Consider the following 52,373-nt stretch of genomic DNA (forward strand, 5'->3'; position numbering starts at 1 on the left):
CGACTGCGGCGGCGCTGCCGGCACTCGACCCACCAGTGATGCAGTTGGCGTTCCAAGGGTTGCGCGCGGCGCCCTGCAGCGAGCGGTCGCCCGTCGGCCCATAGGCGAATTCATGCGTCAGGGTCTTGCCCACGATCACCGCACCCGCCTCGCGCAAACGCTTCACGCACACAGCATCGTGCTCGGGTTTGAAACCTGCAAAATGCGCCGAACCGTAGGTGGTGACATAGTCGAACGTATCGATGTTGTCTTTGACCGCCACTGGAATACCCTGCAACGGCCCCAGGTCCAGGCCCTGTTCGAACAGTTCATCAGCCTTGCTCGCCTGCGCCAGCGCCACGCTTGCATCGACGCACACGAAGGCGTTCAAGATCGGATTCAGCCGCTTGATGCTATCAAGCGCCGCCTGCGTCAGTTCGACACTGGTCAGGCTGCCCGCACGAAGGCGCTGAGCCAAATCAGTGACCGATTGAGCAAAAAAATAGCCAGCATGGGTAGGCTTCATCAGGTTCATACAAACAGCTCCATCAAACCACGGCGGGTAAAGGGGACGGGGCAACGTGCCGACTGCCAGGGCGCACCATCAACATCGCGCCCATGCCCAGCGCAGTGGCCACCGCCGCCGCGACGAACATCGACGAGTAGCCGTAGCGAACGGTCAAGTAGCCGGTCAGCATCGGTGCGATGAACGAGGCGGTGTTGGCAATGAAATGCGTCATGCCGCTGTAGGCGCCCACGCGGTTCGACGGCGCGGTATCGATCACCACGGCCCAGTAAACAGAGTTCGGTAGCGCATTGAGGGCGTTGGCCACGGTCATCAGGGCAATCACACCCCACACCGTCTCGGCCTGCGAGACCAAGATGAAGCACAGCGTGGTCAACAGCAGGCAGGTCGCGGCCAGCCAACTGCGCGCCACCTTCAGGTTGCCGGTGCGGCGTAGTAGCCAGTCGGAGATCTTGCCGCCCAGCAACACGGTGAAGCAGGCGCCGGTCCAGGGGATCATGCCCATGTACCACAGCGACGAGAGGTTGTAGTGAAACTCGTCCTGCAGGTACTTGGGGGTCCAGGTCAGCAGCAGGAAGGTCACATACACGAACGAGAAGTAACCGACAGCGTTGAGCAGCAGGTCCTTGTTCTTGAAGAAATGCCACACCGGCGTGACGCTTGTGTCAGGGGGCGAGGCATGGGCTGCCGTGGCACGCTCCTGACGCAGGAAGTCGAGCTCGGCCTTGGACATCCGAGGGTTCTCATCAGGGGTGTTGGTGAGGCGTGTCATAAAGAAAACCAGCAGCGCCAGGCTGACCACGCCGAGCACCACGAACATGCTGCGCCAGTCGCCGGTCAGGGTTTGCAGGCCCACCGCCACCGGTGCCGTGAGCAGCGCACCGAGCGGTGTGCTCAGCAGGCCGACCGAAACCACGAAGCCTCGCTCCTTGGGCGTCGCCCAGTTAGCGACGCTCTTGTTGATCACCGAATACGCCGGGCCTTCGGCAAAGCCAAACAAAACGCGAATGGTGGCGAAACCGGCCATGGCCGAGCCACCCATGAACGCGAGCCCAAAGTCGCCTGCAAACGCGGTGGCGATCTCAAAGATCGACCAGGTGGCCCCGGCGATCAGCCAGATGCGCTTGGCGCCAAAGCGGTCAGCCAGAATGCCGCCGATCAACGCCCCGAGAATGTAGCCGTAGCCGAAGAACCCCAGCACATTGCCCCAGTCAGCCTTGTCGAAGCCGTACTCCGGAAGGATGCTCGCCGAGGCATAAGAAATCGCGCCACGGTCGATGTAGTTGAGCAATGCCATCAGCATGATCAGGAAGAAAATCTGGTAGCGGAAACGTGGGATAGCGGGACTGTTCATAGAATCTGACTCTTCAAATGATGGCAGAAGTCAAAAAATCGGCCGCGTCCGGCTTTTTTTTATTGTCTTACCCAAACGTTTGGGTTGGCAAAATGTAGAGAGTGGAAAAGTGTTAGTCAATCGTTTGGGTAAAGATTTATTTCGCGGGCTGGCGCATCGATTGAGATAGAATCGCGCGCTGGAAATAGATGCTTGGAAGCCTCTCAGACATGCCGAATCAATCTCGCCCCGCCACACTGAAGTCCATGGCGACGGCTCTAGGGGTACACGTCTCTACGGTGTCGCGGGTGCTCAATGGCGACCCGGCCGGGGTCGAGCGAGCGGCTTCGACGGAGGTCGTGGCGCGTATTCGTGCGTTGGCCAAAGAGCTGGATTATCGGCCGAACACGCAGGCATCCAACCTGAAATTGCGTAAAAGCCAGGAGATCTGCGTGCTCATGCCGCGCCTCACCGACCTGGTGATGGCGACCATTTACGACAGCATCGACAGCGCGGCCGAGCAAGCGGGCTATCTCACATTCGTCGCCAACACCGACGACCAGCAGGCACGCCAAATGGCACGTGCCGAGCACGCTTTGCGCCGCTCGGTGGCAGGGCTGATCGTCGGTGACTCTCACGTGGGTGAAACCCAGCCACTGCTTGACTTGCTTCAACGCAAACACATGCCCTACGTACTCGTCAGCCGCCAGATTTGCGGGCACCTGACGGCGGGCAGCGACGACGAAATGGGCGGCTGGTTGGCGGCCGAACACCTGTACCAACAGGGCTGCCGCGATGTGGCGATACTGGCGGGTGAACGGCATGCGTCCACCGGGGCAGATCGGACCCGTGGGTTCATCCGCTATTACCGCGAGCAAGGCATAACACTGCGCCCGGAGTGGACCCTCAATGGCCCTTTTGACAGCCTCACCGGGCACAAGCAAGGCGAGTATCTGTTGGGACTCAACCCTGCCCCGCAGGCGTTTTTCGCGGTCAACGACTTCCTTGCCATCGGCCTGATGGGCGCGGCGCGTGATAAGGGATTGGCGCCGGGCAAGGACATTGCAGTGGTCGGTTTCAACGACACCCCACTGGCCAAAGAACTTTTCGTGCCGCTGACCAGTGTGCGCCTCCCGCTGGCGCAGATGGGCCTGCATGCGGTGCAGTTGCTGCACAAGCGCATTCTGGGCGAACCTGCCGAGTCGATCATCCTGGCGCCACAGTTACAGGTGCGGGCTAGCTCCTCGCTGTTGCGGCGCACGGATTGAAGGGTGACCCGCCTAGACGTCTGTGCCGGCCAGCGTTCGGCGCGGACGCCATTACCGGCCCAACGAGCACCCACCGCGACCATCGGTACTGCCGGGTAGGTCTTACCGCTGGTCACATCGGGGAAATCGAGCCTGCGTAATCGAAACTACAGACTCAAGTAGCCCGAGAACAAGCCCAGCAGCCCCGCACACGCCATCGCTACCACCCCCAGACACACGACCCATTCCACGGCGCTGAGTTTTTGCCGCTGCTCCCGCTTGCCAAGGATAAACAGCGGTAGACCGACCATCCACACCACGGCCGCCAATAACACGTACTTCAAGCCAGCGCCGTAAAGCATGAACAACACAAAGCACACCGCAAAGCCTGCCAAGGCCATTTCCCAGTAACGCCCGGGCGCCTTTTCAGGCTCGTAGCCTCGCCCATTAAGGCCGCACTTGAACGAGTACATTGACGAGAGCAAATACGGAAACAGCGCCAACGAGGTAGAGAACGACAGCAGCGCCAGGTAACCGGCGTTACTGAAGCCCGCCACCAGGATCATCGCTTGGGCGATGCCCGTGGTCAGCCACATGGCATTGCGCGGCGCACCGTTTTTGTTGAGTCGGCCCAGCCATTGAGTGGCACTCTTGCCGCGTCCTGCGAGCATCACCTCTTCGGCGCTCAGGGCCACCCAGGCAATTAACGCCCCGACGACCGAGACGATCAGGCACAGGTTAATCAGCAATCCCCCCCACGGGCCGACCATCGAGGCCATCAACCCCGCCATGGACGGCTGGTGCAAGGTGGTTATTTGCGCGGCCGGCATGATGCCAAGCGCCAATACCGAGGTGCCCACTAACAGCAGCGAGACAATAATTGCCCCCAATGTCGAGGCTTTGGCCACATCCGACAGTTTGCGCGCCCGCGTGGCGTAAATAGTTCCCGACTCCAGCCCGATCAGCGTCCACATGGCGGCCAACAATACCGTCTTGCTTTGATCGAAGATCGAGGTGGCATGGCGTTCGCCACGGAAATCCTCCATGAACACCCGGCTGTCGAAGTGATAGAGGGCAAAGCCAATAAACAGCACGATGGGCACCACCTTGGCGACGGTGGCGATGCTGTTCAACGTGGTACTGGTCTTGACCCCCCGTAGCACCAACAGATTAACGCCCCATAACAACGCCGAGGCGGCAAAGATAGCGGTCCAGGTGGTGCCTTCACCAAAGAAGGAAAATACCCCGAACGCCCCCAGCGCGCTGAAAATCACCACCAGATAAGAGGCGTTACCGATGGCATCCCCGGCGCCATGCCCGTAAGCCGCGATAAAACCGCCGATGTGACCGAAGCCAGCCTTGGACCAACCGTAGATGCCATCGTCGATGTCCGGTTGGCGCAGCGTCAGGTTGCGGTACACCGACACCAACGAAAGCATGCCAAACACAACAATGCCCCAGCCACACAGAATGCCCAGTGTTCCTGCGCCGCCTGTCAGAGTGGCCGGCAGAGCGAAAATCCCCGAACCGATTGCACTGCCGACAATGAGTGCGGTCAGGCCGAATAGGCCGACCTTGCCATCGCCGACATCGCCAGCCTTGGCGTGATGAAAAAGCCTCATCTTGAGTTGCTCCGTTTTCAAACATCAGTGGGTGCCTCTGCACAGGCACCATTAGAGTGTGAAAACAGGAACGTGACTTGATCTAGCGCAAGGCAACGAAGGGGGGCGCCCTGTGTGGAAGCGGCGCTTCGGTCGGGCATCTGATTGAAGCTGCGAACATGGTATCAGCAACCGATTCGCGAGGACCGGTCCTGACAATTTTGAAGAGGAAGCAGGCGTGAAAAATAGAGAAGTCACGCAAAAGTCACGCACACGAAAAAGGCCAATGCTGTGAACATTGGCCTAAGTCATTGAAAAATATGGTCGGGACGGAGTGATTCGAACACTCGACCCCTAGCACCCCATGCAAGCGGACACCTCTAGAGCCCGCTAACTACAAGGCTTCGCGCCTGGCGCTCGCTGCAACGATGCCCAACAGTGCGCAACCGTATTTTACAAAGTCACTCGTAAAGTCACTGAGCCTTTTCGGCCCCCTCCCCCGGCGTCCTGCCGACCGAACACAAAACCAAAATCCGCTACAGCTCGTCGCATCACATCGCGCAACGATCAAACCTCGATTACTGTATGCGCATACAGTATTTGGATTTACCCACCATGCACATCGATGAAGAAACCTGCGAGTGGCTTGACCTACCATCGCCCCTGGAAATGTACAAACATCACGCGGCGTTGCTCGAAGACGAGATCGCCGCGCTTCATCTACAACTGCGCAAGGCCCGGGACAACATCCGAGGCCTGGTGCAAATGAACGACGAGCTTGCCACCGGCAAAGCCATTGCCGAGACAGCGCTTAAAAAGGCCCTTGCTGACGCGGGCAGGCTCAATCAAGAAACCTCAGAAATGGGCCGTCGCATAAATGGTCTGATGGCCGTGGTCGAACAGCGTGACCACCTGTTCAGGGAGAACCAGCGGTTACTGATGGAGCGGAATCAGGCGCGATCGTCCTGACATACGCCTGGTCAAGTTGGGCGCGGACTACTTCAGCATCTGGTTATCGCGGCGCTTATTTCTGTACAGCCCAATCCTTTTCAACTCTGAAGGATCTGCACCTTGGGCAAATAAGCCCTAGCTTCACCGTTCGACTGAATCGATGTTCACATTTCTTGCACCGAAAGAAATACGGAGGACCTGGAATAAAATTGCTCATGCCTGCTTCTTTTTCAGCACCAACTTTCCGGGCTCGCAAGAGATTTCCTCATAGTCCTTGAACAAAGCAATAATGAGGCCCAGCCCCAAAGATGCAGCTGCGATGATGGCTGCGATTTCAAAACCCGTCAGAACGGCTACTGGTGCAGCAGCGGCCATCGAGAGGCCTCCAGTAAAAGGAATGGCCGCAAGTGCTGTGCCCAGCAGTGCGATAGTGATAGCCCCCGCCGTGGCTACCTTCTTGGATCTTTTGAGATTGTCAGCGAGGCTACCCTCTACAATGATCTGTACACACCCAGCGTTCTTGGCAGATTCAAGTTCAGCTTTTGTTCTCACAGTGACGGCTTGCATGCTACTTCCCTATTCGTTTTTTAATCCGCATGACGATGAACAATGCCATGCCTTGCAGCCCTGATCTAGACCATTTCAGAACAAGTGGGTAAATTGTTACTGACAGCCCGTCACCGCTGCCACCAACTCCCGCTCGTACCCGATTCGCTGCCGGCGCTCAGCCAGCAGCGTCCGCACCTTCACCTCCAGTGGGTCAGTTTTCTTCAGGCTGGCGGCTGCCCAAGGCGGCACCGCCACCTCCTGCGTTTTGCACGGAACTAACACCGGAATCTCAACTCGCACAGTGCGCACCTCTGGCTCTTGAGTCGCGCACCCCGCCAGCAACACCACCAACCCCATCAGCAGCAACCTCATAACCCCAACTCCTGATCAATGATCGATGCCGCGGCCTGGGCCGGATCTCCGCCGGTTCGCTCCTGCAGCAGTCGATTGGCTGCGGCGTAGTCTGGCCGGGCCTCTTCCTTGGCCTGGGCCTGCGCCAGGGCGGCTTCTCGCTCCCGCAGCTCGCCGGCCTGCACCAACTCGCCAAGCTTCCTGCCCTGCTCACCCGCCAGCGCCTCCAGGTTGTCGCGGGCGGACTTGGCGTTTGCCAGGTCGGTGTTCGCGGTATAGAGCAACGGCCGGTAATGCCCGGCGGCCAGCCACACACCACCCGCAGCTCCCAGCACTACCAGCAGCAATGCCAGCACCAGGGCAGCGCCAACCTTCGCCGCCAACGGACTCACGACATCACCCCGCCCGCCAGCCGGTACTGCTTCAGCAGATCATCCAGGCGGTGTTCGCGCTGCCCGTATCCCGCGCCGGGCAGGCTGGCCCAGATGTTCCGGCACTTCGCGATAGCCGTTTCGATCCGCCCGGCCACCACGTCGGGCAAAGCCCGGCACTCGCGAATGTGCTGCAGCGCCAGAAGGTCTTGGCTGATCGGGCTGAAGTCCGGCAGCTTGAGCTGCGCCTTGTAGTGCGGCCAGTCCTTCAGCATCTGCTGATAGCGGCCGGAAGCATTGGATGTCAGCCCCTTGCTGTTGATGACCTTCGACGCGCGACCCTTGGCGAACGGGTGATCTGTGAAGTCCTTGAAGACCTCGGGCTTACGATCGGCGCCGGTGACGATCACGTCGTAACCATCCATGGCCGTGGCCGGAGATGTGCTGGTGCCCTCGGACCAGGCGAGCATGTCCATGAATGCCAAAGCGTTACGGCCGCCGGCGAGGGATTCGGAAAGTCGTGGCATTACATTTCTCCAGGCAAAAAAATACCCGCTCGTGGCGGGCTAAGTAGCCATTAGGAATGAGCTCCGCCATAGGAATTGCGATCGCTCAGCGGTGGTACACGATTCAATGTGTGTCAAATCTGTTGCAATGTGTCAAAATTAACGAAAGCGCAAAAATCTAACTTTGAACGGATATAAAAATGTCATCAGGCATTCAGGGACGTATAGTATTTCTAGACTACATGCGAATATTCGCATTTGCCAGTGTACTAGTAGGTCATAAGTTAATAGACAGCCTTAACGCTGTTATTTCAGACGACAAAAATCACATTACTTTAAGATATCTGTGCGAGGCTCTGCATGCGTTGTGTGTTGGTGGCGGTGCAGGTGTTGTGGTATTTTTCCTTACATCAGGATACATAATAACTCACGTATTACAAAAAGAATCGCCTTCGGAATTCCTAATAAAGCGCGCATTCAGAATATATCCACTATACATCTTGGCCGTTATTTTAGAGGTTGTGCTTGGGTACGCAATAAACGGCACGAAAATCCCATCGGCCTCAACCATGATTCCGAGACTGCTTCTGATCGGAGATTTCTTTCAGACTCCAACAGGCTTAGCAAATGTCGAATGGACACTAAGAATAGAAGTGTTGTTTTATGTTTTCATGGCTTTGATAAAAAAGACCGGGGCGCTAGACAGGCCTAAAGTCATGCCTGTTGTTTACACAGTACTGGCTGCGATTCTGTTTGTTATGCCCTTGCTGCCAGCCCGAGGAAGCTGGAATTTTGGCTATGTCAATGCTTACACTCTGTTCCTTCTCATAGGTTCAATGTTTTATTTGGCAGAACAACGTCTGGCAAACATCACCATCTGTATTTCTGCTTCCTCAGCCCTATTAGTGCTTTTCTTAGTAAAAACTGCTGAGACTCACCCATTCTGGAAAGACAGCAACTTTGCGATAATTGCAACAATTATATTTGGAATATCCTTACTATACAGAAGCGAATTCAAGTACAACCGCACTGTTGGGGTTTTCTCTAATCTGACCTTTTCCGTCTATCTTTTCCACAACTGGCTATGGGAATATATCGCGATACCAGTATCGGCATTAGGTGCCACAGGGCTCACAAAAGACGCTCTAATAATACTGCCTTTATTTTCTATTTGCTACTTACTGCACATGAGTGTTGAACGACGATTTACTGCACTTGGCAGGAAATTCACTTACAAAAAAAACAATAAAGCGTCAGCTGCCATTATCACTGCCGACGCTTGATCAAGCTGGCTGGACTGGGCGTTTGCTCGCGGAAGGGAAGTCTGGGTTAGACTCGGTCCACTTCCGCAGCTCACGCCAGTAAAGTTGCCACTGCTGAGCAGTACCTTGAATACCTTCTTCGCCGTACTCGATGGCGGTTACCGTCTGCTGAACCTTGGGCATCTCAGAATTTCGCCATTGCGTTTCCGTAGCGATTAGCTCTTCCTTGCTCGGCACGTAAGGGGGCTCGACGTAGTCTTCGGCATCAATGACTATTCCTCCCAATCGCACGGCCTCGATATCAATATCCACGCCAGCGGCTATGGCTCCAACTGCACCACCTTCCAGCAAAATAAATTTCATCATATTAACCTCCAAGTACGGTGACACAGACAGTGGGAAAGTCGAACAACACTACGTTTTGATAGTCTTGCCATTTGATCGTTGAGATCCTTAGGCTGGTCGACGACATATTAATAATGGAAACACCAGGATCGAAATTTGATTGTGAAACTGACGCAAGGAATGTGTAGTTCGACGCGCTACTCATTGGATTTGAGAAATTGATGGTGTAATCACCAATTGAGTTTCGAACAACACTACTTACATTAAACGCTCCCCTAACGTTTGGTGTGCCAGCGCTTCCGCTGAATGTTACATAAGCAGATGGCAGCCTTGGATCGGATTTGGATGTCTTAGCATCTAGCGCAGCCTGTAAATCCGTCTGAGCAGAAAGCGTTCCGGCGATTTCCCCCCACGTCCCACCCTTCGGCAGGGCAACCCAAATTCCGGCGCCGCTCAAAACCTTCAGCCGGTCTGAAACAGATGCAACCGGCACTAGCCCTTTGACGCCCGCAACACTCGCAGTTGCACCGACCATTTGGGCAATTCCTTGCCGCAACCTGTCAAAGCCATCCGCTGTGAGCGCGTGAAGTGAATTGATATCGTTGTTATCACCGCTTGCAGCCTTGCCCGCCGTGACAGCTTCCGCCTGCTCGGCAGACTCCGATGCTGCTGCTGCCGATGCCGCTGCCGCTTGCTCAGATTGAACAACCGAATCTCGGGCCGATTCTGATCGGACGGCCGCAGCGCCAGATGCCTGAGCCGACGCCTGGCTTTGCTGAGCCGCCAGCTGCGCAGCATCCTTGTTGTCCGTGGAAGCCTCAGCGGCAGCAGTTGCGATGCCCGCCTGCTCAGTGGCAACTGTCTTGGACTGTCCTGCAGACGTTGCCGCTTCGGTCGCGGCAGCCACTTGCTCCCGCATGTCGGCAACGCCGCTGGCAATCACTTGAGTGGCAGCTCGCAACGCGTCAGCCGAATCTTTGACGTAGCCCTGCATTGGCGCAAGCGAGTAAACCCCGGCCGCCACGGTGGCGCCCTGGTAATTGGGAGCGATCGACAACGCTGTATCGCTCGCAATGTTGGTCACCTCGTACCATTCGCCATCGGGCCCACGAAAGGCATCGCCAACGCGCGAGTTCGCGATGAACGACGTGCCGGTGCCGATCACGGCATTGCTTCCAGACGTGACACTAACAGTCCCAGTTTTATACCAGGTCATTAGACGCTCCTAAGATATTGGTTTTGCAAATGTTATGGGGATATAAAAATAAATTGAGTTTGCAACACCTGTTACAAATGGAACTATCCTGTTGGCAGAATAGTCCCAGGTGCAATAGAGATTTGCAAACCGAGTGGACGCCCCTGACACATCCATGCCAATATTATTTATTAGCATGTAATCACCAGTATTTAGAGGGGATGCCGCCGTCCAGCTTGACTTCATTACACCGACCTGCCCTGTCGAGGTCGAGCCCAAATAAGTCCAGTTCGTTATAGTCCTAGTAAACTGAGCACAAGGTGTTCCACTGTCAAAAAGCAGATTGGACGAACCACTCCACAATCTTAAGCCATAAGTGGCAACCTCCCTTGATTTGAAAGCTGCGCAAAAATAGTTTCCAGCCCCGCCACCTATATAGCTAAACCCCGTCCAGTTACCCGGAGAACCGCTAATTGTTACGTACTGAAACGTCACTGAACTATCAGGCCTTACAAATACAAGCGGGGGTTCTGTTGAGGTTATCGCTGGAGAGAATGCGGCCCCGCCCGAGTACCTACCAGACTGCAAAACAACCAGCCTAGAGAATTCAGAGTCCAGGGTTACAACATCATCGTTATTCTTAAACTCTAATCCGTATGACACTTAACGATACCTCATTACAATTAACCTTTGCGTCCCCAGGGCCATGGTTGATTCTGGTTGAGACCTGTTTGAAAACCAGACATATACACCTCCACTTACAATCTGCGGCTCAAATTGGGCGGCGTATGAGTTCTGAGCGTTCGGGTCTTTTGGGTATGATCCGACCGGCATACATATTGCGCTATGGGTGCTAGGGGTGACTTCTGGAATTGCGATAAAAACATTCCTTGCCCCTGATATGTTTGGTGGATTTTTTGTAATAAGGGATGAATGTACAACCCTGACTGTAAAAGAACTTTCATCTAGCTGGAGAGCACCATCCTCTCCCCATATCCTCATTCCAAAGTTCATGCCGTCAGATCTCCAAGCTGGACCCTCTTCACATTGTTTTCGTCGTAGACCTTGATGGCGCGATTCGTCATCGTCAGGCGGCCGCCACCAGGCGCTGGGCCGTTGAACTCCAGGTTCCCGGCCTTATCAAGCCGCCAGCCCTGCACGCCAGCGACGTAGTTGTCAGACTGCAAAGCCTGACCAATCTGAAGCATGGTGATGCTGCCTTCCTGGATGAACGCCGAGCGCATGAAGACCTGCCCGTTATCCACCGTGAACGGCGTGAACACCTGACCGCCCGCCAGCGTACTGACAATGGCGAAACGATCAGCGCTCACCAGGAACTGGCTTTGAAGTACCCCTTCTTCGTCCTGCTCGATACCCAGGCCAAAGCCGGCTGCAACCAATTGCCCGTCGGCGTTCACCTGCATCTTCACCGAGTACATCGTGGTGAACTTGCCGTCGGTGTCGGCCTGGGCCTGGCTCACGACCTGAACGGCGGCCGAGGTCTCGCCGATTTCCACCCTGACCTGCTGGATAGCCTGAGAAGCTGCCTCTCGGTCGGTAACCACCACGCTTTCGAGTTCGCTCACCGATCCGCTGACTTCGCCCACCTCTGCGGTAAGCTCGGTCTGCCGCTGCACCATGGCCGCGTTCTGCGAAGCGCGCGTCTTCACTTCCTGCGCGAAACTCGCCGAGGCGTTGTAGCCCTGGAGCGCATCGGCCAGATCACCCTCCCCGGTGTCGTCACGATAAGCCGACTGCAAAGCCTGAAGGCTCGAGGCATTTGCCGTGACCACGCCGTCCAGTTCGGTGATGCTGGTGGTGTTGATCTCCACCTGGCGCGCCAGGCCGTTGGCCGTAACCAGAACCTGGCCCACGTCCACCCAATAATCGGCGTTCGGCGGCGAGGTATCGACCGGCACCAACTGCGCGGCCTGGTAGATCCGCTTGCCAACCACCACCAGGTCGCCCTCGAGGTAGGTTTGCTCAGGATCGTAGGCAGATAGCCCATCAAGCGCATCAATCTGCGCCTGCAGGCCTGGGATCTTGTCGATCTCGTCGTTGATGTCCTGACCGAGCTCGGTCCGGCCGATCTGCCCAGCGATCAACTCCAGCACCGGCGCCGCGTCGGCACTGGCCATCCCCATCACGCCGTTGCCGACTGGAAAGAACGGGCCGATGTTGCCGGTGCGATCCACCAGGCGTGCCCAGAAGAAGAGCTGCGCGCCGGCCTTGAGGGCCTGCATGCTGTAATCCGCCTGCGGGTACGCGAGATCGGCCAGCTTGGTAGCCACCGACAAGTCATTGGCCGGGCCATACCACAGCTCGGTGCGCTGGGTGTCTTCGGCGCCAGCAGGAAAGCCCCACTTGATGCCGATGCCGAACAGTTCGCTGGTAGTGGTCAGGAACGCCACCGCCGGCGGCAGGCCAACCTTCCCTTCCAGATTGGTCAGGTTGGAGCTCTTCCAGATCGAGGAAATCTCGAAGGCGCTCACTGACCGAACCCGGGACACGTAGGCGCCCGAGTAAATGCCAGTGACGTCGACGCTGGTCGAACCAGTCCGCTGCACCTTGATCCAGTTGCCGCTGTCCTTGCGCCACTCCACGTCATAGGCAACCGCGCCGTTCACAGCGGGCCACGAGATGTTCATGGTGCTGATGGCGATGCCCTGGTTCACGGCGTAGCTCGACGTCAGTGTGACGCTTGCCGGCGCCGGAACGACGGTGATCGGCACGACGCTGATTGGGCGTTCTTCCAGGCGCGCGCCGGTGTCGATGTGCGCGAACTTGCTCGGGTCATACTGCACGGCCGAGATCTCGAACACGCCAGGCTCCGGCCGGGCCACGCTTACCACCCTGTACAACGGGATTGCCAGGTCGTCGGCATCCAGCGCCCATACCAGTTCACACTCAGGCGCCACTGAGTAGACCACGGTAACGGTGACCTGCTGGCCGCTAACCAGTTGCACGGTGCGCCCCTCGCACTTGCCGTCGGGCAGGTTGAGGATCAATCGATCCCCGGGCTTTGCCTGGGTGTCGCGGTCCAGCGTGATGACCTTGCCATTCACCGCAGAGATGCGCCCACCCACCGGCCGACCGGCCAGGAGTTCGTCGGCGATCGGGATCACGTAGCCAGGCAAAGGAATACGGCCGTCCAGGCCCACCTTGAATGTGACGGCCCTATCCTTGGAGTTGGTCAGCAACGCCCACTTTCCGCGGCGCTGCGCCTCCGACTCGCGGGTGCAACCGATGGCGCTGATCTCCAGAGGATTGTCGCCGTAACGGCGCTGCAACTTGGCATCCGTAACTGCAGTGACGTCGGTGTCGTAGTTGTTCGCCGGGTTGTCGTAGCTGATCAGCGCGCGGCTGTACCGGGTGCGCTCCGATGCGCTGGAGTAGGTGAACTTACCGTCGATGACGTTCGCCCGGGTGTAGGCGAAGTCGAAGTCAGTGGCCCGAGGCATATCCGACAGGGTGAAGACCTGGCCCTGGGCCCAGTAGGTCATGCCCCGGTAGATCGCCGATATGTCGCGCAGCAGCGACCAGGCGTCAGCCTTGCTCTGCAGGTTCAGGTTGCAGATGAAGCGCGGCTCCTGGCCGCCCTTCCCGTCCGGCACCAGTTGGTCGCAATACTGCGAGATGCGGTAGAGCTCCCACTTGTCCACCATCCACGGTTTGATGCGCCGGCCCAGGCCGAAGCGGTCGGCCGTGGTGATGCCGTAAGTAGCCCACGTCGGATTGTTGGTGTAGGCCTCTTTGAGCGTTCCGTCCCAGATACCACTGTATGTCCGCGACACGGGGTCGTAGTTGCTTGGGACCTGCCATTTGCGAGCCTTGCAGCCGACGGTTACCGCCGGAATGCTGCGGAACTGCTCGGCCGAAAATTCGATGTAGAGCAGCGCGGTGTTCGGATAGCGGATCTTGGCGTCGATCACCTCGGTGAAGCCCGCAATCTGCATCGTGTCCGAGATTTTGTTGTTGTTCTGGTTGATGGTCAGTCGGGTGATTCGCATAAGCCAGCCGGATGTTGCCTTCGGCAAATCGATGCGGCGGGTGCGCTCGTAAGTGCTGGTGGTCTTGCCGTCGACAGCCTCACTCAGCACCTGCTGATAAGCACCGCCGTCCGTAGCCAGTTCGACTTTGTACTCAATCCGGTAGCCATTGATATTGCTGCTGGCATCCACAGACTGGAGCGCCGGCCAGGCAAAACGCACGCGCACAGCCGAAAGCTGGGTGTTACTGATTGCCCGAACCCATGGTGTGCCGCTGCGCACCTCGGTACTGATGGTGGTTTCGTTCTCGATCGAGGGGATGCCCTGGATATAGGTCTGGTCCACAGCCCCGGTGCGCCACTCCCACTTCACGTTAGGGAAGTTCATGTTGCCCTGAGGATCTTGCAGCGGGGTGTTGTCGAGATAGATGTCGCGCGCTGTGGGAGTGCCTTCGAACTCACCCTCTCCGATGGCAATCAGCATCTTGGCGATGGCAACAGAGCGCAGGCTATCCGGGGCTTCCGTTGGCGTTTTTGCTTTCTCTTCGCCGCCCTTGGCGCCGTGGATATCAATCTTGCGTGCTGCGCCCATGCTTTCCTCCAGGCAATAAAAAACCGCCTCTTGGGCGGCTGCGGTGCTGCGGGTTTCTGCTACATCTGGTCTTCGGCGTAGATGGCGGCGCTGATAATTGCGCCACCCCACCGGCGCTCGCCTATACAAAGCGGTACCGGGTTACCGGATGCAGTGGTGTTCTTGGCGCTGCCGAAGGCATAGCCGGGGGTGTTCTCTGGCGCGGCGCTGGTCTTGAGGCCGCCGGCCTGGGGGCTGAGCATTTGGATCACGCCGCCAGCGACCAGACCGATGCCGGCGGGAGCCAAATATGGTGCGGTAACCGGGAAAACATAAGAAATAGCGAGTAGCACTACACCAACGATTGTCTGGAGAATCCCAGCCCGTTTGCTACCAGTAATTACCGGCGCAATGCGGATGTCGCCTTCTCCGCCAAAAGCGAGCTCGCCCTCTCCAATATTCTTTTTCCCCCTGAACACCGCGAACTCAATCCCTCGAGACTTCGCATTCGACAAGAACCGCTCGAAGCCAGGAACCTGCACGCAGAGGGCCTTGATCGCCTCGGCGGTCGTTCTGACCGAAAGTTTAAAGGAGCGACCGAACTGGCGTAGCTGACCGAAAAGCAGGATGGTGGTGAGTGGCTGGTATTCGATTGCGAGCGCTGCCATAGTTTTCTCCGGACGTGAAAAAGCCGCCCGAAGGCGGCTTGATGTAGTTGTTCGTTACAGGCAGTCGCGAACTGCCTTTTCAATGGCTGATCGACCGTAACCGGGCGCCCAGGACAATCGCTGATAAAGCGCGATGCTGCTGCCATTTGAGGATTGATTAACCTCAAGAAGCTCCTCGGCCGTCGAGTCCGTAGCAACGATGAGCCTATAACCAGTCGAGGTTTCGGCCATCGTGGCTCCTGAGCGAGCATCCTGCCATTTGGGCATGACGCAGAGGGCATATTGTTTCGGCGCCTTACTCGACGAGGCGCTAATGGTTGCCTTTCCGCCTTTGAGGTCGCCAGGTGTTGTGCAACCCGCCAGCATCGCCACCGCTACCGCCGCTATCAAAATCCGCATGATTCTTCCTTGCCCTGAAAGGAGCGACTGTAGCGCGGCGCCACCCGAGCAGCCAGCGCTGTTAGCCTTCAAGCTTGGGCCAGTTGAACTTGTAGTTCAGGGGAGGCAGCTCATAGTGCTAGGCCAAGTAGAGTGCAAGCATCTCTCCTTCCTTTGCGTAAGCTGTGGCTTTATCAACAGTCGGATGCCAGCTAACCCAGAGAGTTTCCAATGGAAAAACCTTCTCGAAAGCCGCGTAATTGAAGCGCCAGCCGGCCATATGCCCAGCGGCTCCAGGATTTTTGGCGCATCGAACAAACGCAGCGAGGCGGCGCCTCAAATTATCCGACTCGCCAATAGTCAGGACGCCATTATCATCGACGCCTACGGCGCGGTGGATAGCTCTATCGGCGCAGATTAGATACGCACCTGGTACGGCCGGGGCATCCAGATAGTGCTCGGTCAGTTTGAGCCACTCCGGCTCCCAGCCCGTCCAATTTTTGACCTTCATCTACTACCTCCGCTGTTAGAGGCAAAACGATATCATGTTCGATTGAGTTTTCAGTAGTACCGATATTTACTGCCAGATGCAAAAAGCCCAGCGCAGGGCTTGGCTCGGCTCTTTTTTTCGTGGATGTTAAGAACGTTCGGGCTTTGCAGCAACGTACCCATTTACCTCGTTATGGCAATCAACCGTCAGTTCATTTAGATAAGGGGTCATCTCCAGACGCTCCATCAGCCGGAGCAGGTCTGTAGCGGACTCACGAATAGACGTCCAATCTTGATGATCGAATATCAACCGGTCGCCACAATGGAAAGCGTCTTCAGACAGGCCATTACATAGTTGCCAGAGGTTTTGGAGGCCGCGCTCTACTTCGCTTGGCATGGCATTACCACAGGCCGCCAAGGTCTCGTTCAACGGCAACATTGTCATGGACCAGGCTTCGCATGCAGGGCAGTCAGGAATAGCTTCTCGCTGCTCATCTGCACTCATCGCCAAGAATTCCAGAGCAGGAAATACTTCACAAACGGCGAGTACCCGCTTGAACTCCCCCTGCCCATACCATTCCCAGAGCGTCGTTGCGAATCCCATCTTGAAGCTCCTAAACCGCTACCGCCGCTATCAAAATCCGCATGCTTGCTCCTAAAAAATTGATCCGCCGAAAGTAAAGAATTTGAACGATATCTTCTCGTCATTCACATCTCTCATTTCATAGCGAATTCTGTCGAGCCCGTTATCTACACGAGCGGCTTCAAGATGCATGAACTGGGTCAGCCCACCACCAAACCCGCTCAAATCAAGAGCGCTGACATCATGAAAAGTCAGTGTCACCGCATCCAAATCTGACCCATTGGCAGAAAGCACCAAAACCAAATCGTATTTGAAATCGTCGAATTTGATGTTGATCGACATAACACAATCATGCTCGCGCAGCAGATCGTTTAAGCGATCAAGCCTATCCATGTGTCAACCCGTCCGGGGTCAAATTCCACGCCATGCGCATGTCGTTCCCTCTTTGGTTTGGCGGGACTGTAGCATCAAGGAAACGGCTCCAGAAGGTCGCACGTTCTGCACATGAGGCTAAGCCTTAAATCCGAGTACAAAAAAACAAAAAAGGCGCTACTAAGAGCGCCTTTTTTGATACCGCCAAGTTACTGCAAGCTAACCTGACGCAGCTCGGAAGTACCTTCGCTACCGATAGCAATTTTCTTCGGCTTGGCTTCCTCAGGCACCACGCGCAGTAAGTCGATACTCAACAGCCCGTTGTTCATCGAAGCACCGCGTACTTCAATGTGATCTGCCAGTCGGAACGACAACCGAAATGCTCGTTGCGCGATACCCTGATGCAGATAGGTGACTTCATTTTCAGTTTCGCGCTTGTCACCTACGACAGTCAAAACACCCTTCTCGACCTGGATATCCAGATCCGCTTCTGTGAGCCCAGCTACTGCGATGACAATTCTATATTCGTCATCACCGTGCTTTTCCACATTGTGAGGCGGATAGGTATTCGGAGTCTCGCTGCGAAGCGCCGACTCAAACAGGTCATTGAAGCGATCGAAGCCAACAGATTGGCGGAACAAAGGGGCCAGCGAAAGGGTAGTAGCCATCTCAAAATCTCCTGATTAAATCCAAGTGATTAAGTGCGCGACCCTCATTCGGCGTCGCGTGATAAAAATTTATGTTGGTCGAAAAAAATTTCAAGAGGGCAGAAGAAAATTTTTACGAGGCCGAATCTTCACTCGCTGAAGCAGCGGTTCAGCATTAAGGAATGCTCGAACCGCTCTCCTGATTTGTCCACAGCGCTACGTCCTGGTGTGTTGCCTTAGCGCCGCATTCTTCCGTTCGCTTCCTGTCCAGGCATCCAGCGTGGATGGAACAACAGTAACTGGGTCTGGGCTTGCAGTAGTAGCCTTTTGCCTTCACCCAGCCAAGGAATGGTCATGTCGATCAGAAGTCTTACAAAGAACCTCCCAGCAGATCCAGACAATAAAGGCTGGGTATTGGGCTGGGCAGTCTTAAAGGACCGTCCTGGCCCTTGGCATCTCGTCGACGTCTACCCCAGCAAGACAGTAGCCGAGGCTCAAGCGGCACAATTGAATGATGGGTACATCGTTGAATATGGCTCCCACAAGCTCGGCTCAGATGACTTTATCGGAGGGCTTACACCGCCGGAATGAGTACCGGGGCAGAGGACGCCTGGAAGCTAATCCGACCAGGCCCAGAGACAAGTTGCGCTGTCAGCCCGGGCTTCCCTTTGTAAGCACGGCGATAGCCATCCTTGCTCTGGCACTTGCCGGAGAATTTCATGCGATCAATCTCGACACCGCCATCCAGAATGGCGATCTCGGCTTCAGCACCGCAGAGAACGCCGTCGGTAATGGCGAAGAGGTCGTGAATGGTCAGCATGTAGCGCCGGCTTGGCTGCATACAGCCCTCCTTCTGCCGGGTGGGCAGTGAGAAATGAATAGAAGGATTACCCAGTCCTTCGCCTGCAAGCCCAAGGACTGGGGTTGCGCCAATATCGGCGCGTTTATGACCTGGAGGTCAATGTGAGCAAAACCCCTGTTTCATCATTTGAGGCTGGCGTAGTCGCAGCTTTAGGCGCTGTATCTTTGTATCTGCGCTCCCGTCCGGACTACGATGCGGCCGAGTTGCAAAAGTACGTCAATTTTTTCAAGAACGCAGTTCAAGACGGCGCGGATAAGGCCGCCTATGTTCTTCCTCTGGATGCCGTAGGTGGTGACCTGAGCAATGTTGAACAAGCAATCAAGAACGGCGTGGGAGCTAGACCCCGCTAACCCCCACCTGCGCATTGTCGCGAATTACAGCTCCGACAATGCGCACCTGCCCGTCAGCAGTGACCTCAAAGGGCTGGTTCATAATTCTCTCCTGCGGCCCTGCCGCTTCATGTTGGTTGTTTTCCATCTTGATGCCTGAGAATCAGGCGCGTTCGGTCATGCCACGGTCCGCCAAAAACTATGATCTCGGACGGCCTGCCGTACAGGTGGTGCAGCAGGAAAGGGCCTGGGCCGAAGGTGCCCAACTCTTCCCCTGGTAGCGCTGGGTCAGTGCCTAGGTAGATCCCCGCATGATTAGGGTGAGCCGTGCGCCCGACCTGCATAACGATCAAATCGCCCCGCTGCGGCCGGTCGACGCGTACAAAGCCGGCGGCCTCATAGTTCGCCTCGTACAGACTTGCGTTCTCTGCGCTCTCCCACCAGCCATCGGCGCGCTGGAAGGCTTCGAATTCCAGACCCCATTCGCGCTTGTACCACTCGGCACAAATACCCCAACAGTCCCAAACCCCATGAACAAATGGGCGATTGAGCAGCGGCGTGCTGCCCGTTGGCGTGATCGACCTGAGGTCACCTTCGGGCCAACTCAGAATGTGCCAGGGCAGCTCTGTGGCCTCGCACATGGCCAGGTCATGCGGTGATGGTCTGCTGGTGGCGTCCGGATGCGAGTGAACGATCCCGATCACCTCGCCCAAATCTTCTGCCGCAGCGTAATCCTCGGGATCAAGCCGAAACTCTTCGTTCGGCTCCGTGGCGATGTTCCGGCACGGGAAGTACTTCTGCGCGCGCCCTATGGCCAACAACAGCCCGCAACACTCGCGGGGATACTCCGCTGCCGCGTGCGCCTGGATCGCCGCAATGATGTGTTTGCGCATTATTCGTGCCCACTAAAAAGGGCGCCGTAGCGCCCTTGGGTTAAGCAGATATTTTTCTGGATCGCGGTGGGGCAAGTAATGCTCTACCTACAATCCCGGCCTTCACTCTATTGCGCATGGTGGCGGAATCGACCCCAGCAATTTTTGCCCACTCTACAAGTGTGCGCTCCTCACCATCGATCACCGCTGTAGCGTTGTGCTTGCGTACAGGCAAGGAAGCAGCTTCGTCAGGAGTCATCCCAGCATTGAGGCGGTTATAGAACGTAGATTCTTTTATGCCCGCCTCGCGCCAAACACCGGCGATATGCTTCTGGCTACCAAGGCGCGCGACAATCGCATTGTTCCGCTTATGCTCGCCCTGGCCGAGCGCATCAGTCCATCGGCAGTTTCCTGGCTCGTAATCGCCATTCTCATCAAGCCGATCGATGCTCTGGTCTTTCTCCTTCGCTCCCATCCCAGCGACGAAACCTGCAATGTCTCGCCACTCATCACACACCTGAATGCCTCGACCTCCATAATCTTTGAAATCTTTGGAATCGGGGTTGTAGCAGCGATCGATCATCGCTTTCCATGTGCCGTAGGCAGAGTGCCTATGTAGCCCGTGGCTGGTGTGGGTTTCCTTTACGCGCATCCTCATAAAGCAGCCGCAAGACACCTGCACGCCACATACGAGCGCAGATCTTTGGACGACTCGGGAATTGCCGCATACGCACTGGCAGTTCCAAAGACTGACCCTGTAGGGTCTATAGTTTGGCGCTTGGCTAATCACCGTGAGCCTGCCGAACTGCAAGCCCACCAAATCTTTTGGGTATTTCATCTTCAAATCACACCCCTAAAGCGTGAGACCCAACTGAAGAAGAGTGGCAGGTCGGTTAGGTGTCGACTTTTCGGGTTGCATGCCATAGCCACAAGGCAATTCTACTATGATCTGGACACGAGGCTCACTGCTGGAAATCCCCCAAATCCCAATTCTTCGTTCTCCCCGAAGCGCAACTTGCACGACGACAGACAGCCCTTGCACTGATCCTTGGCAGGGTCATCCGTGGGGTTGTCCTCGTCGTCGAACATGGCAGCGCCGGTGTAGCCGCAATCAGCCCCGCGATATCCGTTTGTCATGCTCCAGTGACAAAACGTCGTCATCTGCCGGCCGGGCAGTCCGTGGTTGTCGATCTCACCCGGGGAAGACAGCTCCCAGACCACGGCCTCACTGTCCTCACTGGTTTTCTGGTCGATGTACCAGATCTCCAGCGCTTCCTGCGTCGGGTCTGCAGTCGGGTTGCCGTCGGGGAAGTTGGCGGCGTCCAGGTACTGGGCCAGGGTCTCGCGAACCGTCAGCTTGAACTTGAGCATGTCCTCGAAGGCCAGGCACAACGCCGTGACGCGGCCGTTGACGTTGCCGGCAGCGAATGTCGGCCGTGAGGCAGTGCCGTCGCTACTCGAGGAAATCCCCTCAATCTGCACCGGCCAGGCCGCGTACTCTTCGCCCTGCCACCAGATCGACTTCGCCGGCAGATCCTCTTCCGAATGCTCGTAGGCCAGCAGCTCTTCAGGTGTGTGCGGAATCGCGTGCCCGTGGAAGCGCAGGTAATCCGCACCGTACTCAGTCCCGTCAATTTCAAACAGGCGAATCTCGCCACCGGGCTCTAGCTTCTGGATGTCCGTGATCAGTGCCATGGATAGGCCTCAGGGATGAAAGGTTTGCTTGAAGGTGGCGGTGATGGCGTAGACCTGACCGCCGCGGTGAACCGGTTTGTAGCCGTTGCACTTGTAGAGGCCAAGCACTCCCAGCGGGGGTTCCCACAGGAAGCCCTTGGCGCCCTTGTGCCGATCGAGGAAGGCCTTGATTTCCAGAACACGAGCCTTGGCGCCGGTGAACGTGAGCGGCCAGGATTGGGACTGGTTGTTGAGACCATCCTCGACCGACTGCTCGTACCCGTCGCCGAACTGCTTGGTCCGGACGCGCTGAGTCACATCACCCTCCGCGCCCTTTTCCGTTGCCCAGGTGAATCGTTCGATTGCCATCAGCGCCCCTTGATTGCTTTGTTGATGACGCCGCCCTGGCCCATATCCTTGTTGCGTAGCTGCTGATACTTCTGCTCAACAAAAGCCGCCAGCTCCTTGCCAAACATGTCGTAGCCAGGCGCGTCGGCGGAGGACGATGCGTTGCCGTCTCCGTCGATATGAACCTCGACATTGATCTGTGTTGCGCCGGCCCCGCCACCGCCCATGGCCATAACGCCGAGCTTGCCGCTGGACGTTCGGGTCAGCGGCATGATCGCCTCTGGACCGGCCTCACCAGCGATACCCATGTTGCCGTTCGCCATGCCGAACGAGGTTGGCTTGCTGACGATGGAGTTGGTGAACGCGCCGCCGTCGGCGAACATCTGCACCCCGCCCGACCAGGCGCCGCCCATGGCTTGCGGGAAGTAGCTGCCCGAGTAGCCCCCCGCTGAAGCGCCAAGGTTGGAAGATGTAGCGCCAGCAGATCCAGCGGCCAGCCCGTTGCCGCCGGCGGCACTGCCGCCGAAGTAACTCGCCGCAGCCCCCACCAGGCTGCCCAGCAAAGCGGAACTGGCCTGACGTGTCGCAATGCGCGCCATGTCCGCCAAAATCGACTTGGTGAAGTCCGCGAACGACGCTTTGCCTGTAACGGCGAAGTTGACCAGCGAATCTTCCATTGAGCTGAAGGCGTTGCCGAACAGACTTTTCGTCTGGCCGGCGATGTTTCGCGCCGAGTCCAGGTAATTGTCCCAAGCTGCCGTCGCGCCCTTCGTCCAATCGCCCTGGGCGGCTTCCACATCCGCGTAGTTCTGCCGGATTTGGTCGGTCGCCGCCTTATTCGCATCGACGAGCGCCTGGGATTTACGCTTGAACTCCTCCTCCGACATGTTCCGCGACGGGTCGGACTTCTGGTTGGCCAACTCCAGGGACTGCTGAGCAAACCGGTCTTGCTGGCTGTTCAGCTCCCCGCTGAGCGCGTTTTGGCGATCACCCTGGCCCACGCCAAGGACTGCGCGCTGGCCAGCCAGCTCCAAGGCTCGCTGCTGCTGCCCCAGCGCCTGAATGTAGGTGCTGATCGCGCGCTCCTGCTTGGCTAGCCGCCCGGACTCGTTGGTCGCCAGCACCTCAAGCTGGCTATCGGCATCCTTCTGCGCTTTGACCATCCCTGCGCGCGCGTCAGCGATCTTCTGGTCAAGCTGAATGCTTTGCGCGGCCGACGTAGTCTTCTTGCCCTTGGCGGCTTCCAGCGCGGTGATTTCCGCCTCGTAGGCTGCCGTCACCTGATCGCGCTCGTTGCCGATCAGGGCCTGGCGGCGCAGCAGATAGTCAGCCTCGGATACCAGGCCGGCCTTCTGCGCTGCGTCCAGTTCCTTCTGGTAGTTTTTGTAGTCAGCGGCGATGGCCGCCAGGTTGTTCTTGGCGTCGTTGAAGCCGGTCAGGTCGACCTGAGAGCTGGAGACCTTGGGGTCTTTGAACTTGTCGTTGATGTTGGAGATGTTCTTGTCGATCGCCGCCTGATCTAGGCGAGAATCCTTCGGGTCGACCTTGCGGATGTCTTCGAGCTGTTTCTTGTAGTCCTTGAGAGCTTCTGTCCGTTTTTGCTCGTTTGTCAGTGATGACTTGGTCAGTGCATCGACCTTCGCCATCGAAGTGACGGCGGACTGCTGCGCCTTAGCACGCTCGCCTTCCTGCTTGGCGATATCAGCTTCTGCGTCGCGCTGATCCTCCAGCATGTTCAGGTGATTGGTATAGAGCTCAACCATCTCCTTCTGGTTTTGGAAGATTCCGACATTGCCAGCCTGGGCGTCTGCAAGATATTGGCGCGCCAAGTCAATATCAGCACCAATATCTGGGCGACCAACATTCTTTAGATAGTCCGCCGCCTTGGCGACAGCGTTATAACCCTTCTCCCAATAACTCAAGCTCTCCAGAATCTTCGGGGTGCGCTCGTTGATCGCGTCAGCGTAAGACTCGGTGGCCATCTTCACGGCGCCGGCGTGGTCGCCCTGCTCTTCCAGTGCAGCAATCTGCGAGTAAACCGAGGCAGTCAGGTAGTGGTACTGGTCGTTCAGCGCGGCGGACGCCTTGACCGGGTCGTCGGCCAGCTTGGAGAACTCGGCAACTGTCTCGCTCACAGCCTTGCCCGTGGCTTCCTGCATCGACACAGCAGCCTGGGTGATACCCGTGAAGCTGTCGCCGGCGATCTTGCCGTTGTCAGCCAGCAGCGCCAGCACGGCGGCGGCTTGGCCGGTGGTGCCGACCGTTGCGCTCACCTGCCGTGCCATATCGCCCAGTTGGCCTGCACTCACCCCCGCGTAGTTGCCGGTTAGGATCAGCGACTTGTTGTAGCTGTCCTGCTCCTCGCTGCCCTTGTAGTAGGCGTATGCGAGGCCGCCAACAGCAGCCGTTGCAAGTGCCAGCGGCCCCAGGATGGCGAGCAACCCGGCAGCGCCCGCTCCTGCGCCGGCGCCCAACTGTGCAACGGCGCGCACGCCACTACCCCAGTCACCCGACGACAGGGCGTTACCGAGCTGCATAACGTTTTCCTGCGCCTGACGGGTTCCGAGGCGCAGCTTGTCGAAGCCGGTGGTGGTCTTTTCGAGCTTGGCGTAGTCCTTGTCGATATTGCCCAGGGCTTTGTTGTAGTCGTCCTGACTCAGGCGCCCTTCGTCCAAGTGCTTGCCCAATTGCTCGACTTGAGTGTCGAGTTTCGCCAGCGCCGCGCGGGCCGGGTCAATTGCCCCCAACAAGCTGTTGAGAGCTTTTTGCTCATCCAGAGCGGACTTGGCCAGGGCCACCTGCTGCTTGTCGAGCTGCGCGGAGATCTTCGCCGCTTCTGCCTCGCCATAGGCGCCGGTTTTGGTCAGCTTGGCGAGAGCATCACGCTGCTTTGCCAGGTCCTGGGTAGTTTTGGCACTGGTGGACAGCGACTTTTCCAGCGCCTCCATTTCGTTCATCAGCGAGACGGCGGACTGCTCGGCCCGGCCGCCAGCCTTCGCCATCTCATCCAGGCTTGTTTTGGCCTGGATCGCATCGGCCGAGTCGATCTTGACGCCGAGTTCTGCAATGTTCATCGACTCACCTTGAATAAATGCCCGTGGTTACGGGCTGTTTTCCCTTTCCTCCGCCATGACGCGCAGGGCTTCGCCTTCCAACACCTGGAGGTCAGGGAAGATTTCAGCGAGTTTCTTTTTCTTGATGCCGAGGAAGCCGGCCACGTCGCGGATGCTGCTGTAGTCGAGACCGATCGCGCCGCCGGTGCCTGCCCGCCACTGAGTGGACATCCTGTTGAACAGGAGGAAGGCCGGCCAGTTGCAGGGCCAGACCTCCACTTCTTCAACCAGGTCGCCAGGGGCAAGGCCGAACATACCGATAATCGTGTCGGGCACGCTCGGCGAGTACATCGCGCGGGCGGCGTCAGTCAGTTTCCCAGGCGGGCCTGGCTGTATGCGCCTTCGTAGGCCTTAACGACCGCCTCGGCGGCACCCTGGCAGGACTTCACGAATGCGACGATGTTGTCGTCGCTGTATTCGTCATCGAAGCCCCAGCCGACTACCAGGTCCTTGATCTGCTGGGTTTGCTGCTCGGTGTCCACGGCGACCACTTCCGACCAAGAAGGCTTGTCGCCCAGCTCGGCCCGCGCCTTGTTCCGCGCCTCGTTCCATTCATCGAACAGAGCGGCAAGCTCGGTGCGATCCCGGTACTTGAAAGTGAACTCGACCTTCTCGGGTTCGCTGCCGACGATCGGGATCAGCACGGGCGCGCTGAACATAGCCTTTTGCGCAATACGGATCTTAGCCATGGGTTACACCGCCGCAGTCAGGTAGCGGGTCGGCTCAGCCTGCAACGCCAAACTGACGGTACGGGTCAGCAGGTTGTTACGGGACACCGCTGGCTGTTTGGAGAACGACGTGTAAGTGCCGTACAGCAGCGTGTCATTGCCGGGCAGGTTGAGACGCGCTGCTTCAATCTGCTTGCCGGCGTCAGCCTTCAGCAGAACGCTGTTGAACGCCTGGGCCGGGTCGTCAGCGATGGTCAGCACCATGCTTGCCGCCGATTTGTCGGTGGGGATCTGTTTGCCCTGGTCATCCTCGAGGAAAACCACGTCGAGGTAGTTCTGCTCGCCGCCAGAGAACGCAACGTCGGAGATCTGCGGGATCTGCACCCAGGTCAGCACCTTGCGCATGGTGCCCGCACCGCCTGCCGCTGGGAAAACCTGCGTGTCGGTGGTGTCGATGCCTTCCAGGGTGATCGCCGTCGCAGTGGCAGCCTTCACGCGCACCACTTTGCTGTCCAGCTTGCTCCAGCCAGAGGTGAGTAGGACGATATCGCCGGCAGCGATGGTGCCGCCTACAACAGTGGCCACGGCCTCGGCGGCATTGCTGATAATAGCGAACGGCAGCGCGGCTGCGTAGGTTGCGGCGTGCTGGAAGGTGCCGCCGTTCGGGAGTTTGTAGCCCATGGGGTATTTCCTCTTTGCAGATATGAAAAGACCCGCTCAAGGGCGGGTCTCTGGGGTTGCCCAATGGGCGGGATCAGTTGGTGTCGCAGCGGTAAGAAAACGAGACCGCCACGGTATAGGTGGAATCGCCAGTGATACCAGGACCAGGGTCAACCGGTGACATGGTGGTGACGGTCACCTCACCCTTCGTGTCTCGACCATAAACCGGGAACAGACTGATCAGCTCAGCCGCAATCGGGTTGGTCTTGGTCTTCCCAGTGCCCGCCGGCGCGATAATGCTCACCTGAAACACGCCGGTGTAGAGCCGGTGATCGCCGCCGAGCGTGTTGCTCGCGGTGTCACCCGGGATTGTGAAGGCGCGAAGGTAAGTCTCGCCCGCCGCCGGCGTATAGGCGGTGTTCTCGAAGACGATCTTCAGCTTCTCCGACCTGGCAGCGTTCCAGGCGATCAGCTTGGCCTCGTAGATCGAGGCGATGATGGCATGACTCATACCTGGTTGTTCCTGATGGCCTCCAGCACGATCTGCTGAAAGCGAGCCACGGTTACCCGAACCATGCCGCCGGGGGCCTGGGTCGAATGACCAAACTCCAGCGGGATCGCGTAGGGCAAGTTGTTGATGATGTAGGCCATCTGGCCGGCGGTGAAATCACTCATCGCGGCAACCATTGCGGCGGTGGTTTCGGCGCCGCTCGGGTCAACCTCATCAAAGGTGACGCTCTCTACCACGCCAAGCGAGATGTGCCAGTTCGCGCGGAACCGTCCGCCGACGTAGCCTTCCGGTGCGATGATGTCCATGCCGTCGTTCAGCTTGCGGCCTTTCTTGAGCCTGCCACCCTTCGTGAGGTTGGCCGGATCACTGCGCAGTGCGCTGTTGTGATCGTCGACGGCCTTGTTGTACTGGGTCGCCACAGCGTTCTGCGCCCAGATCTCCGGGTTACCTACGGGAGACATGCGGATCAGGCTGCTGCCGACCTCGATGATGATCTCGCGCACACTGGCGTCGATGGCCTCGCTGGTCTGGGCGGCGAACTCGGCCAGGCTCAACGCAAAACTCCCGGACTGCCCAGCACCCGCGCGACTCATGACCGCACCTGCAGCTCATACAGGATCGGCGTGCCGGCGGGGTTCACTTCTTTCAGCGGCGGAACGATTGACCAGGTGCGGCCCTGGGCCAGAACTTTGTCGAGTAGGCCGGGGCCCCAGGCCAAACCCTGCGCGGCGATCTTGAGCTTCTTATCGCCCTGTTTGATCAGGCTGTTGTTTTGGAATTCTTGGCCAGTAAAGTCGAGCAGGATGCCCTGGGCAATTTGCTCGACAGTTGCGCCTGGCGCTTCGCCGCCCGTCTCCGGGTCGTACTCGCCCGGCTCCGTCTTGCTGATGGTCACGGGCTGGCCGAACTCTGTGATCATCTCCAGAGCCATCACGGCCATTTCATCGTAGAAGGTGGCCATGATTTCTCCAGAAGTTCTAGTGGGTAAAGTCTGATCTCTTTAAAAAGAAAGCACGCAAATATAGAAGAGCAAATGCAGGAATTGCGGCCGCAGACAAAGCAATCAGCCAATTGCTGTGGCTATCGTCGTAAAACTTGTACGACATAACCGCCTGAAACAGTGCAATCAAAGGCAGACTGCATAACGCAATCATTCGTCGCCTGCTTCGATGCAAACTTTGGTTCCGCACTGATGCGCTAAAAAACAGAATCAGCCACAGAAAAAACCACTCTGTGATCCCCGTTAAAATCAAAGCTAGTGAAATTAGATCTATGAGCAAATCAACTGCCTCCATCCATCACCAGGCCAGAATATCGAAGATCGTTTCCAGGTGCCCATTCTAGGCCCTAACGGCAAATAGTCCGCGCCGCTGCAAATAGTCGGAAAACTGCGTAGCACTGGGTCGATCAGGCGCCGCCGGCAACAGTCGGCCGCTGGTGTTCGGGATAGTCGCGTACTCGCGAGTCACCGCGCCTTCGACACGCTCCAGCGTTACCGCACCTTTGCGCTTTTCTACCGGGTCGATATCGTCCTGATGGATCTCGGCGGCCAGGGCCATCTGGCCGTACTGGATGCGCGCTGGCAAGTAGTTGTTCGGCTTGATCTCATGATCCAGCAGCACTTCCCGGCGCGGCCAGGACAAGGCCTGCTCGCTGCTCATTTTGCGTCCTTTCCAGGTCATGCCATCCATCGCCAAGGCGGCCCGGCGCAACAACGCTTCCTGTTGAGGAACGCCTGCGGGGATGACCGTGCCGAATTTCACGGAATACATGGCCAGGTCCTCGGCGCTCGCATAGCTTTCGGCGTCAGGCTTGCCGGTACCGTCCTCGATGATGAGTGTCATGCGTCAACTCGCTGGAATGGTTTGAAGATTGGCCACCGGGTCACCGGCAGCCAGCAGTATCACGCCTTGGGCAGATCAGCGACGAGCTTTTCCAAGGATTCTTTTGAGGCATTGGCCCGGTACTGGACCTTGGCCTCATCGAGCTTGGCTTTCAGCGCGGCGATTTCTCCAGCCTCATCAGCCGGCGGCGTGACGGCGGTCTTCTTCAGCGCTTCGATCTCACCGCGCAATTCGTCGATCGTCAGGAGCAGGCCGTCACGCTCAGCGGTCAGTTCGCCAACCGACCCATGAATGGTGCCCAGCACTTCAAACAAGCGCAACGCCAGCTCGCCTGACTCGGGACGGTGAATCTCTCCAGCATCCAGACCATCAACAAGGTTCTGGATCGATCCATGTTCAGCACGCAAAGCCGCGATGACTTTTTCTAGTTCGGCCTGGTTGGCGACACCAACAATCTGCACCCGCTTCGCCTCCTTCACCGACACGTCGATGCCGGCCGCTTCATAAGCGTCGACTACGCGGGGCCAATCACCAATCACCAGCACACTGGTGACACCAGCTTCCGGCTTATCGAAGTGTTCGGGATTGCGGTAACGCTTCTCCGGGTCGAAGCCGTTCAATTGATTGCTGTAAGTCAGTTCCATGTGTTTCTCCAAGGCGGCCATCGCTGACCGCGCGTTGAGTTTGAGGCTTAGCCGCCAGTGACCGGAGGCGTTGCTGTGAGCGTGATCATCACTCCAGCGGTGACCTTGTTACTGCCCGCATGCTTGATCCAGTTGGCAGCAGAACCGACTGCGGCCAGGGTTGGGTTGGAGCCGCCGGTGGTTGCTTTCCAGCTGTAACCCAGCACATCAATGTTCACGGTGCCTTCAGCGCGGTAGCCGATGCTCAGGTTCTCCTCGTCGTTCACTTCATACGAACGGAAGCCTGGGGCCTGAGACTCGGTAATGGTCACGGCGTTTGGCAGCAAGCCGAAGATCACGTCCGCCGGCGCGGTGTCGGTCACCAGTACCGGTTTGCCCAGGGTGCCAGGCAGGCCGCCGTAGATCACGACGCCAGCTTCTTCGTAGATCTTGTTGGTGATCGCTTCGTCGACAATGTCGAAGTAGGCGCTGGAGTGCATGACCCACAAAGCAATACGGCCGAACTTGTCGCCAAACTTGCGCATGCCGCGGGTCAGCGTCTTCTTGCCGTCGGTTTCAATGTTGGCCGAAACCACCATGTCGGCGTTGGAGCCGATGGCAGCGCGCAGACCAGCAGTCGCGTACTGGATGAAGCCTTCCAGGGTCGCGTCAGCAACGTCGGCACCAACGATCTGGGAGAACTCCTCGACCGGACGACCACGGCGCTTGAACGCCTCTTCGGTGGTCTGGTACGGGCCGTACTTCCAGGGAGCCTTGACGCCGACAGCTTCGCCAGCGCTGATCTTCTTGGCAGTTACCTTGCCGTCAGAGTTGACGTCGCGGTGCTCCAGCGAGCCGTTCAACTTGTAGAGGGCGCGCTTGCGGAAGTCGCCTTCGATCAGTTCGTTGTCCAGTACCATCGCGCCGTTGGACGATGCGTTGAACACATCCAGGTTGTCCTGTACGCGCTCCAGGTATGCGGTTTGCGCCTCATCGTTGTAGATGATCAGGTCGCTATTTACGGTTGTAGCCATGGGTCAATCCCCTTACTTGGGCAATGCGAGATATGCGGTTTGGCCGTGCTTGCGCTGGAAGTCGCGCTTCTGCTCGGAGGTCATTTCGGAGCGCTTGAATGCAGCCTTGCCGCCACCCCCGCCCGGGGCAAATGTCCCTGAAGCCCTTGGCCACAGATGAGGTGCGCTTTCGCGCAGAGACTCAGCCCATTCGAGCGGAGTCAAAGGGGTCTTGCCGTCTTTACCGAGGATGACCTGGCCGGATTCATCAACGGCGACCGCATCGCCATCTTCGTTAAGGGTGAACACGCCTTTGGCGCGCAGGATGATGTCGTCTGTTGCTTCCGGCAGTGCGCCGGCTTTCAGTGCGGCACCGCGCACCGAGTCACCCAGGACTTTGCCCTGGAACTTGGCAGCGAAGGATTCAGCCTTCTCGGCACGCTCGCTGATGGTCTTGAGCTGCTTGTCGTAGTCGCCACGTAGGCGCTCGGTACGGCGGTTGAAGACCTCGTCCACCTTGCCCTCGGTCAGCAGCTTGGTTTCTTCATCTTGGCCCGCCCGACTGAGCAGACCTTTGACGGCGTCGATGTCGATGCCTTCAAATTGGGTTTCGAACTGGGTCAGCTTGCCGGAGGTTTCCTTCAGCTTACCCAGCAGTTCCGAGTTCTTGGTTTTCAAACCCGAAACGGATGCTTCAACGGCAGTCGCGATAGCGGCCTTGATTGCCGGGTTTTCTAGGTCGATTTCGTTTTCTTCTGCCACGTTGATGCACCCCTTGGGTATGTTTCGCCCGCTTTGCAGGCAATAAAAAACCGCCCGGAGGCGGCTGATTGAATGTGTTCGGTTAAATTCCGGCGCACTCGAATGCCAGCGGTTCAAGCCCTTTCATCTGCACCAGCGTCAGCGGCGCGAAGTTGCGATCAAGCTGCAGCTCAGTGAAGCGCTCCACGGTCAATCCGCCCTCGCGGAACAGCCTGGCCCGGACAGGACCAATCGCGACGTCCTGAAACGCTGCCGGCTGCTGCTGTAGCCAGTGGTAGTAATCGAGGTCGGCACTGACCTGCTGTCCGCCATTGGCACCCACCGAAGCCCGAGTAGCGCCCTTGGCGAACAACGCGCTGAGCTTGGTCAGGAGAATGAAGGTGGTGCGGCAGTTCGGGTGGAATGGCGGCCTTGGGCCTGAATCCACCGGAAATTTGCGCTTGTCCATCGAGCGGCATTGTTGGCTGGTCTTGCTGTCCAGCGTGGCCACCATCTGGATTTCTTCCACGACGTCAGTGTTGGCCTTGGCCACCTCCATTCGAGCCTGAGACGACACATGCTGAATCGCGGTATGCACGACCGTGGCGGCATTGCGGTTGGTGGTGGCTAGGATGCCGTCTTTGTACCCTGCTGCCTTGGTGCCGCGAATGTTGCGGATGATCTGAAAGTTCGTCTGCCCTTCGAAGAAGCCCTGCCGGATGGTGCCGGTGACGCGCTCTCGCTCGGCGCCGGTCCAGCCCTTGATGAAGGCCTTCAGCAGTTTCCCGCCGCCGGTGCCGCGCACGCTGAGCGGGTTCGTCAGCACTGCGGTTCGGATTGCCGCAGCCGTCGGGGCGACCACGTCCAGCGAAACCCCAACCGGCGCCGATCGGGTAAGGCTGGTCGCTTCGAACTCTGCCTCATAGTTGGCGATATCCACCAAGTCGAGGTTCAGTTGCGCGCTGTAGCGGTCGAATATGCCCAGCAGCAGGCTATCCACCTCTTTCAGCAGCGCCTCAAGGCGTTTGACGTTGTACTCGGTCAGGTCCGACTGGGTCAGCCGGTCGCGGATCGAGCGATCGATCTCCTTGAGGAAGGGGGCGAACTTGCCCACCTCCCCCGCCTTCAGCTTTTCGAGGAAGACCGCGTGCCGGATGGTGGCGTCATGGATTGCTCGGTTTGCCGCCATTTGGTGTGTCCTCGTTGTCCAGGCCCAGGCCGTCGCTCTGCTCCTGCAATTCGCCGTCGATCTGCAGGTCAGTGCGCTCTGGTGCGATCAGGCCCAACTTACGCAGGTAGGCCCGAAGGTCAGCCTTCGCGAATCCGCCGTTCTGCCACAAGCCGACCAGGGCCGTGATCATCTGCGGATCAGCAGTAAGCTCGACGAACTCCTGATTCACCTGGTAGGCAACCTTCTTGTCAGCGATGCCCATGTAGGCACAGCACCACATGATTGCTCGGGTGTAAGCCTCACTGACGTTTGCCACGCAGCCGGCCAGCACCGAAGTGGAAGCCGACTGATCGCCACGGGACTCCGTAGCGGTCTTGGTGGCAAGTGACGCCACCACCATCCGCGCGCCCAGCTCGATCATCATCTGGTTCTTGTCGGCCATGGCCTCTTTGACCAGTGTGTTTGGAGCGGGTTGTGCGTAACCGAAGGAGCCGCCCGCGGGCAGAAGCATCGGCGCACGCGACCCAACATAAACGCCCTTTGCCTCGAGCAGCTTTACCCACTGCTCGGTCAGGCCGGAAATCCATGGTTGAGCCTGGCCGCACCAGAAGACACTGTCTTCATAGTCAGCACTGTTCCGGTAATGGCCCAGGTTGATCATGGCGATGTCGTACAGCGGTGATTCGTCGATGCTGGGGTCGTTGTTCTGCGCGCCAACGAAGGTGAACGGGATCTCCTTGAGACGCCCAGTGACGCCTTCCGGCCTGAACTCTTCGATGACCGCCAGTGGCCCGCCACCTTTCGGCCCAGACCTGCGCCAGACCCGGCAAACGAAACCGTCGTCCTCCAGCGCCAGTTCCCGGTACTGCTCTACCGTCTTGAAGCCGAAGCCGTCGGGGATCTCAGGCGACTCACGCAACACTACCAGCGTCAGAACGCTGTGCCCGTTCACCATCCCGGTGCGCCAGTTGATGATGTCCTCAGCGCAGTAGGACAGGATCACCGAGTGCCCGCCGACGCTGTCGTCCTGGTGATAGTCGACGTACAGCCCATGCCGTCCGGCCTCAAGCACCTTTTCAAGCGTGCCCTGGGAGTGCTGGTAGATGCTGACGCCAGAACCGTTGGCGTTGTCCTGCAGGTATTCCAGTTTCTTCGACACAGTCAGCGTCGGATCTTTGTGGAAGGCCAGGCCAAGCAACCCGTTACGTGTGTGCCCAGTGGCGTTCTTGAAGACCGCCCGCTCGCGGTAAGCCCGGTTCCGGTCTTCGTTCTCCGGCGACTTATCGTGCGCATTGATGTATGGCAGTCGGTCGACAACCCGGTGCTGCCCGGCGCAGACATCGCGAACGGTCGCCCAGCGGTCCAGCACTGCCGTGTATTCCGCCCGCATGAAGGAGACGTCGTTGCTCATCGGGCGTATCCCATTTTGATAGAGGTGGCCGGTTTCCTGGCGCTCTTCGCCACTGCGAAGTACCGGAACCCATCAGACCCGTGAGAGGTCCAGTCATGAAGTGGTCTGTCTTTCCAGCAGCCGCGCTTGTCATCCCATTCTTTTCGGTAGTTTTCGATGCAGTTGATGCCCTCTTCGCACTTCGACTCATCGAACACACAGAGCGGAAGAATCTCCCGCACCGCCTCTATGCCGTCGCTGATGCCAATTTTCGGGACTACGTCGAATGTCATGCTGTAAATTTTCCCGTCGATCTCATAGCCCTCTTGGGCCAGCTCCCGGCGAGTCTTGGCATCACTGCCGAACTCCCTGTTATCGATGTCGTGCGGTCCCCAGTGTTCGGAGTAGGTGTAACCCTTGTCCTTGAGCACCTTCATGTAGTGCCGCAGGCCTTCGCCGCTGTTCTCGTAGTAGTCGATGATGTGAAACTCTTCACCGACCTGGCGCACGAACCAAATGGCCGTGGAGTCGCCGACGCCGATGTCCCAGAAGGTCATCACCGGTAGGTGGCTGTTGTTCGGGATCACGCCGATGCGCTGCTGCGCGTAGAGCTTCGTCAACTGCTGGGCGTAGTAAGCACCCTCGACCGACTGCTGGAAGGCTTCGACAGGGATGGACGGGTATTCCCGCTTCATGTCGTCGCCGAGCGTCTTCTCCTTCGCGGCGTACCAGGCGCGCTGGCCTGGGTTCGTGTCGATTCCGTGCTTGGCGAACAGGTCGTTGAAGTAGTCGGTTAGGCGCTGCGGAATGACCACATCAGTCGGGTCAAGCCAATAGGCCTTGTTCTTCCACCAGGAGAAGAAGAAAAACTTCCAGTCCAGCAGCCCCAAGGGAACACCGGCCAGTTGCTGGCGTTCCGCGCTCTGCGAGTAATCGAAGAAGTAGCCCGCCCGGCCCTCCGCCGTCGACTCAATCGTGACGAAGCAATCGGTGGCGACAGCCTCAAAGGCACCGGTGACGATCTCTCTGGCCTTATGGGGAAACTTGGCGCAGATCTTCCCGAACTCGGATACGTGCAGATACCGTAGAGTCCCGCCCCGGAAGGACGTGGACACGTAGAGCGATCCGCCCTTGCTGAACACCAGCTCACCAGCGGCATCGTTGCTCGCGGGGTTGGCAGCGCGGATATCAGCAGGCAAGTTGTCGTAGGCGTACTTCACCTTCTCTCGGAACAGGCGCTTGGCGTCGTTCAGGGTGTGAGCGATCAGAGCGCACTTGGCCGACTCGAACAGAGCCGCGTCCAGTTGGATGATGCAGCACTCGGTGGTGAAGCCAAGCTGCCGGGCCTTCAGGATGATGTTCCGGGTGTGCATCCCCTCGAAGTATTCGATCTGCTCGTCCGTCATCCGGAAGCGAACCTTCTTCCCGGCTTTGTCGGTGATGAAGTAAAGGTTGTTCAACCGCCAGTACTTGTCCCGGAGCAGCTTCAAGTGCTCGGGCTTCATGTCAGGCTTCCTTCGATAGATCGTCCATCATTTTCGATAGCTCGTCGGCGTCACTGTTGCCGGCTTTGGTGTCGAGGTCGTAGGCCTGGCGCTCCAGGGCAACCAGCGTCTTCAGGGTCTCGGCGAGCTCCTTCATCGTCTTGGTGCGAGAAGGCAGCGCGCCCATCTTGTTAGCCAGGGCCAGAACGTCTGCCATTGCATCGCCGTCGTCGTGGTCAGCGTCCCTCAACTGGACGATCAACTCTTTGATGGTGCCCTGCTCATCGGTCAGCGCTTCCAATTCGTCCAGCAGTTTGTTTGCGAGTCGCCGGCCACGTGAGATGTCGCCGCGGTGGGCCATACGGATGTTCGCGATGACCTCAGCGTTGACCTCGATGATCTCTCGCTCGGTTTCCACTGATTTGCTGGCAACCTGCGTGGCAACCTCTCGTTTGGCAACCAGCGAATCAGCTTTCGCCTTGATCTTGGCCTTTAGATCTCTCTCCCAGCCATTGGCCTTGGCTCGCTTCTGGATAGCGGTGTGCGACACACCGCAGGACGATGCGATCTCTCTTACGGAAAGCACGCCCGCACGGTAGGCTCGTTCGATCGCCTCCCAGTCGGGTTGCTTGGTTGTCATGGTGATCTCGATTTACTTGAAAAGGTGGCTGGTTGCCGGTATTGGTGAGAATCAATCAAGGCAAGGAGCAGGACTATGAAGCCGCCAATCGAACCATCTAAGCCCGAAGACGGCACACCCCCGCAGTGGAAGGTAGTGCAGGCGTCTCAAGGCCGGGTTCGTCCGACGATCCTCTGCAAGGACAGGCTGCTGGACGATACGGATAATCTTGAACTTGCCGCCGACGAACTTGGAAGGGAGGCAGCTAAAGCAACTTCTACTCCTGAGTAGTCAGCCAAATTCGACGACCTTCATTCAGGACACCTCGCAAGTCGGCCAAATGCTTCTGGCAAACGCCAGTGCCGATACATGGTCCATCGCCTGACTGAGCAGGATCATGGGGAAGGGTTTGTAGCCGGGGGTTGATACGTACCGCATGTGGCTTGGCCAGGTTGAGGTCCGGTCAGCAGCGCCTAAACCTCTGACGCCCTGAGGATGTATGCCTCTGCCATGGCCTTGCCGTGCTCGTCATTGCCTAGACCAACTTCCTGCATGTGCATGAGGAAGCTGGTAACAGCCATTCTCAGCATCATTGACTGCCCTATGGTGAGCGTCACACCGTTGATCACTACCGTCACTTCACCCATAGGTATCACGTCGCGCCACTATTTGGCGCATTCGAAAACGTGGCGCGGATTAATCGACCTTGCGACTGGGCAACTTGAAGTCAGTCACCCTGTCAGCAATCGACCGGATCTTCTCTACACCCAGGAAGCCAACCCAGCCACCCGCGAAGGTGGCCATGCTCTGGGGCAGACCGAAGAAGTCCAGTCCGCTGATGATGGTCAACGTCAGGCCACCACAGATGGCGCCCTCCACCAGCATCTGGCGCCGAGTGCCGCCGCCGTAGGTGATGCGCAGGACGGCCATGGCGCAGGACAGCGCAGCCGCATAGAGGATTGGCGAATGCTGGCTCAACCACGCAAGCGCAATCGCCCATGTGTCTGGTTTGTCTGGCATGTTGGACATCTCGGTTCCTCCCCGTCAGGGAGTTATGAATATGACAGGCCATGACCTGCAGATTTGAATCAGCTCCAGCAGCACTCCCAGCTCGAAGCGATGGGTGTGGTGGAGCCGAAAACGAAAAAGCCCCGGCAAATGCCGAGGCCCTGAATAGGTGCAGCTCAAATAACACGGCGCCTGTAAACACGACGAAGTAGAGCGAGACGCTTTAGGCAAGGATGGCTATAGCCAGAGACTTTCGCCCCCACATTCGCGATACTGTTATGCCATCACCCATGAAAAGGAATTCGCCTATGAAGCGTATTTTTGCCCTCTCGCTTCTCACTCTCGCTCTCACTGCTTGTGATAAACCTGCAGAAAATATCAGTCCAGCAAGCCAGGTTTCCGCGCAGTGCGCCAAGGACACGGACTGCAAAGGCGACCGCATTTGTGAGAGTGGCCAATGCGTTAGCCCAAATACACAGCCGGCTCTCGCAGCCAATCCAAAGCCGCCCGTTAATTTAGCGCCAGCTGCACCCAGCATCGCTTATGAGGCGGTACTAGTCTCGGGCGAAGAAATTGGCCCATTCACCATCAATGGCCAAGAAATCAACTACCAATCTCGCGCTGGCGTCATGAATATCATGGAGCAAGTGCTCGATGAGCCTGAATACGCCACATACGTTAGCGTCGAAAAAGCCTATGCGTTCGGCCCCAATAAATTCGTTTTGGTGATCTCCACGGGCGAAGGTGGGAACAGCTGCCCGGCCACAACTTACGCCGTTAGCTTCAACACTCAAACAGAGTCTGTCGACGGCAAGACGACTATTGACGGTTGTTCGGAGAGCGTTGACTCACTGGCTGATGGGAACAAGCTCGTCATCAAGAAAGATGGTGCACCCACCGAGGTGTACAACGGATTAGTCAGGTAAGGACGCAATCCAGATAAAAAGCCCGGCGCGATGGCCGGGCTTGCTGACTGATACTTCAATCAGTTGTCGGGGTGCTCGCTCGCAACTGAATCGGCGGCGTCCACGTCCGACATATCCTCTTCGAGAGGTGCGCCGTCATCCGGCGGCAGCGGAGTCGCATCACCATCCCGATGCGGATCATGACCCGTCTCGTTATCAGTGCCGCGCGTCACTTCCTGTTGAGAAATGTTGCCTGGCGCACTCTTATCAATGTCCATGCTGACTCTCCGTTCAAACGCTCGGAATATCCGCGCTTAAACATGGGAGTCGGTAGGTCGCAGCGAGTGCCGAACACTGGACGAACGGCGCAAAGCAAAAAGCCCCGCACGGTGGCGAGACCTAGAATGGGTGCGGATGGACAGGGCTCGAACCTGCGGCGCCCTTGGTATTGGTCCGTGGCGACCACCTCAAGCAACTAGCCACGCAGCCGGCGTTACCCGGCAATTCAACCTTTGGCCACTCAATCACCATCCGCATAACGCGAGGGTCTTTCCCCTCCTGTCCGCCAAAGACCTTCAAGGTCTCGCGCCACTCTGGAAGTCAGGTGTGAACAGAGTACGCGGGCTGCCGGTGTTTTTCCGTAGCGCTGCACTACCGGCTTATCAGCGTCCAGGCATCCCCCGAAAGGCCACCCTGGCTGTGGCGAGCCTGAATCAGAAATGAAAAAGCCCAGCGCGACGGCTGGGCTCTATTACGCAAGGAGATAGAAGATCATGGAGTCCAGTAAGCAATCTTGCCGCCTGCACCAACAGCTATAAAATTGCCGTTGCCGTAGGCGACGCTCCGGATATCGGTTCCTGCGAAAGTGTTGGCTTGCTGAACCCAGCCGATCCCATCCTCGGAAACGGCTGTCTTGCCGCCGTCGCCGACAGCTACATACTTGCCATTACCGTAAGCAATGTCGCGGATGATGGTTCCACCGAAACTGGTATCTTCAACAGCAGTCCAGCTAAGCCCATCGGATGAATATGCCATCTTGCCATCCGCACCAACGATAAACATTTTCCCGTTGCAAAGCTTCATGGAAAGGATGGTGCTATAGCCGAAGGTGCTGGTTCTGGTCGTGAATGTTTGCGGATTATCCGTCGCCATCTTCACAGCGCTAAGCAGCTTCCCATTCGATCCCGCAATCAACACAAAACTGCCAATGACGTTGACGCAGTACACAGTCTCGCTAGAAGTGAAGGTCGTAGTGCGCTCCACCTGGCCTGACCAATCGCCATAACGGGAAAAGACTTTACCGTTAGACCCAACCAGTATCCAGGTGTAGTTCTCGCCGTAAATTGGCTGATAAAACACAATGCCTTGCAAGTCTCCGGACGCGCGAACAGTTGCCGTAAGGTTTGTCCAAGCCCTTTCAGGGTGGTCTGCGCTGCCGAAGATCAGATTGCCGGATTGAGAAAGGGCTTGAAGCGATGACCCAATACCGTTCCAGTACAGCTCGTTGAGGACCTTTCCGCTATCAGAGGTGATGGCGCCCATAAGCTTGGTCCACGCTGTACCAGTTGCGCCTCCGCTGACAAGCTGAGTGGTTGTGGGAAGACCGTTGCCACCAGCCGCATAAAACTTGCCTTGCGCAAAAACCACGCGCCTAAGCATGCCGGTGTTATCCACCGGTTGTACTTGAGTCCAAAGATCTTGCAAGGTTTGAGACGCTGAGTTTGCGTTTTCCATTTTAAACTCCGTTACTGAGCTGATTTAAGTTCAGGCCTCTATATTGGGCGTATGGCGCTCATGGGCGATTGCTCGAGGCTCGCGGCCTTCACATGATTCAGCGTCCCACATCGGGAACATTTGATCTGGAGCTCTGTAAACCCACCCGTTCGGGCGAGAAGTCTTTTGCAGTTACCGCATCTGAATTCTTTCAACATCTGCAATGCCTTTTGATTTCTGCTAGGCTCCGTCCCGCTCTCGAGAGCAAGGGGGCCTTGGCTGGCTTGCAGGCTGGTTCTGCGATCTGGTGACTACAGGAAGTGGTCAGACACTCCCTGGAGTCGCCCTCTCTTTTCTCGCACCAACGAAAAAGCCCCGAACTTGTCGGGGCTTTTGCGTTTCTGGCAGGCATAAAAAAGCCCGACACAGTGGCCGGGCTTTTTTCCTAACTCCTACACACGCAGGAATGACAGGATGGGCAGATAATGGCTCATTGGCTCACTCGTCGTCAAGCGGCTTGTGTATCAATGAGTCCATCCGCATCCAGCAGGGCTTGAGCGGACACCAAAGCCTGATCCACTTCCCGCTCCAGCGTCTTGCGAATGTCACGCCTCCACCGCTCCTGGGTCTTAATCGGATGCGGTTCGTTTGACCAGTTGTCCATCTCGTACCAGCCGGCCGGTAGGACGTTGGTGGAGCGCTTCCCGTCCACGCCTGGCAACCGAGGCATTGCCCAGGTAACCACAGCGCAATGCAGGAACCGCTCCGGCGCAGGCGAACGCATCACGCGAGTCAGCTCCGCGATCGCTGCATGCTTGCGGTCGGTATGGGTTGAGTACTTCGCCACCAGCGCCCGCCAGTGCGCTGGGGTGAGCGATTTGTGCAACCTACCGAACACCCAGCAGTCCTGGAGAAACGCCGCCTCCTTGCCGACGATCTCCCCCTTCTGCTTGGCGCACTGCACCTTGGGCTCGAAGTCGCAGCCGCCGGCGGAGTTGATGGTCTCGGCGGCCAGCGCCCGAACTACTGCTGAAACAACATTGCGATAGGTCATGCTGCGGCCCTCCGAGCCAATTTCAGTTCACATTTTTTGCAGCGATCCCAGTTGCCAGGCTCGAACATCGGCATTTTGTCCGTGCTTACCGTGTCGATTCCGCAGATCGAGCGCCAGAAATATGCCCTGCCTTGCGCTGTGATCGCAGCGAATTCCTTTTCCTGATTGAAGTAGTGGGCCTTGCCCGTGATCGGGAACATAGGCTTCAGCCAGCCCTTTGATGGCCTACTTGCGCCGCCAGTGATTTGCGCAATCTGCGTCATGCTGCAGCCCTCTTCAGTTCTCTGGTCTTTGCCCGGTACTCGGCGGTGATGGCTTTCAGTTGCTCGACTGTTTCCTTGCGCGGCTCGTGGTCGGCTTCCAGCGCCTCGACAGCCTCCAGGCCGATGCGGGAGATGAGGCCGGTGCGGAAACCCTGGGAAACCGTCTCGCCTTTTCGGGCGAACTTCGAGGAGCCCACGTTACAGCTTTTGCACTGGAGCCAGATATTGCTGGGCACAAGCCTGAGTTCTGGCCTGGCACCCTTACCGAGGAAATGCCCCGCATCGAATGCGCCGCCAGTCTTCCAACCCTGGGCCGCCAGAATCGACTCCTGCGACTCGCCGCAACTGATGCAGCCGCTGCCGATGCTCAGTTCGTAGGTACGGCGGTAGTCGCGTACCGCCTTCTCTGCATCCTTAAGGTGGTCGGCGCGACTTTTCAGGGCCTCCTTGCGGACCTTGATCTCGCGGCGATCGACATCTGCCAGGGCTTTGCGAGCGCTTGCCTGCCCTTTCTCCGACTGACCGTGAGCGATGGCGCACTCGATCTCCCCGCACACGGCCTGAGAAGCGCGCACGGGCGTGAACATCACGCGGCATGACGGACAGCGCTTCCTGCGCGCGCAGCTCTGGATACCACCGGACCGGAGCGGCGTCTTGCGCTTCAGCTCTGTGCGCTTCATGCAAAACTCCCAATCTGGTCGGCAGCGCTCAAGGCCGCCTCTTCGGTTTCAAAATGTGCAGACAGCACCAGGCGCCAGCAGGCGTTGAACACGTCGCGGTAAAGGGGCTCAAACGCCGTATCGTCCATTGACGCCCAACTGATCGACTTGGCCTCCTTGCGCACGCCGTCGGGCGTTCGCACCAGGTGGAAGTGACCGGCTTCGATCGTCACCCATTCACGGAATGCCTCGCGGGACTTGTCCACGGCAGGAAAGCGCTCAGCCCTGGCCGACTCTAGGCCGGTGATGTACGCATCAACCGCATGCGACAACTGCCCAGGCTTTCCACTCTGCGCCTCGAAGAACTTGGCCAGCCCCTTGATGCCGCGCATCTCCTGACGCGGCACGAGGCCGCCAACCGGCTCCCAGTACTCCCACGCCAGGTCCAGCATGGAGAAGAACTTGCCGTGGAACTTGGCGTTACGCATACGGGTGAACTTGCCATGGACAACCTGGCCCAGCTTCCATTTCTGGGTCAGCTCACGATCAGCCTCGGTGGCCGGCATTAAACCGTGAGCAGTGCGGATAAGGGCGAGTTCAGCCATTGCTCACCTCCGCCGCTTCTGCGATCACTGCCATGCGCTCCAGGCGCTCGGCGGCCTGGCTCGAAAGGTTCACGCCGTCGGCCTCATCCACCACCGGCATGCACACGAAACGGATTCCGTGCTTGACCAGGGCGCTGGCCGCCTCAAGGGATTGGCGTAGCTGTGCTGGGTTTGCTCGTTTCATGGTCGTGACTCCAGTTCCTGGGCCTGGCGGATCAGCAGCGCCCGGCGATCTGCCAACTCATTGGCCGCTTCAATCCGCATTTCGAGCTTCCGTTCTTCGTTGGCGTTGCGCATTTCCAGCATCGAGTTCTTCACGATCTCGAGCCTTGCGCGAAGAGCCGGCTCCGGCCGGGTGACGGTGCCAGTGAGCAAGCCAGCAATGGCCCGACCGTCCTCGGTGATCAGCTCAACGCTCAGGTCTGCCAGGTACTTCTGGCCGTGGTCACGGGGAATGCGTTTCAACTCCATAGCCCTGGTGACCGCCTGGATACGGCGATTGGCATCGAAGCCCACAGAGACGTGCCAGTTGACCGGCTTAGCGTCTTCGCGGGACTGGCGGACAAACCGTTCGTATGCGCTGATGAACGCCATGCGCGCGCCAACCTTGTCGCCGGCGTCGAGGACAGGTTTCGCCGCGGAGAGAGCCAACTGAATTTCGTCGGTCAGCACCACGGTTTCGAATTCATCGTTGGTGGTCATCGCGATGGCCCAGGCCTCGTCCTTTCCAGGGCGGCCGTCATAGGACTGGACGCGCTGCAGGATGTCGGCCATAGCCAGCTTGCCCTTCACTTCGAAGCGGCAGGCCTTCAACGCGGCTTTGACGACAGGCACCGGGTAGGCACAGAGGTCTTCGGCCATCATCGCCGCCGTACCGGGGTTCATTTCCTGGCCCATGGCCTCGGCCGTTGCACAGATGGCGGCGGCAAGCCCAGCGACCTGCTGGTCGTTCATTTCAAAGGTATTCATTTCGGTCACCTGATTGGCGTTTGGCCAAAACCATCTGGGCGGCCTCCTCCGCCGCGGAAAGATTCGCCTCCGTCCGTTCCATCTGGCGGGCGGTTGTGCCGTTGATGCGCTGCCCGGTCACCCACTGGGTGTGGTAGCTCTCGGCGTTGGCTAGCAGCTCGTTGAGGCTGTGGCACTTGCGCAGAACGGCGGCATCGCTGGTTTTTAGGAAGTGGGCGGCAACGTGGTGGGCGACATCGGCGCCGAGGCGGTCGACCAGTTGGCCGAGCTGACCACCGACCTTGGCGTTCCACACCGGCCAGGCGCTGTAGCGCTTGCGGTAGGCCATGGCGTAGTTCGCCCAGACCTTGAAGGTTTTGCAGGTCTGGTCTTTGGGGCCGGGCATGTCGGTGGGGATCTCAACCCGAGGAGTGTCGGTGCGATCGACCACCAGAACCAGGCTGCAGGACTGAGCCGGCTTGCCGGTGGCGTCCTGCAAGGACTGACTGGTGTCCTGATTGGTACCCTGATGATTGGTATCCTGATTTGTCGGATATTTTTCCGACCCTAGCTCGGATTTTTTTCCGATCTTGCTCGGAGATTTATCCGAGGTAGATCGGATAATTTTCCGACCTTTGTTCTTGGGTGGGGTCGGATATTTTTCCGACCCGTCGAGCTTCTGATTCCATTCGACGGCCTTCTCAGTCAGCCGGAAAAGCGTGATGTTCGAAGTGCTGGAAAGCTCAATCAGACCCGCCTCTTCCAGGGCCTTCAGCATGCGGTAAGCGGTGTCCGGCTTGTCAGTGAGCAGCGGCAGCTCCTCGATGATCTTGGCCTTGCTCAGCGCGAAGAAGATCCCGTCATCAGTCTTGATTGGCTTGGTCCAGCTCGGGCAGCCATAGACGAAAGCGAACAGCAGGGCCTGCTGAGAATTCAGCCCCCACTCCAGCGCCTTCACCTGGTTAATCGTGACGGTGTATTGCATGTCAGGCCTTCCCGACCTTTGCGGCCAATTCAAGAAAGCGATCCGCGTACCAGTGAGGCTGCGTCTCGCGGGGGCATTGAGGGCTGGTGAGGTTCTTGCCGTAGGCCATGCCCTTCTCGGTCACGGACCAGAAGTCGATCATTTCTTGCTTGGAGTTTTTACGATGGAGAATCTTGAGTAATCCGTGAGCCTCCAGTGCAAGGTTGAAGGCGCGGGCCGTGCTGGCGATGGCGTTATCTTTGATCAGGGCGGTGATTGCCTTGGTCGGCATCGAAGACCCACCAACGGCATCAGGGGCAGCGTCCACGGCGTAACCCGGGAGGAACTTGGCATCCAGGCCATTGTTGGCGGCGATCTTGGCCAGCATCAGCATTTTGCTGGATGGTGCGGGCTTCAGTAGGCGGTCGAAGCACTCAAGGATTGCCAGCTCGCCGACGATCTTGGAGTTGTTCGGGCCCTGGGCAGAAAAGGTGCCGGTCTTGCGGATGCTCGGCAGGACCTGGCCCACCACCCACTCTTCGAACTTCTCGGCGGCCGGCAGCTTGGACTTCATCACCAATCGGTACAGGTCGCGCTCCGGGATAATGGTCATGAAACCACCACCCTGTTTCGGGGTAGTGGTCGCGGCCTTGCAGTGGCGGGCCACGGCGTTCTCCGGCTTGGAGTAACCCAGGGCATCGGCGACGTCGCGCGCGATAAACCATGGATCGCCGAGCTTGTCGGTGATGACCCGGATCGCGGCGCCGTCGAAGTCGAACGGAATTACTGAGGAGTTGCGCGCCACGTTTTCAGACTGCGAAAAACGTGGCGCGGGAATGTTGGGGGTATTGACGGGGATAGATTGTGTATTCATTATTGCCTCGCTGAAGTAGCAATGAGCCAGGCCACGAACCTGGCTTTTTTGTGCCCGGGATTCAGGCGATAGATTTCAGATTTGGCCGGGCGTCCTTGAGCAACTGCTCAGCCTTGCGCCCCAACTCCCCTGCCTTCGCTTCAACCTGGCGGCACTGCTTGGCGAACGCCGGCAAGTGCGGCAGATCCAGTTCGCACATCACCTGGTCGTCAAACACTTCGCTGCCGGTATCGATCACGTCGCCCAGTGCGCGGATCAGCGCGCCGAAACTTTTGTTCGCGCATTGATCGCTGGTCATCTGGCGGGCACCGGTCAGGCCATGACGGCTCGCCAGTTCATTGATGCAGTGGTCGCGGAATTCAGGCTCAAGGGCGTTCACCCAGGACTCTTCCAGCCAAGAAGGCATTTCCTGATCGCCCGACAGCCAGCGCTGTACGCGCTTGAGCCAGCGGCCGGTCGCCTTCACAAACTCGGCCACATCGTTCTGGGTGGTCAGCGCGGCGAAGTCCGGCACCTCTTTGGCGATCGCCTTCTCCGGGCACGACAGGTGCAGGTCACGACTCAGTGCCTGGGCGAAATCGTCTTGGCTCAGGCTGGTGCGCGCGATCTGGTTTGCAGCGTGGGCGACCAGCACCTGATCACGGGTTTGTACGGTGTGTCTGGAACTGGACATTTGCATGGGGACTGCCCTCTTCTAATCTGGCTTCAATGGGGCGGCGCACAGGGATGTCGCTTAGGCTGCCTGGGCCTTCTTTACGGCCTTAAACTTCCCCTTGGAGAGAACCTGAATCTGGTACTGCCGGGATTCGGGAATGGTTTCCCCCCACATGGTCACGGCGCTTGGACGAATGCCCAGGGCCAATGCCAGCTTTGTCTTGCTGCCGAAGAATTCGGCGACTTCATGCGTATTCATTGCGCATCCTCGTTCGACTCTGATTCAATTTCAGCATGCTTAAGTTATTGCGTCAACGCCGTTTTCTGCCTACTGCATGCTTAAATTCAGTTAACTTAATATTGGGTCCATGGAAAGACACGAACGTATTGCCCGAGCCATACAGCTCAGCGGGAAAAAGAAGGGGGAAATTGCATCGCTTTGCGGCGTCGCAAATTCTGCCGTCACTCAATGGATTACTGGGGAGAGCAAGAGCCTCCGGCCAGAGAACCTTTATGCCTTGGCGAAAGCGACCGGGTTTCGAGCCGAATGGCTTGGTATTGGCGAAGGTGAAGAGCGGGAGGCTTCAGAGTCGAACATCTCCGTTGCGGTCCAGCCCACCAAATCATTCCGCTACCCGGTAATTAGCTGGGTTGCCGCTGGCGCCTGGGCAGAGGCTGTAGAGCCCTACCCGGCCGGCTTCTCGGACAGCTATGAGTTTTCGGAGTACGACTCCAAAGGCACGGCGTTCTGGCTGAAGGTGAAAGGTGACTCGATGACGGCCCCTGCAGGCCAGAGCATCACCGAGGGCACCCTGATCCTGGTCGATACCGAAGCCGAGGTCGCGCCAGGTAAGCTGGTCGTGGCCAAGCTGCCGGATAGCAATGAAGCGACATTCAAGAAACTCGTGAGCGACGGCGGCCGGCTATTTCTGAAACCGCTGAACCCAAGCTACCCAATCGAGGCGGTCGACGAGAACTGTCGGATCGTGGGTGTAGTTGTGCAGGCGCTGCAGAAGTTTTATTGATCATCGCCGGAGCAGCTCCAAAATTATGGTGATGGCTCCACGCCAGATAGCTGATTCAACTGAGTAGGACTCGGGATGAACGAGGCAATCAAGCAGATTACCGAAACGCTAGACCAACAGATGGAGCTGAATTTTTTCATGGCCGGGAAGCTGATAGACCTGTCGCCTGCTGACGATCGAAAGCGACTGAAAAAAGAACTGCATACCAGGCTCAGCCTGCTTAGAGAGCGAACACTCGAAGCGACAATAGCCTTGGAAGACTTAGTAGGGCGGGGAAGCTCTCCGCAGGACTCGCTGCTGTCGAAGCTCGTCAAATCCTTCAGGCGAAGTGTATAGGAGGCTCCATGTCTCTCACCAAACTCAACCAGCAACTGCGCCGCGACCTCAAGGCCATCGCCTTCAACCTTGAGCAGTCCTGTATCGACCTGGGAAAGCTGGCGGAAAAGCTCAGCGATGCCGATGCCATAGCCCTGATGGGGTTGGTGGGCACGCTCTATGAGGAAGCCGATAGGTTGGTGGGGTATGCCGAGGAAGTGAAGACCGGCCAAATAAAGCGGGTTACGGAATAGCTCAAATGACTGCATGGCGAGAGCAGAGCTTCTGGAGCAAGGTTGGGGTCATTGCTTGGCTGGCGGTGCTTATGGTGATTCCTGGTGCTTCCGACGCGGTCGGGCTGGGCGGAAACCAATACGGCCGTAAGCGCGTGTTCAGCCCTGGCTTCCTCATGCTGTGCGTTTTCGTGGCTGTGTTTGAGCTGATAGCGCTGAACCACTTCTATGGCGTCAGGATGAGGTGAAAACGTAAATGATGGTGCGGAAGTTCAGATAAAGGCCTCTGGGCTAAGCACCTACCATGCAGGTTGACATTTTTTAGATTTTAGGCAAAATGGTTGACACGAACCCAGTCAACCAGGTGCTTCGCTATGCCGACCCTACCGCAAGTCATTGATACCGACCTCTCCTTCGACAAAATGGCAGCGATCTCAAAAGCCGTGGCCCTTGGCTATAGGGCTTCCCAAGAGATTATCCGAGGCAACGCCGTCCTTGGGACGAACGCTATGGCTGCTTCTGGCCATATCAAAAGAGCATGCGTAGACCACTTTCTTTCTGCTGTACCTGCGTCGGCACCCGAATCCGGTATAACTGCAAGAATAGAAAGCAACAGAAATGGATCATCCAAACACATTGTATTGCGGTCCGGTCGTTTGATAATCACAGCGCATAACGTAAACAGCTCAAGAACTAAGATGCTCAAAAGCTCACTTTACAACAAAGTCCTATCAAGCCCGAACATGGATTTATTTTCTCAGATTTACGACGAAAGCGAAAATGAAATCGTGTGCGGTCAATTATTGCACGGTTCTAAATCAAGCTTGGAATTTATGAGCTTGGTTATTCCAGACGCGAACTGCAAGATGTCACTCTATACACGTCAAATACCACTACCTAAGCTTGAAGAGGTTCGTGAAGAAAAAATCGAGGACAACCTCGATAATCTTTTTGAACAACTCACCAAAGAATTCGAAAAAAGCAAAAAAGCTCGTTAACTATGAAATTTAACCCTACACGATTAACTGAAGCTCGTCAGGCAGCCGGCTTTACCATGGCCGCACTCTCTGATCGTATCGGGGTTACCCGGCAGGCAGTGTCGATTTTTGAAAAGGGAACGAAGACACCTGCTTATGAAAATGTTACCAAAATAGCTAACGTGCTGGAGGTGAGCGTAGATTTCTTTTACTCCGCATCGAAGCCAATTCAAGAAATCACTACTCCCTCTCACTTCAGAAGTTTCAAGACAACGGCGAAAAAATCACGCACCAAAGCAGTGGTACAAGAAGCGTGGTTTGCTGAGTTCTCTCAAGCTTTACTCGCCGATATAAACTACCCAGGCGCAAGCATCTACAAATCACCACAGGAAGACTTTACAGAGCTTTCTTGGGATGACATTGAGAACATTGCACTTGAAGCTAGAAAATTCTGGAAGCTGGGCGCGGGACCAATCAGCAATATGACAAGGCTATTGGAGAGTAACGGAGTATTTGTTGCTCAGCTATCCATGGACCGCCAAACGCAAGCTTTCTCCAATTGGAGAGGTAATCTTGCATACATCATTACAGAGAAACAAAATAGCAATGCACGTCACAGATTCAACTTGGCGCATGAGCTAGGTCATTTGATAATGCATACAGCGGTATCTGATGAGGATCACGAAGACGACGAGCTTGTTCAACTGAAAGAAGATCAGGCAAATTTTTTCGCGGGTGCTTTCCTATGTCCTCGCCAGTCAATACTGCAGGAGTTCACATCTTGTTCACTTGAGGCATTGATTCATCTTAAGAGAAGATGGGGCATCTCAGTGGCTGCTTTGGCTGTTAGAGCACGAGCCTTAGGCTTGATAACGGAAAACCAGAGCATATACGTATTTAAGCAATTAGCGGTCCTCCCAGGCGGCAGGAAAAGCGAACCACTTGATAAAGAAACACCCAAAGAAACCAGTAAGCTCATCAGTGATATGATTGATTTTTTGGAGGCTAAAGGAAGATTCTCAAAGAATGACATTGCGAGACTAATTCCACTGCCCGCGAATCGTCTTGCTGAAATGTCAGCAAAGCCTGAGTCATACTTCTTGATGACTGAAGAAGTACCTAATAACGTCATTTCGTTCCAGCTGCGCAAGTAAAATAGCCCGGCCCAGCGCCGGGCTTCTTGTATCTGCCCTTCCCTTCAGCAATCTGGCGATCGGCGGCCATTACTACGCATTCTCATGGGTTAAACTTGGGTTGAGATATGGAGGGAATACCAATGGAAAAGTCGAAAACCGCAGAAGAGATTCGAACGCTTCTGCTGTCCCAGCGTCCCGACCTGAGAGATGAGCTTGCGAAGATTTCCGACCTTGAGGTGCTGCAGCTCACGGCATGCGCCTACAAAAGCGCGATTGATATCAAGGAAGCCGAACTGATTGAGGTAGAAGCTCGCCTGGACGACGCCGCAAGGGCTCTATTTTCTCCTGTACCCCACTGACTTCATTAAGGCCATGCAATTGGACGGGCTTCTTGTACTGCCCCCCGATCAGAACTCTACTCTGCTAAGGTGGCGCACTCTGAATGCAATGGAAGCTTCGAAGAATGGACTCATGGAAGACACTGGCGATCGCCCTACTGGCATCTGTCAGCACTCAGGCCGTATCAGGTGATGGCGCCAACCCTATCGCTGCCGCGATATTTCTCACGATTTCCGCGCCAACCATTTTAATTGGGGCGACCACATCCCTCACGACCGAGCCGCCTGAGATTTTCAAGTCAGCCAAGACTGACGCTCTGGCCTTCATCGGTTCGGACGGGGAGATACGCGGCGCGGAGTTTGAGCAGGCGTCCAGATACTACCAGTCGACCTATCCTTCTCCGCTCATGTCAGACATGCAACTGGCCCAGGCGATAGCAACTTCATTCTGATACCAACCTTCAAGCCAGCCGCCACACCAAACCTTTCGTTTCGGCGACATCCTTTTCACCTGGCATTTACAGGGCAGAGTGCAAAGTCGCCCTACTCCTTTGAAGAATTCCCTTTAGGTCCGCCCACAAGCGGGCTTTTTTTTGCCTGCTGCTACGCTTTCACATACCCTCTAGTGGAGACAGAGCAATGCCCTCCCCCGAATACTCCCTCACCGATACCCTGGAACGAATCTACGAGAACCAGCTCGCCCTTGAGGCTGCGCTGATGGAGTTGACGTTGCTCGTCGAAAGCCAAGGCCATACGGATGCAGGCCAGAACGTCCGAGGCGCCCTTGAAGCGATTGGGGAGAACGCCGGACATATCAAGCAGGGCCTGGCCAGACTGAAGGCGCAGGAGCCGGATTGACCACCCTACCCCGGCCCGCCCATACATTGTGCAGTGCTGCAAAGCAATGCTCCGGCGTGCTGCACAAGCCTTCTCCACTCATCGCTGGTGATGAGGTCGGCACGCTCCATGGCGTCAGCCCGCCTCAGCAATTCGAAGTATTTAACCTCTGCGTCCATTCGACTTCCAGCCAGTGCAGAAAGCTCGCGCCAGCCTGTGAGGGCCAGGCCCCGCTGTGCCTCTCTCATTGATAGCCCCTAATGATCATATTCGGGAGTATGAGCCAGGTTGCAGGGGTCGTTCAGCATGATGGCACTATGACCGACCAATGGTGGCTGTACGCCACGAATGGTAAAGTTCGGGCTCAATTACGGGAGGGATACCATGCGTTTGAAAACCTGCACTCTGCTTGCTGCTTTGACGATGACCTTGGCTGGCTGCGCAGCACCTCAACATAGGATGGCGACCGCCCAAGCCGCAGCGCCCGCGATCAAGGCGCCGCACGTATTTAAGCCCATCGATTTCAAATATGACCCGAAGTCACCGGAGGCCATAAACTTTTCTCGCCAGCTAGACCTCCCAGCATGGCAATGTGACCTCGAGGCAACAACCGGCAACACGATGGTGCGATATGCGAATGCCCAAACGATTTCCGTGTACAGCAACTCGCTGATGGATTGCTTTAAGCATGCTAGGGCGCAGGGAGACGAGGCAGTGAATCGACTCAAGGCGGCCAAGGTGCCGGCTAAGCAAGCAGAGCTGAGCAAGGACCTATACGCGAAATGGTCAGCCTATCTCACCACCATGAGCCCGTATCGCACCACGGACCAACAAGCCAAATCCGCGTACCAAGCCGCCAAAGAAGCCCTGGCGACCGAGGTTAAGTTCTCTAACTAGCCTCACCACTATCACCCAGGCCCGCCCTGAGCGGGCTTTTTCATGCCCCCTTGCAAAGCACCTGCGCGAATTATTTACACGTCCCGTAGAGGCAATTCAATTCTTCCTTGCCATTACGTGGCGACACAAATACTGTATATACATACAGTTACGGTAAGGAATGCCACATGTCTCGCCCTGCTTTTTCTACCTCGCAAATGACCTCTTCCTACGAAGCCACAGGTCGGCGCCTGCAATCGCTGATTGCCGCGCCAGGCGTTCAAAAGGTGCAAGCGGTGACAGTGGCGAGGCTGGATCACGAAAGCCTTGAGGACTGGAAGCGACTGCTTGATGAGATCAGTGAAACCGCCGGTGTCCGGATTGAGCACTTGGAAGGTGGCGTAGTCAGGATCGGTTGGCGCGAGTACTTCGACGCGTAAATGAGCCCGCCACTGAGCGGGTTTTTTATCGCCGAAAATTTCAGCATTCTTAATTTATTTATTCAGCATGCTTGACACATTAATTTCAGCTTGCTTAAATTCAACTCAAGCCAGCAACGAACATCGCAGGCCAGCAGCGAAAGCCGCGCCGCTCTTTAGCGACACCCCTTGCCGGATCACTACCGGTCCAGATTCAAAGGCAGCGATGAACCGGCCTAAACGGTTCAGAGGGTTGGCAACTGACCCGGGCGTGCAGCGTAAAGCGCCAAGAACAGTTATCCAGCGGGAGAACAAGCCGAAAGGCCCGCGGTTGGAAGAACATTTGAGTCAAGCCAGTGACCGACGCCAGTTGCGGGTCACAGCGGAAAGCATCACTGAGCAGCCTTCTCGCGAGGGCTGCTTGGGATGACAACCAGGAGATAGGTATGGCCAAGAAGATCGGCAGGACCACGAAGACAGAATCAATCACTACTCGAGTAAGTCCGCGAATGCGACACCTTATGGATGTGATGGGCCGGAATCAGCGTCGGTCTCTAACCGCAGTCATTGAAGCGGCTGTTGAGAGCTATGCCACCGACGCTGAACTAAAGCTAGCGCGAAACACCTGGTCGACCGACGAGGGCGAGCGCTTGCTGAACTTGTACGGCGAGGCACCGCATCTCTGCTCATTTGATGAAGAGGTCGAAGCCAAAGCTGCTTTAGCGGCGACAGGCAA

Annotated in this window: 70 protein-coding genes and 1 tRNA gene (1 of these 71 running past the window's edge); 19 read left to right on the forward strand and 52 right to left on the reverse strand. The window is 57.3% G+C overall.

Annotated features, from left to right (window positions below; genetic code table 11):
- Together L9Z73_RS00270 and L9Z73_RS00275 are read right to left on the reverse strand one after the other, a co-directional pair.
- A partial coding sequence (locus tag L9Z73_RS00270) for an amidase (protein ID WP_247395538.1) occupies window positions 1–514 on the reverse strand: 514 nt, incomplete at its 3' end.
- Between the two features lie 13 nt (window positions 515–527).
- Window positions 528–1,859 carry an MFS transporter gene (locus tag L9Z73_RS00275; RefSeq protein WP_247395539.1) on the reverse strand — a complete coding sequence of 444 codons (1,332 nt, stop codon included), beginning with the start codon at window positions 1,857–1,859 and terminating at the stop codon, window positions 528–530.
- Window positions 1,860–2,068: 209 nt separating this feature from the next.
- Between L9Z73_RS00275 and L9Z73_RS00280 the strand changes: the two genes are divergently transcribed.
- Window positions 2,069–3,106, forward strand: coding sequence for a LacI family DNA-binding transcriptional regulator (locus L9Z73_RS00280; protein WP_247395541.1), 1,038 nt, complete (start codon window positions 2,069–2,071; stop codon window positions 3,104–3,106).
- Window positions 3,107–3,252: 146 nt separating this feature from the next.
- Here L9Z73_RS00280 and L9Z73_RS00285 read toward each other — a convergent pair whose 3' ends face one another.
- On the reverse strand, window positions 3,253–4,707 hold the full coding sequence (locus L9Z73_RS00285; protein WP_247395544.1) for an amino acid permease: 1,455 nt from the start codon (window positions 4,705–4,707) through the stop codon (window positions 3,253–3,255).
- Window positions 4,708–5,301: 594 nt separating this feature from the next.
- Between L9Z73_RS00285 and L9Z73_RS00290 the strand changes: the two genes are divergently transcribed.
- Window positions 5,302–5,655 (forward strand): hypothetical protein, encoded by a 354-nt coding sequence (locus L9Z73_RS00290; protein WP_247395546.1) that lies wholly within the window; start codon window positions 5,302–5,304, stop codon window positions 5,653–5,655.
- 195 nt (window positions 5,656–5,850) lie between these two features.
- Here the strand turns inward: L9Z73_RS00290 and L9Z73_RS00295 are convergent, their stop codons facing one another.
- The 4 genes from L9Z73_RS00295 to L9Z73_RS00310 all read right to left on the reverse strand — a co-directional run bounded on the left by L9Z73_RS00295 (window position 5,851) and on the right by L9Z73_RS00310 (window position 7,435).
- Entirely contained in the window at window positions 5,851–6,204 is a 354-nt protein-coding gene (locus L9Z73_RS00295; RefSeq protein WP_247395548.1) for a hypothetical protein, read from the reverse strand.
- Between the two features lie 96 nt (window positions 6,205–6,300).
- A complete protein-coding gene (locus tag L9Z73_RS00300; RefSeq protein WP_247395550.1) occupies window positions 6,301–6,558 on the reverse strand; it encodes a hypothetical protein in 258 nt (85 codons plus the stop codon).
- Window positions 6,555–6,929, reverse strand: coding sequence for a hypothetical protein (locus tag L9Z73_RS00305; protein WP_247395552.1), 375 nt, complete (start codon window positions 6,927–6,929; stop codon window positions 6,555–6,557). Before L9Z73_RS00305 ends, L9Z73_RS00300 begins: the two co-directional genes overlap by 4 nt.
- Window positions 6,926–7,435 (reverse strand): glycoside hydrolase family 24 protein, encoded by a 510-nt coding sequence (locus L9Z73_RS00310; RefSeq protein ID WP_247395555.1) that lies wholly within the window; start codon window positions 7,433–7,435, stop codon window positions 6,926–6,928. Before L9Z73_RS00310 ends, L9Z73_RS00305 begins: the two co-directional genes overlap by 4 nt.
- A gap of 179 nt (window positions 7,436–7,614) precedes the next feature.
- Between L9Z73_RS00310 and L9Z73_RS00315 the strand changes: the two genes are divergently transcribed.
- Window positions 7,615–8,697 carry an acyltransferase family protein gene (locus L9Z73_RS00315; protein WP_247395557.1) on the forward strand — a complete coding sequence of 361 codons (1,083 nt, stop codon included), beginning with the start codon at window positions 7,615–7,617 and terminating at the stop codon, window positions 8,695–8,697.
- Here the strand turns inward: L9Z73_RS00315 and L9Z73_RS00320 are convergent, their stop codons facing one another.
- The 9 genes from L9Z73_RS00320 to L9Z73_RS00360 all read right to left on the reverse strand — a co-directional run bounded on the left by L9Z73_RS00320 (window position 8,698) and on the right by L9Z73_RS00360 (window position 17,933).
- Window positions 8,698–9,042 (reverse strand): hypothetical protein, encoded by a 345-nt coding sequence (locus L9Z73_RS00320; protein ID WP_247395560.1) that lies wholly within the window; start codon window positions 9,040–9,042, stop codon window positions 8,698–8,700.
- A gap of 1 nt (window position 9,043) precedes the next feature.
- Complete coding sequence (locus tag L9Z73_RS00325; RefSeq protein ID WP_247395562.1) at window positions 9,044–10,237, reverse strand: hypothetical protein; 1,194 nt, start codon at window positions 10,235–10,237, stop codon at window positions 9,044–9,046.
- 989 nt (window positions 10,238–11,226) lie between these two features.
- Complete coding sequence (locus L9Z73_RS00330) at window positions 11,227–14,796, reverse strand: host specificity protein J (protein WP_247395564.1); 3,570 nt, start codon at window positions 14,794–14,796, stop codon at window positions 11,227–11,229.
- 59 nt (window positions 14,797–14,855) lie between these two features.
- Window positions 14,856–15,443 carry a tail assembly protein gene (locus L9Z73_RS00335; protein WP_247395566.1) on the reverse strand — a complete coding sequence of 196 codons (588 nt, stop codon included), beginning with the start codon at window positions 15,441–15,443 and terminating at the stop codon, window positions 14,856–14,858.
- 54 nt (window positions 15,444–15,497) lie between these two features.
- On the reverse strand, window positions 15,498–15,842 hold the full coding sequence (locus L9Z73_RS00340; RefSeq protein ID WP_104902946.1) for a lipoprotein: 345 nt from the start codon (window positions 15,840–15,842) through the stop codon (window positions 15,498–15,500).
- Window positions 15,843–15,960: 118 nt separating this feature from the next.
- Window positions 15,961–16,332, reverse strand: a complete 372-nt coding sequence (locus L9Z73_RS00345) for a GIY-YIG nuclease family protein (RefSeq protein ID WP_247395568.1) — start codon at window positions 16,330–16,332, stop codon at window positions 15,961–15,963.
- A gap of 126 nt (window positions 16,333–16,458) precedes the next feature.
- Complete coding sequence (locus L9Z73_RS00350) at window positions 16,459–16,914, reverse strand: hypothetical protein (RefSeq protein ID WP_247395570.1); 456 nt, start codon at window positions 16,912–16,914, stop codon at window positions 16,459–16,461.
- A gap of 51 nt (window positions 16,915–16,965) precedes the next feature.
- Window positions 16,966–17,286, reverse strand: coding sequence for a hypothetical protein (locus L9Z73_RS00355; RefSeq protein ID WP_247395571.1), 321 nt, complete (start codon window positions 17,284–17,286; stop codon window positions 16,966–16,968).
- A gap of 188 nt (window positions 17,287–17,474) precedes the next feature.
- Window positions 17,475–17,933 (reverse strand): Hsp20 family protein, encoded by a 459-nt coding sequence (locus L9Z73_RS00360; protein ID WP_247395572.1) that lies wholly within the window; start codon window positions 17,931–17,933, stop codon window positions 17,475–17,477.
- Between the two features lie 333 nt (window positions 17,934–18,266).
- Between L9Z73_RS00360 and L9Z73_RS00365 the strand changes: the two genes are divergently transcribed.
- Window positions 18,267–18,503 (forward strand): hypothetical protein, encoded by a 237-nt coding sequence (locus tag L9Z73_RS00365; RefSeq protein ID WP_247395573.1) that lies wholly within the window; start codon window positions 18,267–18,269, stop codon window positions 18,501–18,503.
- Here the strand turns inward: L9Z73_RS00365 and L9Z73_RS00370 are convergent.
- Window positions 18,487–18,753, reverse strand: a complete 267-nt coding sequence (locus L9Z73_RS00370) for a hypothetical protein (RefSeq protein ID WP_247395574.1) — start codon at window positions 18,751–18,753, stop codon at window positions 18,487–18,489. The genes L9Z73_RS00365 and L9Z73_RS00370 overlap by 17 nt on opposite strands.
- 122 nt (window positions 18,754–18,875) lie before the next feature.
- Between L9Z73_RS00370 and L9Z73_RS00375 the strand changes: the two genes are divergently transcribed.
- Window positions 18,876–19,124, forward strand: coding sequence for a hypothetical protein (locus tag L9Z73_RS00375; protein ID WP_247395575.1), 249 nt, complete (start codon window positions 18,876–18,878; stop codon window positions 19,122–19,124).
- A 107-nt stretch (window positions 19,125–19,231) separates the two neighbouring features.
- Here L9Z73_RS00375 and L9Z73_RS00380 read toward each other — a convergent pair whose 3' ends face one another.
- The 19 genes from L9Z73_RS00380 to L9Z73_RS00470 all read right to left on the reverse strand — a co-directional run bounded on the left by L9Z73_RS00380 (window position 19,232) and on the right by L9Z73_RS00470 (window position 35,855).
- Complete coding sequence (locus tag L9Z73_RS00380; RefSeq protein ID WP_247395576.1) at window positions 19,232–19,996, reverse strand: C40 family peptidase; 765 nt, start codon at window positions 19,994–19,996, stop codon at window positions 19,232–19,234.
- Window positions 19,997–20,036: 40 nt separating this feature from the next.
- Window positions 20,037–20,558 carry a hypothetical protein gene (locus tag L9Z73_RS00385; RefSeq protein ID WP_247395577.1) on the reverse strand — a complete coding sequence of 174 codons (522 nt, stop codon included), beginning with the start codon at window positions 20,556–20,558 and terminating at the stop codon, window positions 20,037–20,039.
- A gap of 359 nt (window positions 20,559–20,917) precedes the next feature.
- The gene (locus tag L9Z73_RS00390) at window positions 20,918–21,670 is read right to left on the reverse strand and encodes a phage minor tail protein L (RefSeq protein ID WP_247395578.1); all 753 of its coding nucleotides are present in this window, start codon (window positions 21,668–21,670) and stop codon (window positions 20,918–20,920) included.
- A gap of 9 nt (window positions 21,671–21,679) precedes the next feature.
- Entirely contained in the window at window positions 21,680–22,018 is a 339-nt protein-coding gene (locus tag L9Z73_RS00395) for a phage tail protein (RefSeq protein ID WP_177032908.1), read from the reverse strand.
- Window positions 22,018–25,071 (reverse strand): phage tail tape measure protein, encoded by a 3,054-nt coding sequence (locus tag L9Z73_RS00400; RefSeq protein WP_247395580.1) that lies wholly within the window; start codon window positions 25,069–25,071, stop codon window positions 22,018–22,020. Before L9Z73_RS00400 ends, L9Z73_RS00395 begins: the two co-directional genes overlap by 1 nt.
- A gap of 27 nt (window positions 25,072–25,098) precedes the next feature.
- Window positions 25,099–25,401, reverse strand: a complete 303-nt coding sequence (locus tag L9Z73_RS00405) for a DUF1799 domain-containing protein (RefSeq protein ID WP_247395581.1) — start codon at window positions 25,399–25,401, stop codon at window positions 25,099–25,101.
- Between the two features lie 17 nt (window positions 25,402–25,418).
- Window positions 25,419–25,799 (reverse strand): phage tail assembly chaperone, encoded by a 381-nt coding sequence (locus tag L9Z73_RS00410; RefSeq protein ID WP_247395582.1) that lies wholly within the window; start codon window positions 25,797–25,799, stop codon window positions 25,419–25,421.
- 3 nt (window positions 25,800–25,802) lie between these two features.
- Window positions 25,803–26,459, reverse strand: coding sequence for a phage tail protein (locus L9Z73_RS00415; RefSeq protein ID WP_247395583.1), 657 nt, complete (start codon window positions 26,457–26,459; stop codon window positions 25,803–25,805).
- Window positions 26,460–26,532: 73 nt separating this feature from the next.
- Window positions 26,533–26,949: a phage tail terminator-like protein gene (locus L9Z73_RS00420; protein ID WP_247395584.1), complete on the reverse strand. Its 417-nt coding sequence runs from the start codon at window positions 26,947–26,949 to the stop codon at window positions 26,533–26,535.
- Entirely contained in the window at window positions 26,946–27,542 is a 597-nt protein-coding gene (locus tag L9Z73_RS00425; RefSeq protein WP_247395585.1) for a hypothetical protein, read from the reverse strand. The genes L9Z73_RS00420 and L9Z73_RS00425 overlap by 4 nt, the downstream gene beginning before the upstream one ends.
- Window positions 27,539–27,910 (reverse strand): hypothetical protein, encoded by a 372-nt coding sequence (locus tag L9Z73_RS00430; protein ID WP_247395586.1) that lies wholly within the window; start codon window positions 27,908–27,910, stop codon window positions 27,539–27,541. The genes L9Z73_RS00425 and L9Z73_RS00430 overlap by 4 nt, the downstream gene beginning before the upstream one ends.
- Window positions 27,911–28,289: 379 nt before the next feature.
- A complete protein-coding gene (locus tag L9Z73_RS00435; protein ID WP_247395587.1) occupies window positions 28,290–28,793 on the reverse strand; it encodes a DnaT-like ssDNA-binding protein in 504 nt (167 codons plus the stop codon).
- 59 nt (window positions 28,794–28,852) lie between these two features.
- Window positions 28,853–29,437 carry a hypothetical protein gene (locus L9Z73_RS00440; protein ID WP_247395588.1) on the reverse strand — a complete coding sequence of 195 codons (585 nt, stop codon included), beginning with the start codon at window positions 29,435–29,437 and terminating at the stop codon, window positions 28,853–28,855.
- A gap of 47 nt (window positions 29,438–29,484) precedes the next feature.
- Window positions 29,485–30,450, reverse strand: coding sequence for a major capsid protein (locus tag L9Z73_RS00445; protein WP_122822492.1), 966 nt, complete (start codon window positions 30,448–30,450; stop codon window positions 29,485–29,487).
- Between the two features lie 12 nt (window positions 30,451–30,462).
- The gene (locus L9Z73_RS00450) at window positions 30,463–31,191 is read right to left on the reverse strand and encodes a hypothetical protein (RefSeq protein ID WP_017479625.1); all 729 of its coding nucleotides are present in this window, start codon (window positions 31,189–31,191) and stop codon (window positions 30,463–30,465) included.
- Between the two features lie 82 nt (window positions 31,192–31,273).
- On the reverse strand, window positions 31,274–32,359 hold the full coding sequence (locus tag L9Z73_RS00455; protein ID WP_247395589.1) for a minor capsid protein: 1,086 nt from the start codon (window positions 32,357–32,359) through the stop codon (window positions 31,274–31,276).
- A complete protein-coding gene (locus L9Z73_RS00460; RefSeq protein WP_247395591.1) occupies window positions 32,334–33,752 on the reverse strand; it encodes a DUF4055 domain-containing protein in 1,419 nt (472 codons plus the stop codon). The genes L9Z73_RS00455 and L9Z73_RS00460 overlap by 26 nt, the downstream gene beginning before the upstream one ends.
- Window positions 33,749–35,236 carry a terminase gene (locus L9Z73_RS00465; RefSeq protein WP_247395593.1) on the reverse strand — a complete coding sequence of 496 codons (1,488 nt, stop codon included), beginning with the start codon at window positions 35,234–35,236 and terminating at the stop codon, window positions 33,749–33,751. The genes L9Z73_RS00460 and L9Z73_RS00465 overlap by 4 nt, the downstream gene beginning before the upstream one ends.
- Window position 35,237: 1 nt before the next feature.
- Window positions 35,238–35,855, reverse strand: a complete 618-nt coding sequence (locus tag L9Z73_RS00470; protein WP_247395594.1) for a hypothetical protein — start codon at window positions 35,853–35,855, stop codon at window positions 35,238–35,240.
- A 75-nt stretch (window positions 35,856–35,930) separates the two neighbouring features.
- Between L9Z73_RS00470 and L9Z73_RS00475 the strand changes: the two genes are divergently transcribed.
- On the forward strand, window positions 35,931–36,125 hold the full coding sequence (locus L9Z73_RS00475; protein ID WP_247395595.1) for a hypothetical protein: 195 nt from the start codon (window positions 35,931–35,933) through the stop codon (window positions 36,123–36,125).
- A 182-nt stretch (window positions 36,126–36,307) separates the two neighbouring features.
- Here the strand turns inward: L9Z73_RS00475 and L9Z73_RS00480 are convergent, their stop codons facing one another.
- Entirely contained in the window at window positions 36,308–36,481 is a 174-nt protein-coding gene (locus L9Z73_RS00480; RefSeq protein ID WP_247395596.1) for a hypothetical protein, read from the reverse strand.
- 49 nt (window positions 36,482–36,530) lie between these two features.
- Window positions 36,531–36,863: a phage holin, lambda family gene (locus L9Z73_RS00485; RefSeq protein ID WP_104902921.1), complete on the reverse strand. Its 333-nt coding sequence runs from the start codon at window positions 36,861–36,863 to the stop codon at window positions 36,531–36,533.
- Window positions 36,864–37,150: 287 nt separating this feature from the next.
- On the opposite strand from L9Z73_RS00485, the gene L9Z73_RS00490 reads away from it, so the two are divergent.
- Window positions 37,151–37,768, forward strand: a complete 618-nt coding sequence (locus L9Z73_RS00490; RefSeq protein ID WP_247395597.1) for a hypothetical protein — start codon at window positions 37,151–37,153, stop codon at window positions 37,766–37,768.
- A gap of 59 nt (window positions 37,769–37,827) precedes the next feature.
- Here L9Z73_RS00490 and L9Z73_RS00495 read toward each other — a convergent pair whose 3' ends face one another.
- The 14 genes from L9Z73_RS00495 to L9Z73_RS00560 form a co-directional block, all read right to left on the reverse strand.
- Window positions 37,828–38,025 (reverse strand): hypothetical protein, encoded by a 198-nt coding sequence (locus L9Z73_RS00495; protein ID WP_247395598.1) that lies wholly within the window; start codon window positions 38,023–38,025, stop codon window positions 37,828–37,830.
- Window positions 38,026–38,156: 131 nt separating this feature from the next.
- A tRNA-OTHER gene (locus L9Z73_RS00500) sits at window positions 38,157–38,282 on the reverse strand.
- Between the two features lie 236 nt (window positions 38,283–38,518).
- Window positions 38,519–39,481 (reverse strand): hypothetical protein, encoded by a 963-nt coding sequence (locus L9Z73_RS00505; RefSeq protein ID WP_247395599.1) that lies wholly within the window; start codon window positions 39,479–39,481, stop codon window positions 38,519–38,521.
- Between the two features lie 38 nt (window positions 39,482–39,519).
- Window positions 39,520–39,678, reverse strand: a complete 159-nt coding sequence (locus L9Z73_RS00510) for a zinc finger domain-containing protein (protein ID WP_099494182.1) — start codon at window positions 39,676–39,678, stop codon at window positions 39,520–39,522.
- A gap of 290 nt (window positions 39,679–39,968) precedes the next feature.
- Window positions 39,969–40,514 carry a hypothetical protein gene (locus L9Z73_RS00515; RefSeq protein WP_247395600.1) on the reverse strand — a complete coding sequence of 182 codons (546 nt, stop codon included), beginning with the start codon at window positions 40,512–40,514 and terminating at the stop codon, window positions 39,969–39,971.
- The gene (locus L9Z73_RS00520; RefSeq protein WP_104902918.1) at window positions 40,511–40,777 is read right to left on the reverse strand and encodes a hypothetical protein; all 267 of its coding nucleotides are present in this window, start codon (window positions 40,775–40,777) and stop codon (window positions 40,511–40,513) included. Before L9Z73_RS00520 ends, L9Z73_RS00515 begins: the two co-directional genes overlap by 4 nt.
- A complete protein-coding gene (locus L9Z73_RS00525) occupies window positions 40,774–41,457 on the reverse strand; it encodes a recombination protein NinG (protein ID WP_247395601.1) in 684 nt (227 codons plus the stop codon). The genes L9Z73_RS00520 and L9Z73_RS00525 overlap by 4 nt, the downstream gene beginning before the upstream one ends.
- Window positions 41,454–42,041 (reverse strand): DUF1367 family protein, encoded by a 588-nt coding sequence (locus tag L9Z73_RS00530; RefSeq protein ID WP_247395602.1) that lies wholly within the window; start codon window positions 42,039–42,041, stop codon window positions 41,454–41,456. Before L9Z73_RS00530 ends, L9Z73_RS00525 begins: the two co-directional genes overlap by 4 nt.
- Window positions 42,034–42,225, reverse strand: coding sequence for a DUF1382 family protein (locus L9Z73_RS00535; RefSeq protein WP_247395603.1), 192 nt, complete (start codon window positions 42,223–42,225; stop codon window positions 42,034–42,036). The genes L9Z73_RS00530 and L9Z73_RS00535 overlap by 8 nt, the downstream gene beginning before the upstream one ends.
- The gene (locus L9Z73_RS00540; RefSeq protein ID WP_247395604.1) at window positions 42,222–43,010 is read right to left on the reverse strand and encodes a hypothetical protein; all 789 of its coding nucleotides are present in this window, start codon (window positions 43,008–43,010) and stop codon (window positions 42,222–42,224) included. The genes L9Z73_RS00535 and L9Z73_RS00540 overlap by 4 nt, the downstream gene beginning before the upstream one ends.
- Window positions 42,997–43,974 (reverse strand): phage replication protein, encoded by a 978-nt coding sequence (locus tag L9Z73_RS00545; protein WP_247395605.1) that lies wholly within the window; start codon window positions 43,972–43,974, stop codon window positions 42,997–42,999. The genes L9Z73_RS00540 and L9Z73_RS00545 overlap by 14 nt, the downstream gene beginning before the upstream one ends.
- Before the next feature lies 1 nt (window position 43,975).
- Window positions 43,976–44,827, reverse strand: coding sequence for a BRO-N domain-containing protein (locus L9Z73_RS00550; RefSeq protein WP_247395606.1), 852 nt, complete (start codon window positions 44,825–44,827; stop codon window positions 43,976–43,978).
- Window positions 44,828–44,888: 61 nt separating this feature from the next.
- Window positions 44,889–45,506 (reverse strand): hypothetical protein, encoded by a 618-nt coding sequence (locus L9Z73_RS00555; RefSeq protein ID WP_247395607.1) that lies wholly within the window; start codon window positions 45,504–45,506, stop codon window positions 44,889–44,891.
- Between the two features lie 54 nt (window positions 45,507–45,560).
- Window positions 45,561–45,740, reverse strand: coding sequence for a Cro/CI family transcriptional regulator (locus tag L9Z73_RS00560; protein WP_247395609.1), 180 nt, complete (start codon window positions 45,738–45,740; stop codon window positions 45,561–45,563).
- Window positions 45,741–45,849: 109 nt separating this feature from the next.
- On the opposite strand from L9Z73_RS00560, the gene L9Z73_RS00565 reads away from it, so the two are divergent.
- From L9Z73_RS00565 to L9Z73_RS00620, 12 genes are all read left to right on the forward strand, one after another.
- Window positions 45,850–46,506 (forward strand): LexA family protein, encoded by a 657-nt coding sequence (locus tag L9Z73_RS00565; protein ID WP_247395611.1) that lies wholly within the window; start codon window positions 45,850–45,852, stop codon window positions 46,504–46,506.
- A 75-nt stretch (window positions 46,507–46,581) separates the two neighbouring features.
- Window positions 46,582–46,842, forward strand: a complete 261-nt coding sequence (locus tag L9Z73_RS00570) for a hypothetical protein (protein WP_247395612.1) — start codon at window positions 46,582–46,584, stop codon at window positions 46,840–46,842.
- Window positions 46,843–46,850: 8 nt separating this feature from the next.
- Window positions 46,851–47,075, forward strand: a complete 225-nt coding sequence (locus L9Z73_RS00575) for a hypothetical protein (protein WP_247395614.1) — start codon at window positions 46,851–46,853, stop codon at window positions 47,073–47,075.
- 5 nt (window positions 47,076–47,080) lie between these two features.
- The gene (locus L9Z73_RS00580) at window positions 47,081–47,302 is read left to right on the forward strand and encodes a hypothetical protein (protein WP_247395617.1); all 222 of its coding nucleotides are present in this window, start codon (window positions 47,081–47,083) and stop codon (window positions 47,300–47,302) included.
- A gap of 126 nt (window positions 47,303–47,428) precedes the next feature.
- A complete protein-coding gene (locus tag L9Z73_RS00585) occupies window positions 47,429–48,052 on the forward strand; it encodes a hypothetical protein (protein ID WP_247395619.1) in 624 nt (207 codons plus the stop codon).
- Window positions 48,053–48,054: 2 nt separating this feature from the next.
- A complete protein-coding gene (locus L9Z73_RS00590) occupies window positions 48,055–49,185 on the forward strand; it encodes an XRE family transcriptional regulator (protein WP_247395621.1) in 1,131 nt (376 codons plus the stop codon).
- A 122-nt stretch (window positions 49,186–49,307) separates the two neighbouring features.
- Entirely contained in the window at window positions 49,308–49,526 is a 219-nt protein-coding gene (locus L9Z73_RS00595; RefSeq protein WP_247395624.1) for a hypothetical protein, read from the forward strand.
- A 104-nt stretch (window positions 49,527–49,630) separates the two neighbouring features.
- Window positions 49,631–49,957 (forward strand): DUF2388 domain-containing protein, encoded by a 327-nt coding sequence (locus tag L9Z73_RS00600; protein WP_247395648.1) that lies wholly within the window; start codon window positions 49,631–49,633, stop codon window positions 49,955–49,957.
- 187 nt (window positions 49,958–50,144) lie between these two features.
- Window positions 50,145–50,363, forward strand: coding sequence for a hypothetical protein (locus L9Z73_RS00605; protein ID WP_247395625.1), 219 nt, complete (start codon window positions 50,145–50,147; stop codon window positions 50,361–50,363).
- A gap of 363 nt (window positions 50,364–50,726) precedes the next feature.
- Window positions 50,727–51,239, forward strand: coding sequence for a hypothetical protein (locus L9Z73_RS00610; protein ID WP_247395627.1), 513 nt, complete (start codon window positions 50,727–50,729; stop codon window positions 51,237–51,239).
- A 167-nt stretch (window positions 51,240–51,406) separates the two neighbouring features.
- Window positions 51,407–51,658, forward strand: coding sequence for a DUF1654 domain-containing protein (locus L9Z73_RS00615; protein ID WP_247395629.1), 252 nt, complete (start codon window positions 51,407–51,409; stop codon window positions 51,656–51,658).
- Window positions 51,659–52,083: 425 nt separating this feature from the next.
- On the forward strand, window positions 52,084–52,373 hold the 5' portion of the coding sequence (locus L9Z73_RS00620; protein WP_247395631.1) for a hypothetical protein. The gene runs 4 nt beyond the window's last position; 290 of the gene's 294 nt are visible here — the first part of the coding sequence; the start codon lies at window positions 52,084–52,086; its stop codon lies off the right edge, out of view.

The sequence above is a fragment of the Pseudomonas emilianonis genome, assembly GCF_023072625.1.
GTDB lineage: Bacteria > Pseudomonadota > Gammaproteobacteria > Pseudomonadales > Pseudomonadaceae > Aquipseudomonas > Aquipseudomonas paraveronii.

Coding starts and splice junctions, on each gene's coding strand:
- L9Z73_RS00275 (WP_247395539.1), bottom strand. CDS start 1,859: ATGAACAGTCCCGCTATCCCACGTTTCCGCTACCAGATTTTCTTCCTG.
- L9Z73_RS00280 (WP_247395541.1), top strand. CDS start 2,069: ATGCCGAATCAATCTCGCCCCGCCACACTGAAGTCCATGGCGACGGCT.
- L9Z73_RS00285 (WP_247395544.1), bottom strand. CDS start 4,707: ATGAGGCTTTTTCATCACGCCAAGGCTGGCGATGTCGGCGATGGCAAG.
- L9Z73_RS00290 (WP_247395546.1), top strand. CDS start 5,302: ATGCACATCGATGAAGAAACCTGCGAGTGGCTTGACCTACCATCGCCC.
- L9Z73_RS00295 (WP_247395548.1), bottom strand. CDS start 6,204: ATGCAAGCCGTCACTGTGAGAACAAAAGCTGAACTTGAATCTGCCAAG.
- L9Z73_RS00300 (WP_247395550.1), bottom strand. CDS start 6,558: ATGAGGTTGCTGCTGATGGGGTTGGTGGTGTTGCTGGCGGGGTGCGCG.
- L9Z73_RS00310 (WP_247395555.1), bottom strand. CDS start 7,435: ATGCCACGACTTTCCGAATCCCTCGCCGGCGGCCGTAACGCTTTGGCA.
- L9Z73_RS00315 (WP_247395557.1), top strand. CDS start 7,615: ATGTCATCAGGCATTCAGGGACGTATAGTATTTCTAGACTACATGCGA.
- L9Z73_RS00320 (WP_247395560.1), bottom strand. CDS start 9,042: ATGATGAAATTTATTTTGCTGGAAGGTGGTGCAGTTGGAGCCATAGCC.
- L9Z73_RS00325 (WP_247395562.1), bottom strand. CDS start 10,237: ATGACCTGGTATAAAACTGGGACTGTTAGTGTCACGTCTGGAAGCAAT.
- L9Z73_RS00330 (WP_247395564.1), bottom strand. CDS start 14,796: ATGGGCGCAGCACGCAAGATTGATATCCACGGCGCCAAGGGCGGCGAA.
- L9Z73_RS00335 (WP_247395566.1), bottom strand. CDS start 15,443: ATGGCAGCGCTCGCAATCGAATACCAGCCACTCACCACCATCCTGCTT.
- L9Z73_RS00340 (WP_104902946.1), bottom strand. CDS start 15,842: ATGCGGATTTTGATAGCGGCGGTAGCGGTGGCGATGCTGGCGGGTTGC.
- L9Z73_RS00345 (WP_247395568.1), bottom strand. CDS start 16,332: ATGAAGGTCAAAAATTGGACGGGCTGGGAGCCGGAGTGGCTCAAACTG.
- L9Z73_RS00350 (WP_247395570.1), bottom strand. CDS start 16,914: ATGGGATTCGCAACGACGCTCTGGGAATGGTATGGGCAGGGGGAGTTC.
- L9Z73_RS00355 (WP_247395571.1), bottom strand. CDS start 17,286: ATGGATAGGCTTGATCGCTTAAACGATCTGCTGCGCGAGCATGATTGT.
- L9Z73_RS00360 (WP_247395572.1), bottom strand. CDS start 17,933: ATGGCTACTACCCTTTCGCTGGCCCCTTTGTTCCGCCAATCTGTTGGC.
- L9Z73_RS00365 (WP_247395573.1), top strand. CDS start 18,267: ATGTCGATCAGAAGTCTTACAAAGAACCTCCCAGCAGATCCAGACAAT.
- L9Z73_RS00370 (WP_247395574.1), bottom strand. CDS start 18,753: ATGCAGCCAAGCCGGCGCTACATGCTGACCATTCACGACCTCTTCGCC.
- L9Z73_RS00380 (WP_247395576.1), bottom strand. CDS start 19,996: ATGCGCAAACACATCATTGCGGCGATCCAGGCGCACGCGGCAGCGGAG.
- L9Z73_RS00385 (WP_247395577.1), bottom strand. CDS start 20,558: ATGATCGATCGCTGCTACAACCCCGATTCCAAAGATTTCAAAGATTAT.
- L9Z73_RS00390 (WP_247395578.1), bottom strand. CDS start 21,670: ATGGCACTGATCACGGACATCCAGAAGCTAGAGCCCGGTGGCGAGATT.
- L9Z73_RS00395 (WP_177032908.1), bottom strand. CDS start 22,018: ATGGCAATCGAACGATTCACCTGGGCAACGGAAAAGGGCGCGGAGGGT.
- L9Z73_RS00400 (WP_247395580.1), bottom strand. CDS start 25,071: ATGAACATTGCAGAACTCGGCGTCAAGATCGACTCGGCCGATGCGATC.
- L9Z73_RS00405 (WP_247395581.1), bottom strand. CDS start 25,401: ATGTACTCGCCGAGCGTGCCCGACACGATTATCGGTATGTTCGGCCTT.
- L9Z73_RS00410 (WP_247395582.1), bottom strand. CDS start 25,799: ATGGCTAAGATCCGTATTGCGCAAAAGGCTATGTTCAGCGCGCCCGTG.
- L9Z73_RS00415 (WP_247395583.1), bottom strand. CDS start 26,459: ATGGGCTACAAACTCCCGAACGGCGGCACCTTCCAGCACGCCGCAACC.
- L9Z73_RS00420 (WP_247395584.1), bottom strand. CDS start 26,949: ATGAGTCATGCCATCATCGCCTCGATCTACGAGGCCAAGCTGATCGCC.
- L9Z73_RS00425 (WP_247395585.1), bottom strand. CDS start 27,542: ATGAGTCGCGCGGGTGCTGGGCAGTCCGGGAGTTTTGCGTTGAGCCTG.
- L9Z73_RS00430 (WP_247395586.1), bottom strand. CDS start 27,910: ATGGCCACCTTCTACGATGAAATGGCCGTGATGGCTCTGGAGATGATC.
- L9Z73_RS00435 (WP_247395587.1), bottom strand. CDS start 28,793: ATGACACTCATCATCGAGGACGGTACCGGCAAGCCTGACGCCGAAAGC.
- L9Z73_RS00440 (WP_247395588.1), bottom strand. CDS start 29,437: ATGGAACTGACTTACAGCAATCAATTGAACGGCTTCGACCCGGAGAAG.
- L9Z73_RS00445 (WP_122822492.1), bottom strand. CDS start 30,450: ATGGCTACAACCGTAAATAGCGACCTGATCATCTACAACGATGAGGCG.
- L9Z73_RS00455 (WP_247395589.1), bottom strand. CDS start 32,359: ATGGCGGCAAACCGAGCAATCCATGACGCCACCATCCGGCACGCGGTC.
- L9Z73_RS00460 (WP_247395591.1), bottom strand. CDS start 33,752: ATGAGCAACGACGTCTCCTTCATGCGGGCGGAATACACGGCAGTGCTG.
- L9Z73_RS00465 (WP_247395593.1), bottom strand. CDS start 35,236: ATGAAGCCCGAGCACTTGAAGCTGCTCCGGGACAAGTACTGGCGGTTG.
- L9Z73_RS00470 (WP_247395594.1), bottom strand. CDS start 35,855: ATGACAACCAAGCAACCCGACTGGGAGGCGATCGAACGAGCCTACCGT.
- L9Z73_RS00475 (WP_247395595.1), top strand. CDS start 35,931: ATGAAGCCGCCAATCGAACCATCTAAGCCCGAAGACGGCACACCCCCG.
- L9Z73_RS00480 (WP_247395596.1), bottom strand. CDS start 36,481: ATGGGTGAAGTGACGGTAGTGATCAACGGTGTGACGCTCACCATAGGG.
- L9Z73_RS00485 (WP_104902921.1), bottom strand. CDS start 36,863: ATGTCCAACATGCCAGACAAACCAGACACATGGGCGATTGCGCTTGCG.
- L9Z73_RS00490 (WP_247395597.1), top strand. CDS start 37,151: ATGAAGCGTATTTTTGCCCTCTCGCTTCTCACTCTCGCTCTCACTGCT.
- L9Z73_RS00495 (WP_247395598.1), bottom strand. CDS start 38,025: ATGGACATTGATAAGAGTGCGCCAGGCAACATTTCTCAACAGGAAGTG.
- L9Z73_RS00505 (WP_247395599.1), bottom strand. CDS start 39,481: ATGGAAAACGCAAACTCAGCGTCTCAAACCTTGCAAGATCTTTGGACT.
- L9Z73_RS00510 (WP_099494182.1), bottom strand. CDS start 39,678: ATGTTGAAAGAATTCAGATGCGGTAACTGCAAAAGACTTCTCGCCCGA.
- L9Z73_RS00515 (WP_247395600.1), bottom strand. CDS start 40,514: ATGACCTATCGCAATGTTGTTTCAGCAGTAGTTCGGGCGCTGGCCGCC.
- L9Z73_RS00520 (WP_104902918.1), bottom strand. CDS start 40,777: ATGACGCAGATTGCGCAAATCACTGGCGGCGCAAGTAGGCCATCAAAG.
- L9Z73_RS00525 (WP_247395601.1), bottom strand. CDS start 41,457: ATGAAGCGCACAGAGCTGAAGCGCAAGACGCCGCTCCGGTCCGGTGGT.
- L9Z73_RS00530 (WP_247395602.1), bottom strand. CDS start 42,041: ATGGCTGAACTCGCCCTTATCCGCACTGCTCACGGTTTAATGCCGGCC.
- L9Z73_RS00535 (WP_247395603.1), bottom strand. CDS start 42,225: ATGAAACGAGCAAACCCAGCACAGCTACGCCAATCCCTTGAGGCGGCC.
- L9Z73_RS00540 (WP_247395604.1), bottom strand. CDS start 43,010: ATGAATACCTTTGAAATGAACGACCAGCAGGTCGCTGGGCTTGCCGCC.
- L9Z73_RS00545 (WP_247395605.1), bottom strand. CDS start 43,974: ATGCAATACACCGTCACGATTAACCAGGTGAAGGCGCTGGAGTGGGGG.
- L9Z73_RS00550 (WP_247395606.1), bottom strand. CDS start 44,827: ATGAATACACAATCTATCCCCGTCAATACCCCCAACATTCCCGCGCCA.
- L9Z73_RS00555 (WP_247395607.1), bottom strand. CDS start 45,506: ATGCAAATGTCCAGTTCCAGACACACCGTACAAACCCGTGATCAGGTG.
- L9Z73_RS00560 (WP_247395609.1), bottom strand. CDS start 45,740: ATGAATACGCATGAAGTCGCCGAATTCTTCGGCAGCAAGACAAAGCTG.
- L9Z73_RS00565 (WP_247395611.1), top strand. CDS start 45,850: ATGGAAAGACACGAACGTATTGCCCGAGCCATACAGCTCAGCGGGAAA.
- L9Z73_RS00570 (WP_247395612.1), top strand. CDS start 46,582: ATGAACGAGGCAATCAAGCAGATTACCGAAACGCTAGACCAACAGATG.
- L9Z73_RS00575 (WP_247395614.1), top strand. CDS start 46,851: ATGTCTCTCACCAAACTCAACCAGCAACTGCGCCGCGACCTCAAGGCC.
- L9Z73_RS00580 (WP_247395617.1), top strand. CDS start 47,081: ATGACTGCATGGCGAGAGCAGAGCTTCTGGAGCAAGGTTGGGGTCATT.
- L9Z73_RS00585 (WP_247395619.1), top strand. CDS start 47,429: ATGCCGACCCTACCGCAAGTCATTGATACCGACCTCTCCTTCGACAAA.
- L9Z73_RS00590 (WP_247395621.1), top strand. CDS start 48,055: ATGAAATTTAACCCTACACGATTAACTGAAGCTCGTCAGGCAGCCGGC.
- L9Z73_RS00595 (WP_247395624.1), top strand. CDS start 49,308: ATGGAAAAGTCGAAAACCGCAGAAGAGATTCGAACGCTTCTGCTGTCC.
- L9Z73_RS00600 (WP_247395648.1), top strand. CDS start 49,631: ATGGACTCATGGAAGACACTGGCGATCGCCCTACTGGCATCTGTCAGC.
- L9Z73_RS00605 (WP_247395625.1), top strand. CDS start 50,145: ATGCCCTCCCCCGAATACTCCCTCACCGATACCCTGGAACGAATCTAC.
- L9Z73_RS00610 (WP_247395627.1), top strand. CDS start 50,727: ATGCGTTTGAAAACCTGCACTCTGCTTGCTGCTTTGACGATGACCTTG.
- L9Z73_RS00615 (WP_247395629.1), top strand. CDS start 51,407: ATGTCTCGCCCTGCTTTTTCTACCTCGCAAATGACCTCTTCCTACGAA.